Here is a 57671-nt window from a genome sequence, read left to right on the forward strand (position 1 = left end):
TTAAGAGTTTCACAGGATGAAAATGGAGTTGTAAAGAAGTTAGATCATCCAATTAAAGCAAATAGAACAGAAGTCTTTTTTGCTGATAAATTATGCAGATTCGATTTAGATGGTTTAAAAAAGAGATTGCGTGAAATAATAATAGCACAATTGAAACATAAGAAGCAGATTATTGAAGACAGGGATCAAAAACTTTATGAGCTTGGAGATGGCTATACAGATGATCTGTCAATGTATGATTACGTTGAAATAGAAGCATGGGGAGGTGGTGAAGCTGGTCATATAGCTGATAAAGCTCAGTCTACAGAAAATAGACCAGGAATGCCAGGTGATTACATTAAAGCTAAACTGAGAGTCAACCCTAGTTATCCATATATTAAAGTAAAAGTAACAGAAGGAGGTGGTGGACAAGAAAATGATAAATCTAACAAGGATGGGGGACCTACTTTAGTAAAAATGTGCAGAGACCTTTCAGAAACAATTTGTAAAGATTTAATTACTGTTGCAGGTGGAGGTACATACAGAACCTATGGGGGAAAGAATTACAAAGATACAATAATTCATGAACAAAGTTTAAAATTAAAAGAAGAAATTAAGAAAGGGGACAAGCTAAACTCTAGTAAAGATAATAAAATAGCATATATAGAAAATGGTGAGATTGGGTATAAAGATGTAACAAAATGTAGTAAAAACTACGTGAATAAAACATATGGTGCTGGTGGTTGTATCAACGAAAACAGCAAAAGTTATAGCAAGGGCGCTCCTGGTTATGTGAAAATTAAACCTATATTTGATGAAATTAATAAAGAAAGAGTAAAAAAAATAGATGATGCTATTGAAAAAATGATACAAAATCCAGATGACATCACAGGTATTGATGATTCCTTAATAAATAAACTTGATAAAAAGATTATTGATACAATTAAAGAAGAAATTAGAAAAGAATTGTTAGGTCTATAGTCAAAGAACCCTGATGGTTGCAAATGGGGCAAAGTTGAATTTACATCACTGAGAGTATCTGTTCAGATGCATGTGAAACCAGTGTTTCTTTTTTTGTATCTCAGTTCTCATAATGTCATCCCAGTGCATAATGCACAGCTGTACAGAACATTGAAGATGTCATTCCAGTGCGTGACACTGGAATCCATGTAAATTTAACTGGACGCCAATGTCACAAACTAGTTTTCCCATCTATCTTATTTTGCTACTCTGCTGAACAGATACGTCAATTTCATCTACTGATGAGCTAGGTCTGCTGTCCTTTATATGTTGTACCAAAAGCTCCATAATTTTTTTTTGCTCATAAAATTGCTGAAATGAATATATTCCATTCGAGCCAACTAACACGAAGAATCCTCCTTGTACATTTGGAGGATTATCATGCCAGCTAATGTTTCTTACGTATTCAGCAGCTTGTAAGGAAGTATCTCCTGAAAGGTTTTTAATATTAGGATCAGCACCTTTTTCTAGCAGTAATCTTGCCATTTTTTCATTACCTTTCATAGCTGCTATATGTAGAGGTGTATTGCCAAGCTGATTGCCAATATTGACATTCACCCCTCCTACACTAAGTAATAATTGAGCTACCTCGTCATGGCCATTATTAATAGCTACACACAAAGGATTCATACTGGTATCACAGCCATTGACTTTAGCACCATTATCAAGAAGCAACTTAACTACTGCTGCATGCCCATTCTGAGCAGCTAGATACAAGGGTGTGACATTATTTTTTTTATCTACTATGTTAACATCAGCATTTTTTGTGCTAATTAATAGTTCAACTATTTCAGTATGTCCGTTCTGAGAGGCTAAGTACAGAGCTGTTATACCAAATTCATTGTCTTTAGCATCAATCTTAATTTCTTGAGTATTAAGTAACACCTTTACAACTTCTACAAGTCCATTTTGAGCAGCAATATGTAAAGGTGTCTTACCATCAGTACAGTCTTTTATATTGGGATCAGCTCCCGCTTTAATTAACTCCTCTACTATAGCTTTGCTTTTAGCTACAACAGCAAAGTGTAAAACTGTACTGCCTTTAGTAGTTCTTGCATGAATATTAGCTTCTTTACTGATTAGTAACTTTACTACGTCTAAATGTCCTGAATAAACAGCAAAATGCAAGGCTGTAAATCCTTTTTTATCCTTGATATTGATATCAGTTTTTACATTAAGTAATAACCTAACTTCATTTATGTTACCGTTATAAGCGGCTTGATGTAATAGAATATTTTCAACCGGAAGCGATTGAGTGCTGAACATATTTACCTCTATATAATAGTATGCCTAGTGGTACTACATCAAAACAAGGAACATTCAAGAAAAATTTTTGCATCTGGCAATCTATTTTCTCTATTCTAATATATACAAACTCTTTAAACCCACCTTGTAATCAGGATAAACTAGAGAGACACCAAGATCTTTTTTAATTTTAGTATTGCTTACTTTTTTTGACCCTAAATAAAAACCCCGTGCGTAATTTGGTACGGAAGAAATCTCAACTGGCTCTGGAGGGCTAATATTGAGAAGCTCGGCTGCATACGTGACCACTTCAGATTGCGTAGCAGGTAAATCATCTGCACAATTGTATATCTCATAAGGCTTTATATTTTGCATGGAAGAAAATAAAATATTCGATATATCTTCAACATGAACACGAGAAAAAATTTTTTTCACATTTCTTGCTTTGCCAAGCTGCAGGTCAATTAGCGCATTTCTACCAGGACCATATATCCCAGCCAAACGAAAAATATGTACAGGCAATTTGCTACTTAGCCACTTCTTTTCAGACTCAAGGCGCTTTTCTCCTCTAATTTCTATAGGCTTTGTTTCAGATTCCTCATTCACCCAATTACCACAGTGGTCACCATAAACATTAGTTGCAGACAGATAACCAAGCCATTTAATATTCTCCAGACAATGACCGTATCTCTCCATAACATCATCGCCGTCTGGAGGAATAGAAACTAAAACATGCGTTACGCTTTTAAGCAGATCTTGATCAACCTTTTCATAATCAAAAAGTTGTATATCTTTATTTCTTGATGTACCGTTAACTTTCCAGCCTAAGTTTAGCAATTTTTTCGATAGAAATTTAGCTACATATCCGTAACCAAAGCAAAACAAGTGCATGGAAATTAATTTCCAAAATTCTTCTTGATAAACTCAACCCCTAACCTTATTCCTTCTTCATTAATAATATGGCCTAATCCATGAATTGGGTATCCTTGAGCGTTTACTCCATTTTCTTTCAGAGCTTTAACCGCTAAATCAAGGGAAGAAAAAGGTACCACATCATCAGCGTCACCATGAATAACACATATGCTGGGTTTTGATTTGATCTCCGGTGCAATTTTTGAAGGTGAAAGAAACCTACCAGAATATGCAACAACCGATGCACAAGACTGAAGCCGGGTAAGAGCTACATGCATTACAAGCATTGCCCCTTGAGAAAATCCAACTAAAGAAAGCTGAGTATCTTTTAAATTAAGCTCCTTTAATTTTGTACCAATAAAATGATTTACAATTGATGCAGCATTTTTCACCCCATTATATAGTGCTTCCTCACTACGATCCTCTAAACTAAACCACTGATAACCATCACCTATTTCTCTTTCAAATGGAGCATTGGGAACTACTAAATATGAATCAGGCAAAAACTTGCTCATAACTTTAGCAAGATGCATGAAATTATCGCCACTTGAGCCCCAACCATGAAAAAAAATAATCAAATTTTTCTTATTTTCATTTGGGCAAATTTCTTGGCTTTGTAGTTTAATCATCTCTTTTGTGTTTATGTTTTTTTGTAAAACTGACTCATGCATCAATATTAAACAAAATTCTATAAAATTCAAGAATTTCCACATCACCCAAAAAGGTAAAATACTATTTTAAAGATAAAAATCCTATTTAAAAACAAAGCAGTATCTCAAAAGAGCTATATCTTTTCAAATACTTTTTTATTGTTATTTAAATCCGAGCTTCTCGTCCTTAGCATACTGTCGGCCAGGTACTCCATTGAATAGTAAGGATATTTTTAAGTGCAGTAACTACTGCTATATCTGGATCTTCACGTTTTTCTCTTTTTACTTTTATAGCTAAATAACCAACTACTGCACCCAATAATAAACCAGTAACAGCTGATGTTGCACACGTTGCAATAGCTGCTTGTGTATTATATGCTACCGCAAAACCTGTAATAAAACCTACTGCACCACAAACGCTAATGCAGACACGCTCCTTCCGAAGTTCTATTTCATTAATTTTTCGTACATGATTTTTCAAGTACTTTCTTACATCTTGAGTAGTACGTGTTAGAGCAGTTGCTCCATAGTAGTTTTTTGTGTTAGCATCTGCTTTTGCTTCTACCAGGCACTTTACTATACCTAAATCACCTCTCTGAGCAGCTAGCATTAGAGGAGTGTTTCCTTTTCTATCTTGCGTATTAACATCTGTATTTCCTTCTTTTACTAGATACTTTACTACATCCAAATGAACCTTATATATAGCTGATATTAGAGCAGTTGTTTCTTCAAAGCGTCTACCATTACTTCTTGCATTAACATCTGCTTTTGCCTCTACCAGGCACTTTACTATACCTAAATGACCCTTTTCAGCAGCAAATATTAGAGGAGTATCTTCACAGTCATTTCTTGCATTAACATTTGCTTTTGCTTCTTTTACTAGATACTTTACTACATCCAAATGACCATTTTTAGCAGCAAACATTAGAGCAGTTTCCCCAAATTCATTTTTTGCATTAACATTTGCTTTCGCTTCTTTTACTAGATACTTTACTACATCCAAATGACCATCTTCAGCAGCAAATATTAGAGGAGTGTTTCCAAATTCATTTCCTGCATTAACATCTACTTTTGCTTCTTTTACTAGATACTTTACTACATCCAAATGACCACTTTCAGCAGCAAACATTAGAGAAGTGAATTCAAACATATCTTGTGCATTAACATCCACTTCTGCTCTTTCTACCAGGTATTTCACTGCCTCTAAATCACCATTTTTGGCAGATGAAAATAATTTAGAAAGTAGCTCAGTACGACTTCTAACTATTCGTGCAATTGATAATGCTTGTAACGTAGAAGGTTGTCTCAATTCTTGAGTATCACCTTCTAATTTTGGTACAAGATTTTTTAGCCAAGGAGCTACATGTGTGAAATAATTAAGATTCTCTTTTGTGAAACAATTCAATAAATTTTTTACAGTATTAGATTTGTCACTTTCTTCAATTTCTCTATTTATACCATAATATTCTAACAAAGCATCAAGTATTGCTTTATTGTTAAAATTATACACCATTTACTAGCCCCCTGAATAAACTTCGAAACCATCTTAACCCCTATTAAGGAATGAAAGCATTTTGTAGACTTTTTCTTTTAATACTTATGCCTTTTATTTAAAATTGGAATGAGAGCAACCTCACTACTGCCATAGCTCTTTGAATACTACTTGTAATAAAAACTACTTAGCTTCAACTTTCTCTATCAATTTCTTGACCAAGCCTCTCAATCTTCTGCTGGAATCATCAAGCTCTTGAATTTGTGAAGGATCTTTTCCCATGAGCTCTTTGTGATTACTCTTTATGTAATCATACATCTCCTTCATCTGAGCAATCATCTTGTTGATATCCATACCACCCATATCAGGTATCATGCTAGGCATATTTCCTTCTAGCATACCACCAGCCATAAGTTGCTGAGACATTTGCATGAATGGCTTTAAGGTCTGTTGAAGCAAATTAGGGTCGCTTGCCAATTTTTCTATTTGCTCTTTGCAAGTATCCATGTACTGCTTCATAAATTCATCATCTTGCACTTTATCTGTCATAATTACACCTATTTGAAACTAATATTATATATTGTTTTTAATTAAAAACAATACAAGAACAACTATATTAATACTTGATTAAATGACAAATTAACTATTTTAAAGGTTCACATACTCTCTTTAACCATTCCTTATCTTTTATGCCATTTTCTATATTTTTATAAACAAATTGGTGATAGCTATTTATCCATTTAACTTCATCTTCAGTAAGCATTTGTATATCTATTAGCTTTTTATCATAAGGAACAGAGGTCAATTGTTTAAAGCTTAAAAAGACGTTTTCTCGCCTTTCAATATACATCAGATTCTCAATTCTTATTCCATACTTTCCTGGAATATAATAACCAGGCTCGTTAGAAAGTATCATGCCTGGAATGAGTTCCACTTTATTTCCTCTTGATATTGCTTGCGGTCCTTCGTGTACCGAAAGGTAACTTCCTACTCCATGTCCTGTACCGTGCATGTAATCCATTCCAAATTTCCATAAATGTATACGCGCTAATATGTCCAATTCCCCACCAGTGGTGCCAGAAGGAAAGACCGCACTTGCTATCGCAATGTGAGCTTTTAATACTATTGTGTAGTGAGCTCGTTGCTCATTGGTTGGACTACCAATTGCTATAGTTCTTGTAACATCGGTTGTGCCATCAAGGTACTGACCACCAGAGTCAATTAAATACAGCCCATCTTCTTGAATGACTTTATTTGTCTTATTGCTTGCACGGTAATGAATGATTGCTCCATTCTCGTTAAATGCTGAAATTGTTGGAAAACTCGATTGCTTAAACAAATTCTGCTCTTTTCTGTATTCTAAAACTTTTTCTTCAGCTTCAAGCTCAGTAATTTCACTGTCAATATTGTTTTCAAGCCAATATAGAAAATTTGTAACTGCTACTCCATCTTTGATGTGCGCACTTATAGCTCCAGTTATTTCAGTTTGATTTTTTACTGCTTTGTGAATCAAACAAGGATCCTCCTTCTCAATTATCTGCTTATTTTCTATTAGACCTCTTTCATTACTTATTGTCATCTCAGTGCTTGACACTGGGATCCATGCTTTTTTATTTCTGGTCAAGCACTGGAATGACACCGAAGCTGATTTTTCATTTAAATAATGGTTATACAAGGAATCTATTGCATTCATAATGCTCATTGGAGTCGTGCTTGGATCTATCACCACCAAATTTAACTTATGTAGTGAATTTTCTAGCTCACTAATATCAAAAACATTTATATGGTTATCAAAATTTGCTTCTATAGTTGAATGTTTTTTATCTTGAATAAATAAATCAACATTGGCATTTTTATACAATATAGCACGACCCAATATACAAGGAGTATATTCCGCACTTTCATTTCTTAAATTTAATAACCACGAAATTGAATTTGGATCAGTCAGAAGAACTGCTTCAGCCTCTATGTTTTTAGCTACTCTTTCACATTTATCCTTACTACTCTCACCAGATACATGTGAGACTATTGTTTGTGCTTTATGACTACTATCTTTTTTAATTAAGTATGGTACTAGTTTACAAATGCCTTCATATTTTCTTATGTCCTTCATAGTAAAATATTGCGGATAGTAACCCAGTGAGGTAGTCAATGTTAAGTTTGCTTTTACCCATTTGTGTGGATCCTCTTCTTGTATATTATATACTCGAAAACTGCCCTGATCGAGCTGACTGCGAGCTTGTGTGATATAGCGTCCATCTGTAAAAAATGGGCACTTATTACTCTTTGTAACGATAAGTAGCCCATTTGTTCCCGTGAAGCCACATAACTCTGCTAACTCTTTTGAATATTCATTTAAATACTCGTCTTTAGTATGCAACATAAATGCATCAACATTTATTTCGTGCATAAAAGAGCGAAATTCTTCGATTTTTGACATGGAATACCTTACGCAGAATTAGCAGCTATTTTCGTTTTCTTATTCCTAAGGTACACTAATATGCTAACTATTGCTGCTGGAGTGATGCCCTGTATTTGCTTTGCAATGCCAATTGTTGCTGGTTTTATTGATTGCAACTTCTCTATCACTTCAGTTGACAAGCCTTTAATCTGTGAGTAGTTGAAATTAGTTGGAATTTGAGTATTAACTTCCTCTTGTAGAAACTTCATATCGGCTTCTTGTCTTACTAAATAAGGCTTGTATTTTGCTTCAATTGCAACTGCTTCATATATTTCATTCTTGGCTATGCTATCAGTTATAGTGTTATTCCACCACATGACGCTGGAATCTACATTTTTTTCAGTGTCAACTGCATCCATTCTATCATCATTCAAGTACTGGATCCCAGTGTCAAGCACTGGGATGACAGGAAGAGGTGCTTTGGTGTTATGCAAGTAGCTGACACTGGAATCCATGTTTAACTCTGGCCATATTTCTCGTAATTTATTCCAGTCAATATTTGGATAACCGAGCAAATCTAATGCTGTTTTTCTTATTCCATCATAAGATATTTTAATGCCATAGGACCTGAGCTGCTCAGGAGTAATTGTTAGGCTCTCTAATTTCTCCTCAAGTTGCTTAATGGATTTAAGTTTACCCTGCAAAACAGAGTATCTCTCATGCGACACAAGAGAGATGTCATAACCTTTTTGTGTCAATCTTCTATCTGCATTATCTGACCTGATTGCCAGTCTATATTCTGCACGCGAGGTGAATAATCTGTAAGGCTCAGCAATTCCCTTAGTGACCAAGTCGTCTATCATTACACCGATATATGAGTCTGTACGATGAAGAACAAAACTTTTTTGAGATAAAGAGAGTGCTGCATTGATTCCGGCAATAATTCCCTGCCCAGCTGCTTCTTCATATCCAGTGGTACCATTAATTTGACCAGCAAAATATAGTCCTTTAACTTTCTTAGTTTCGAGAGTATGAAATAGCTCTCGTGGATCGATATAATCGTATTCAACTGCATATCCAGGTCTTAATATTTCTGCATTTTCAAGCCCTTTTATACTCTTTATCATTTCATACTGCACTTCGATGGGCAATGAATTTGAAATTCCATTTGGATATATAGTGTTATCATCAATCCCTTCTGGTTCTAGAAATATTTGGTGATTATTTTTTTCTGCAAATTTTTTAACTTTAGTTTCAATTGATGGGCAGTATCTTGGTGCAATAACGTTATCTAAATATGAAGAAGCTGATCTGTGAAGATTCTCTCGAATTACTCTGTGTGTATGTTCATTAGTATGAGTAATAAAACATGAAACCTGAGGCTGGTTAATTTTCTCTGTAAGATAAGAAAATGGTGTAGGTGGATTGTCACCCACTTGTTCTTGTAATACCGACCAGTTTATAGTGCCACGATCAAGCCTCGGTGGAGTTCCGGTACGTAATCTGCCCAGTTTAAAATCATACTTCTTTAGCGTGTTTGCAAGCTCTATTGCAGGTTTATCTCCCATTCTTCCAGAAGGAGTTGTTTGCTCTCCTATATGAATCACACCACGTAAAAAAGTCCCTGTAGTCAAAACAACTCTGCTTGTCAGTATACGTTCACCTGAGTCTGTTATTACAGCTTTTATATAAGATTCTCCATTGCTATCACTTTCGATAAGAAAATCGTCAACTGACTCTTCTTTTACTTTCAAGTTGTGATAATTTAGAATAATTTCCTGTATTGCTTTTTTGTATAATTTTCGGTCTGCCTGTGCACGTGGGCCCCATACCGCTGCGCCTCTGCTGCCATTTAAAACGACCGAGTGTATGCTTGCTCGGTCGATAGCTCTTCCCATTATTCCATCAAGGGCATCCACTTCCCTAACTACAACACCCTTTGCAACTCCTCCAATTGCTGGATTACAAGACATTTCTCCTATAGTTGAAATTTTGTGAGTTATAAGTAGCGTGCTTGCACCAAGGCGTGCTGCAGCTGTAGCTGCTTCACACCCGGCATGACCGCCACCTACTACCACTACGTCGTACTTATGCATCTTCTTGAGTAATTCCTACTCTATAATATTCCAACTATCAGTGATTGATGTCAAATTTTACAGATTCCAGTGTTACACACTAACTTAGCTCAAATTATCGTCTCTTTTACAGAAGAAAATCTTTCAACTGTAGGAGAGGTAATACACTCATCCACTTCTTCTTCCTGAGATATTCCAACATATTTAGAATCTGTAATCGAAGTTGCACTTGCTGCAAATGTAATTGCTGCTTCATCTGCACAATGCACTAAAGATGTGGCTACATAAACCCCCATAATTGTTGCTATTAGCCCTGTTATTGCACTTACTAAGATAATCACTGTTACTACTGGATTAGGAAGAACAGCAATCACACTTGCATTAAGCACTGCCCCAATCATAGTACTTATAGGTATAGCCATACCCAAAAAAATTGCTATTTTTCCATGATCTTCCTCAATAGGATCTCTTTTGCAAAACCTATATAGCAAACATCCTACGTGCAAAACCGCAATCAATACTAGAGCCATAGAACCAGCAATTGCACCCATGGCTAAAGGTGATGAAGTGTCAAAACTTAACCAACAAGCTAATACTCCTAGTGCTGACACTATACTATAAGCTAACAAACAAATATACATACAATCCCTCTCACTAATTAATAGGCATCATTTTTACTCTAAATTGCAAACTTTCCCTCCGCCATCTAAATACTAGAGCAACAAGGAATGCTAACGGCCGTGCAAAAATATCTAATGTTTATATTTATGTAAAGTGGAAATTTTGAGTGGGGCGAGCGACCAGGATTGAACTGGCGACATTCAGTACCACAAACTGACGCTCTACCAACTGAGCTACGCCCGCCAAGATATAAAATTTTTAACATACGAGCACAAACAGTCAATTGATTATTTAAGCTACCTCCTTTTGCAGAGGGTTTTAAATATTTTCATTCATGCTTTTATCATTATACTCAATCGTATTGACACCGTGATATGTTTAAAAGTATTTTCACATTTAGTTTTTTTACAGCTATTTCAAGAATCTCAGGGCTAATAAGAGATGTATTGATTGCTACGGTTATTGGTGCAACCTCTCTTGCAGATATATTCTTTTCCTCGTTTCGCTTTGCTAATTTATTTCGATCGTTTTTTGCAGAGGGGGCATTTACTACCTCATTCATACCATTATACTCTGCAGAGTCATATGATAATAAAAAGGCATTTAATTTCGCAAGTAGTGTAATATCCATTACGTTTATTATTCTAGTAATTTTTTGCCTTATCACACAAACCTTCTTCCCCTACATGATCAAAATCTTCACTCCTGGATTTGACCAAAATAAATTTACCTTTACTGTAACTTTGTCGAAAATTATGATGCCCTACATAATCTTCGTGTCAATCGCATCACTTATTGGTGGAATGTTGCAAGTAAAACAGCATTTTGCTTCAACAGCTATTTCACCAATCATTTTGAACCTCTGTTTAATCATCAGTTTGTTTTTACCTTACATTGAAACACCGGCTCATAACCTTTCTATAGCCGTCCTGATTGGAGGGATTTTGCAGCTACTTTTAATAATATTTAGTGCATACAAATTAAAGGCTTTCTTTTCTTTTAGTTTAGAATTAAGTAACGAAGTAAAATTATTTTTTAAACGTGTGATACCTGCAATTATCAACAATTGTGTAATACAAATAAGTGTATGGATTGACACAATCATGGCAAGTTTTATACCAAATGCAGTTTCTTATATATATTATGCCGATAGACTAAATCAACTACCGCAAGGAGTAATTGGCACTGCAATTGGTACAGTACTTCTTCCTCTGATTTCAAAACGAATAAATGATACTGAGAATATAGTCAAAATACAGAACAAGGCCCTTAATATAGGGTTAATATTAATTATGCCAATAACTGCTGCTTTTATCATTATTCCTGACATAATTTTACTTACGCTTTTTTCTTACGGCCGATTTGATTATTATGCAGTGCAGCAAACTGTTCCTACATTAGTAGCATTTTCTCTTTCTTTACCCGCATTTATTATAAATAAAGTATTGCTACCCACATTCTTTGCTAGGGGAAAGCTAAAAATACCAACTATGTTCTCATTAACGTGCCTTGGAATTAATGTAATACTAAATCTCATATTAATGAACAAATACCAACATATAGGAATTGCTATTGCTACTTCCATTTCCACTTGGATAAATTCTATTTTATTGATTAATTATTTAACAATAAATAAGATGTATAAGATTAGCCAAGCATTATTACTAAATATTGTAAAAATTCTCACTGCAACATTGGTTATGTCAATAGTTCTTTATCTCTCTAATTACTTATCAGCAGGGTTGTTTTGCGATAGAGGGCTAGCTCGTATTGTTTATTTAGTAACTTTAATAGCTTTGAGTGTTATTATTTATTCTAGCACTCTTTACCTAATTTTTAGAGGAAATTTGAATAATTTGAAATATGTATAAATTACACCCTTTGTATTGCTATATGTCATTTCAGCTACTATTCCAATATCCACTCCTTTCATCCCATAACCTATTCCTTTCATCCCAGTGTCAAGCACTGGGATGACAAGAAGAGAAGGGATGCTGGAATGAGAGGTCTATTATGAAACTTTCTTTATACGCCATATTATCAATCTCGTTGCTATTAATTCTCATGCACGTTGCTGCAACTTTTAAGGATTGGAGTGGCTACAGAGAATATATCGTAAAAGAGTTAGAGAAGACGTATGATGCTAAAGTACATGTTGGAGGAAAAATTGAAGTTTCGCTCATTACTCCAAAACTTACTATTTACAATGTATATGTACAATATAACAAAAACAAGGAACAAAAATTATCAGATTTAATTAGTGCAAAAAAAATTGAAATAAGGCCATCGCTATTATCGTTGTTTTCATTTTCATTGCAACCAAAGTCAATCTCATTTTTGGGCATGAAAAGCAACAAAGAAAATTTACTTAATATTATAAATACGAAAGCCAATGATAATATAGTTGATATATTAATAAAGGACAGCCAAATAAGTTTTAACGCCGATACTATTAACATCAAGGAAGTTGCTATAAAAAAAAATAAGAAGTTTTTTGGTGAAGTACAGATTGGTGACAACAATTACGATTTTTCTGGAAAGGTTAATGTCACAAAAAATAATGTACACATTAGTGTTGATTCAAATTTTGCAAATTTGCTATTTAAAGGTAATAGAAATCAAGAAGAGCTCAAGGGCAATTTAGTATTGACGATTAATAATAATTCTGATTCTATGAGCGACTTGGCAAAAATCATTAATCTTAGCTTCCTTTCTTATGTGATTCCCAGCGAAAATATTGAGATATCATCCAATATCAATCTCAATGAAAGCGAATTTACGGCAACTGATTTAAAAATTGAGTCCAAAAGCATGCAAGGCACTGGTATAATACAAAATGATAGAAAAAGTGATCATACTAATATCAATATTAGTTTTAGTAAAGTCGACCTAAAAAACGGCTCACACAAAACAACAGATATGAAGGGTCTTTTAGAATCTTTTAGAGAGGTTGTGCCAAAGAACCTGAGCTTGGATTTTAATATGGAAGCTTCAAATATTCAATATCAAAACAGGATATTGGACAAATTTCATGCTACGCTAAAATTTGCTAATGGCGAAATAAACGTTGATACTCTTCTTCAATTTCCTGGAACCAATAATATATCTCGCTTATCAGGAAGAGTTTCAAACAATGGCAACTTGTCTGAATTTAATGGTGATATATTGATAAAGGGTGAGTCGTTCATTTCACATATTTTACCTTCTATCAAGATGCAAGAAAGAGAGAAAAGTCAATTTACAGCAAGTTCTAAACTATATTTAGCACCTAGAATATTATCTCTTTCAGATATCAGATTGCTAAATAACAAAGAATCTTGGCAAGGATCAATTAAGGTAAATCACACAAAAAAACACAATATGATCGATAGCAAATTTAGCATGCATAACATTAATATAGATAAATATGATTATTCATTATTCAGCAAAGTGCAATGGCTGAAAAATCTTAAATATGATGTAAATATAAGAACTAGTGTTAAAGATTCTATATTCAATGGTACAAAAATTGAAGATTTGGATTTTTCATTAAAAATACAAGAGAACAAGCTATTTGCAGATAAAATAAAGTTATTCGGAGAAGATTTCGACATTACCGGTAGTGTAAAAATATTAGTGGATCAAAAATACACTAAGCCTTTATTAGACGTAAACCTTACAGGTAATAAATTTAATGGAAATATCTTTAAATTACCAAAACTATTAGAGGTAAAAAGAAACTCAAGAAATGAAATAAATCAAATTCAATGGTCAACAAAGCAGCTTAATTTTTTAGATGAGAAAGGAGATTTTGATGCAAACGTGCAAATCAAAACTACAGAATTTAAAATTGGGCAAAACGTCTTAAAAGATTTTAACTTGGATACAGTGATAAGAAACAACACTATCACTATCAAACAGATAAGTTACATACTAGAACATGGACAAATGTTTTTTCAGGGTTATCTAAAAGCAGGCTCAATTCACACAAAATTTTCTATTGCAAATTTGGACACCAAGGAAGTTATAGGAGTTAATAACATAAATGGCAAGATAAGCTTAAGTGGTGAAATCAAAACTCAAGGAACAAGCTTTGATGATTGGGCTAGTAACTTATCAGGAAATGTAAACTTTCAAGCACAGAAAATAGAGTTTACAAATGTGGATTTTAATTCATTCATCACTAAGTTGTTAAGTAGTAAGAATAAACCTGAAATTTCCAAGCTTGCTTACGTTGATATATATAATGGCAGTACGCTTTTTGAAAATATTAATGGAAAAGTAAGTATTAACAGTGGTGTATGTTCAACTAGTTCACAGTTTAGTACCGATCAAGCATCAGGTTCTATCTCTTCTAATTTAATCTTATCTAATTTCTCCTTAACTTCTATATTCAGACTCTTTTTCATACTACCAAATCATAATAGTCCTCTTTATATCGAGGCACACTTAGATGGCCCTATTTGGTGCCCTAAGATGAGTTTTGATGTAGACCAAATTTACAACACCTTAGTTAGCAAGAAAAATAGTTAACTCATTTAGATGTAGGATTTAAGGGACCATCTGTCTTTAAGTTAGACCTTAGTAAAAGATGTTCCACTCTCACCAATGATAAAACTGATTGATTGTTTGTACCTTCTCAATGTTTGCGTCGCTGCAGCTTGTGCTTGGACTCTCTGTCTCTCCAAGCAATAAACGTGTTATCTCCCTATAGTCTTTGAGAACAGATAAATGTAAAACAGTAATACAAGAATTACTTGATATATTAATATCTGCTCCTTTTTCAAGCAATAATTTTACCATACTTGTGTGGCCTTCACGAACAGCATGGTATAAAGGAGTATAACCGAAACGATTTTTTATATCAATAACTGCTCCTTTTTTAAGCAATAATTTCACTTGCTCTAAGCGATTTCTTTTAGCAGCGTAATGTAAAGGAGTTTCACCATTACGATCTGCTGCATTAATATTTGCTTTGCGTCTCGATGACAATTCTATATGAGGAAGAATAAATCGAGAATTACCTACTGAATTTTCTTGTTCTTGATACATAAAATACCTCTAATTTCTTACAGCTTAGTATAAATATCTACACTATATAAATATCAATTCAACGCATCACCACCGGGTAACGGTAAAAGTTTCTCCTTTTATAATGAGCATAGGCCTGTGTACATTACTCTAATTATGAGCTTGAGCAGCTGCTTGAAGTTGTTCAGCACTTGGATTATCCAAATTCTGACTTGGAAATGCCTCTATAATGTTCTTTAACTCTTTATCTGTTAAGTGATAAGTTATTTCGTCAAAAACTTGATGTAACACCCGCAAATTAGAATTCTCTATAGCTGCTTTACTTTTATCTAATAAATCCCTTCTGTCCGATGCCTTATCAAATTGGCTTACTATTGTATCAACGTGTTCAGGAAATTCTGATATATATTCCAATGCGTCAGAACACCTTATTTCATCATATTCTCTATCAGACAAATAACCTGCTAATTTATTCTCATCAGTCTCTCGCAGAAACTGATATAACGATATATTGCTGTTACTAAGCCTGACGTTCATCATCTCATTCTGATAATCATCCCAAAATTTGGACAATTCAATATTTTTGACAATACACTCTGGTTTCGTTGTGATACCACTATGTACCACAGCATATGCAATTATAGTTCTTACTACCATCGGTTTATCGCAATACCCTATTTTGTAATATCACTAGCTACAATAGATAAAGGGGTCCTTCCTGTCTTGTCTACTGCATTAACATTTGCTCCTCTATCAAGCAGCAACCTTACTAATTCCTCCCGATCATACTTAAGTGCAAAATGTAAAGGAGTCATATCCAGATTATCTACTGCATTAACATTTGCTCCTCTATCAAGCAGCAATTCTGCTACTTCCTTATGACCATACCTAACTGCAGTATGTAAAGGAGTCCACTTTCGCCTTTCTATTGCATTAACATTTGCCCCTTTATTAAGCAGCAATTCTTCTACTTCCTTATGACCATACCTAACTGCAATATGTAAAGGAGTCTCCTTTTGCACAGTTGTTACTGCATTAATATTTGCTCCAGCTTCTATCAACTCCGTAATCTGCTGTATATTCTCTCCTTTAGAAGAATTCATTAATAGTTCATCCAATTCTCTTTGTTCCCTTTCATTCATAATTTACCCCACAATTTCATTGTAGTTAATTTAATATGCAAAAAAATAATATCAACCCAATTTATCACCACCGGGTAACGGTTGCAAGCCAAAAGCTTCTCTTTTTTCATTAAGCGTCATGAAGCTTGCGTTTTGCACGTATTTCCACATCTTTTGTCTTTTCTCCATTAGAATTTCTATCGCGTCTTTATCATATGACAAACATAAATCTTTGCCAAACTTGGGCACTAGCCAAGAATTTAAGTGACAAATAATATTTTCTAGTGTTGGTAAAATCGTCTGTTCCCAAAGGGAAAGATGTGCTTCGATCAAATTGCTATAAGTATTATCACCTGGTATGCCAAGCAACTGCGGCGGAACGCCAAAAGCTAGAGCAATATCACGAGCTGAGCTATGTTTTGACTCAATAAAATCCATATCCCTCGGTGATAAGCTCATTTCCTTCCACTCTAGGCCCCCTTCAAGCAATATAGGTCTTCCAGCATTGACAGGACCTGAGTAATGATCATTTATCTGTCCTTTTAAGCGTTGGTACTGCTCTTGACTTAAGTTTCCACCACTTCCATCCTTTTCTGATTTTACAACTATTGCACCACTTGGTCTTGCTCCATTTTGCAGCATTGCCTGATTCCAAGCTCCCGCTTGGTTATGCTGATCTATACTATATGCAGCTGCCTCAATTGGTGATAGTCCATACCAATCATTCAAAGGGTTAAAGGTTTTAAGATGCAGTACTGTTGAACGCCCAGTCAATTTATCAACTTTAAAGTCATAACTGTTGTTATTTACGGTATAACGATAGGCATAAGGAACGTTACTTCTCCCCGGAACAATTTCAACTCTATCAGGGCGCAGAAGATAAAGCTCTGTTGGTTTGTTCTGCGCCTCAATCATCAATACATAAGAATTGCCATTAACTAATCGATAAGTCACAATCCCTTCAATAAATTCCGATTTTGATGTCATTGGATTAGGAGAATAAAGTAACTTCAGTAATGGATGCGCTTTTAGTTGTGATTTTCCCTGGTCAGTAAGCTGGCAGAGAGTAAAAGGTACCGAAGATGCAGCACTTGCGATCATATTAATTGCTCGAAAGGCAATGACATTTTTTATGTAGCCTTCCTCAGCAAAACTTGCATAATCGCGCCTACTCCAACTTGGTTCCATCATTAGTTGCAAAGCAGAGTATTCACTGCTTTTCTTTCTTTGAAAAATATTAAAATTCATATGTGCCTCCTGAAAAATTGAATTTGTTAAAAGATTGAAATTGTAGTTGAATTATATCAATTAGTGTTACAAGAATGATGTCATCCCAGTGCTTGACACTGGGATCCAAGAATTTAATTGTAGATAGCCCACTTAACTGGTGAGCATAGCTGTTTTATACCAGAACGAACACCTTTGACTAGATTGTATGAAAAGCTAGATCCCAGTGTCAGCTACTCGGATGACAAACATGGACTACTTCAACTATACCATCGTTAAAGAAACCAGAAAAGCTATTATCAAAGCTGAAGCTCTCCTTGAAACCCCTCAACTTTTGGATCGTTAATTTTGCTATTGCAGCTACTCATTGCATAAACATTAAGACAAATGTTTGTCACTATTCCAACAAGCATACACATTCCTGTAATCATTGCAGCTACAGTAAAAGCTGTGCCTAAGGTTCCACTTGTAAATATAGCTGCTATTAACGTTGGAACAAATAGACAGAATGAAGGTTTGATTACGTAACTATAAATCTTTTCAATTCTATCGAAATTTTTCCATGGTCCAGCAAGATCTTTCAATGGACCAGTAAGATTTCTTGCCATTTTAACCTGGGTTTCTAAGTTTTGCTTAAAGTAATCACTAAAACTAGTACTTGGAGAATCGTTATCAAGAATTGAAAGAGAAAAAGAAAAACCTACCTTCTTCATCTTCTGGCCTTTAAATTCTCCTTTCATGTACTTAAAATTCCTAACATTCAATATGGATCCATCAATATACCTAAGGTTAAATTGCATGTTAGGATTCAATACATGATTTAAAGTGCTTGCCTTCCTATCTATTAAAGCTTCAAATTTTTCTTTATTCTGATCATAATAGTCAATAAAATCCTCTAACTCTTTTGATAGCTTTTCTAGATCTATTTTTATGCCATAGCTTCTCAATGTGGTCAGAAAGGTATAAAAGTTTTGTAAATAACTTTTGGTGCCACTAAAGATCAAATAAAATGATCTACCATGATCAATTTTTGCCCAGAGTTTTTCTTTTACTTTTTTACCCTTTGCATTTTCATACTCCTTTTCTATTACACCAAAATTTTCTGGGTTCACAATATCAGCTTCTACAAGTAATATTTGAGCAGCCAGTATTTTCTCAAAACCTTTTGCATCTTGGTGGTTTTTGCCTTTTTCTTTAAGATCCATTAATGTTGTAAATTTGTCCAAAAACTTTGATCTCAAATGAAGTTGCCCTTGATTTTTCTCTTGCTCAATGCGCTCTTTAAATTGATCATTACCATTAGCAAATCTTTCCTTTGGCAAATCGTTATTTGTTACCAATTCAACAATTGGAGCTCTATCATATAAAAACAGCTTATATAAATCACCAGCAACATATTCCCTGATAAAATCAGCAATATTAAGGTCATCATAACATATATCGCTTTCTACTGACTGCCATAATAAATCAAGATTATTATTTATCACAAAATTTGGCAAATTAAGGATTTTGCAATTTTGTAGCTTTTCTTGATCCTTTGTAAAAAGATTCTTTGAATTGTGCTAACTTAGACTGTTCTTCCTCTTTTGTAAGCGTGTGATTTAGAACAGACTTAATCATGAAAGCTGCCTTATCACCTTCATTGTCGCTATACTCGTGCTCTGCTTGAAATCCTGAACTGCAGACTACTTCTTTCTCTCCTACTTTCTTGAACTCGCTCATAGGCTGGAGTGTTCTATCATGGAAATGTTTTTCAAGAAGTTGAGTTTTTTGTTTAAACTCTGTACTTATATTTGGCATAATTACTCCCTAGCTAAAAATATAAATGTTAAATATTTATTAATGATGTTAGCATATCTAGCAACATATGTCAAATTTTTCATCATTAGGCGATAGCTTCCCTTTTTTGTTACAAAGCCTTATATAGCTTTATATGGAACGCTTTAAAAGCTCACTAACAACCTAAACTTGCTTGAAAATCAAGTAAGTATTATAAAATTAAATAAAAGAAATTGAATATGACAGAATGGCTAATATCTAACCAATTTGCTGATTATAACCATTCTGTGAAATTCATGGAAGCAAAAATTCAACAAATTCACAATAATTTATCTGATGAGTTAGTATGGCTACTCCAGCACCCTCCACTTTATACTGCAGGAATCGGTGCAACAGATGATGACATTATTAAAAAATTATTTCCTATATATAAAACAGGTAGGGGTGGTAAATATACATATCACGGACCAGGGCAGCGCATTATATATTTAATGCTAAATCTTAAAAAAAGAAACAAATGTGACATAAAACTATATATCAGAGACCTAAGTAATTGGATCATAAATGTTTTAAAACACTTTAATATATTTGGGGAATTTAAGGAAGATAGAATAGGCATTTGGGTGAACAACAACGGAGTAGAAGAAAAAATAGCAGCTTTTGGCATTCGCTTGAGAAAATGGATAACTTATCATGGCATAGCACTTAATGTCTCTCCAAACCTTTCCCACTATGAGGGTATTATTCCTTGTGGACTAAAAGATTACGGCGTTACATCAATGGAAAAACTAGGAGTAAAAGTTTCTCTTTGCGAATTAGATGATATATTAAAGCAAGAGTTTCATAAGATATTTTAATGTATTCCTTTATTCTTTATTTTCTATGCCTTTTACTCACTAATCCTGCACACACAATCAATCAAGTTGATATTATTGCTCCTTCTTCGAAAGGAAAAGAATCAGATCTGCCTACTATAAGAGAATACGTAAAAACTTTGGGTTTTAATCCCCATATTTCGGAGAAAATATACAGTAATGACAACCCATTTTATTCTAACTCTGATGAGTTTAGAGCGAATGATTTGGTTAATGCGCTCACTGATGATAGCAAAATAATTTGGTGTATCAGAGGAGGAGAAGGGGCTTCTCGGCTAATTCCTTACCTAGAAAAGCTGCCCAATGATAAAAAAGAAAGAATTGCTCAAAACAAAAAAATTCTTATAGGCTATAGTGATATCACTGCTTTACATATTTATCTGCAAGTTAAATATGACTGGCAAACTCTTCACGGTACCATGTTGGAAATGATAGTAAATAACTCTGTTGCTGAAAGCTCTGTTGAAAAATTAAAAGAATTAATTCTTAACCAACACAACTCTATCAGATTTGACAACTTAAAGATGATAAATAATGGAGTTAGACTAAAAAATGGCATATTAGAATCTAAAATCATCGGTGGTAATATGACTTTGGTTGAAAATAGCATAGGAACTGCTTGGCAAATAAACGCAAAAAACAAAATTCTATTTTTAGAAGACATAAGAGTTTATCCATATTCAATTGAACGCAGTTTAGATCACCTAAAACAAGCTCATATTTTTGATGGAGTAGATGCAGTAATATTCGGTGACTTTGTTAACTGTTATAATGATAATCTTGTCGAAATTGTAAAAGAAAGGTTTGCAAAAAGTGTCAACTTTCCAGTATTTACAATGAAAGGAGTAGGCCATGGAGATATAAATGACCCTTTACCTTTCAACACTCACGCTACCATTAGCGTTCAAGACGAGAAGGAGTTTATGGATGTGCAACAGTTATACAAGTAGCTTTATCTAACACTCCTTTCATTCCAGCACCTTCGTTGTCATCCGAGTAGCCCTCTTTCTTGTCATTCGAGTAGCCTCTTTGGTGTCATTCCAGTGCTTGACACTGGAATCCAACTAAGTTGGTAAACACGAAAGCGCTTTTTTTTGACGGAATTGCACAAAAAAAACTGGATGCCAGTGTCAGCTACTTGCATGACATCATCTTTTTTATCAGATGCATATGAAATCAGTGCTTTCTTGTCATCCCAGTACTCCTTATTCTTGTCATTCGAGTAACCCCTTCAGTGTCATCCCAGTGCCTAGACACTGGGATCCAGAAAACTTCACTTTAAATGAGTGAACTAGATTACCTTTATATAGATTCCAGTGTCAGATAATTGCATGACATCTTCAACTCTGTACAGATGTGCGCAACGCGTTCCACTATGAAGAAATGACAGTAACTCCCTGCTGTTCATTTGTTAAGTTGACAATTGGTTTTTCTGCTCCATCAACTTTAGTACTAGGCTTTAACAATTCATATGTAGCACAACCAACTACCAGTGCTGCTGCTGTAACTGCAACCACTGCTATAACGATAGGTATCAACTGAGCTGCAATTGTTCCAGTTGTAAAAAGTGCCACTGCTATAGCAGTGCCTAATAATGTATTCACTCCACCAGCAATCATTGCCTTATTACGTGCTTTCACAAAAGAACCTCCTACTTCATTTAATAGAACTGTTACTACGTTTTGACTTACAGCATAATCTAAAGGGGTCTCTCCATATTGATCTGCTGCGTTAACATCTGCTCCTGCTTTGATTAAAACCTCTACTGTCTTTTCGTGACCATTACAAGCAGCGAAATGCAAAGGAGTCATATCGTGGTAACCTTTCTCATTAACATTTGCTCCTTTTGCTAGTAAAAACTCTACTGTCTTTTCGTGACCATTCTCAGCAGCTAAATACAAAGGAGTCATATCACACCAATTTTTCCGATTAACATCTGCTCCTTTTTCTAGTAAAAGTTTTACTATATCTACGTGACCATTCTCAGCAGCTAAATGCAAAACAGTATTACCCGAATGATATCTCTCATTAACATCTGCTCCTTTTTCTAGTAAAACATTTACTATATTTGTGTAACCATTCTTAGCAGCTATCTTTAATAACATACACTCAATACAGAAGGAGAGAGAAAATACATAATTTACATCAAAACTACCTATCTCCCACAACAAATATAGAAATAGATTCTGTTCCTTTAGTTCTTCTTGTATTTTCTTAATTATATTATATTTATCTAAGCCTTCCTTAACCTCAATCGTACTCAGTACTTTTTTCAGTGATTTATATTCTCCTGTCATAATTCTACCTTCAATATTAAACAATATGTTTAATTATTTCATAATTATGATGAAAAATCAACTCAAATAAGCTAATAACCGGGATTGTGAATAGTAAATTAGATTCAAATAGCCTCTTTGTGTTATTTCAGTGTTAGACCTTTTCATATCCTTACAAGCAAATTAATGTTATCCTTTTATTGCTAATCTAAAGTTTTTTATGTTCATACACTTGCGTGTTCATAGCGTTTATTCTCTGCTTGAGAGTTCGGTTAAAATTGAGGAGCTGATTGGTCTTTGTTTGCAGAACAAAATGCCGGCAGTTGCAGTTACTGACTCAGGTAACTTATTTGGCTCACTTGAATTTGCAGAATATGCAGCTAATAGGGGAATACAGCTAATAATAGGATGTAATATTATCGTTCGACACTTAGAACAAAATTTATCAATACTGCTACTTGCAAAAAATGAACAAGGGTACACTAATTTAGTCACTTTGGTGAGTGAGTCTTTTAAAAAGCGTAAAAATAGCAGCGATATTCCCTACGTTGATTTTGATGAGCTATTAAATTTAAGTTCAGGCCTAATCGCCTTAACTGGTGGATATGACGGCATATTGGCTCAACTGTTATTGAAGCAAGATAAAGAAACGATAAAAAGACTGCTCTCAGCATTTGATGGTCATTTATATGTTGAATTGCAGCGTCATGGGCTGAATAAAGAGCTAGAGCTTGAAGAAGCTTTAATAGATTTTGCTTATCAGCGCAATATACCACTAGTTGCAACGAATGATGTGTTTTTTTCAAATAGATCTGATTATGAAGCTTATGATATATTAACGTGCATATCGGAGGGCAGTTATGCTCTCGAGAATAACAGAAAGAAGCTAACCACTGAACATTATTTCAAATCTGTGGCGGAAATGGAGGAGCTATTTAGCGATATCCCCGAAGCAATTTATAACACTTTAGTGATAGCTAAGCGGTGCTCTTACATGCCAAGAAGCAGGCAGCCTATCTTGCCTAAATTTCCTTGTCGAGAAAATAAAACTGAGAATGAAGAACTGAGGGAGCAGGCAGTTTCAGGGTTGAAGCTGCGTATTGCAAATGAAACGGACATAGACCTTAAACAATACTACGATCGGCTGAATTACGAACTAAGCGTAATAACTTCGATGAACTACGCTGGCTACTTTTTGATAGTTTCTGATTTCATTCGTTGGAGCAAAGCAAATGGCATTCCAGTTGGACCGGGAAGAGGTTCTGGTGCTGGGTCGATTGTTGCTTGGAGCTTACAAATTACAGATCTTGATCCAATAAAATTTGGTCTGATCTTTGAAAGATTTTTGAATCCTGATCGTGTATCGATGCCTGACTTTGATATCGATTTCTGCCAAGAGAAAAGGGACCTGGTTATTGATTATGTTCAGAAAAAGTACGGTTATGTTGCTCAAATAATCACTTTTGGAAAATTGCAAGCAAGGGCAGTATTGCGTGATGTTGGTAGAGTATTGCAAATGCCTTACTCTCAAGTGGATAAAATATCTAAAATGGTTCCATTTAATCCAGTAAATCCTGTAACTTTATCGCAAGCGATAGAGCTTGATCAAAACCTACAGAAAGAACGAGATAGTGATGAGGTAATTGCAAAGCTTCTTGATATATCACTAAAGCTCGAAGGAATATATCGTCACGTTTCAACTCATGCTGCTGGAATTGTAATATGCGATCAAAAATTAGAAAATTTTGTTCCCGTCTATTATGATCCAAATTCGGCTCTGCCAATCACTCAATACAGCATGAAATATGTAGAGAAAGCTGGGTTAATAAAATTTGATTTTCTTGGACTTGGTACGCTAACACTAATAGATCATGTATATCGTTTAATTAATCGTGATGAAAAAAAATTTGATATTTCCTCGGTTTCTTTGATTGATCAAAGAACCTATGAAATGCTCTCAAGAGGTGATTCAATCGGAGTGTTTCAGCTTGAAAGTTCGGGAATGAGAGAAGCTTTAATCAAACTAAAGCCAGACTGCATTGAAGATATCATCGCTTTAATTTCTCTTTATCGCCCAGGGCCTATGGATAACATTCCAACTTATGTTGCAAGAAAGCATGGACTTGAAAAGCCAGATTACATTCATCCATTGCTTGAGGAGGTGTTAAAAGAAACATTCGGAGTAATAATCTACCAAGAACAGGTAATGGAAATAGCGCGTATTCTCTCTGGATATAGCTTAGCAGAGGCGGATTTACTCAGACGTGCCATGGGTAAGAAAATTAAGGAAGAGATGGATAAACAACGTGAACTTTTTGTTCAAGGAGCAACAAAAAACGGTGTTGATTACGACAGGGCAAGTTATATTTTTGATCTTGTTGCAAAATTTGCTGGTTATGGATTTAATAAATCCCACGCTGCAGCATATGCGATTATATCTTACCAAACAGCTTACCTTAAGGCTAACTACCCGCTAGAATTTTTTACGGCCTTGATGAATCTCAACATTGATGATAGAGACAAACTGAATTTGTTTTATCATGCTGCAAAATTCAGTGGAGTTGCTGTTCTTTCGCCTGATATCAGCAAATCTAAGGCTGAATTTTCAATAGAGGGTGAGCACATACGCTACGGAATTGCTGCTTTGCGTAATGTTGGTTTTGCTATAGCAGAAGGAATAGTAAATGCACGCTCAAGTTCTTATAAGGACATATGGGAATTCATTCAAAATTTGGGGAATGTAATAAATAAAAGGGCATTAGAAAGTTTAATTAAATCTGGAACATTCGATAGTGTGCACAAAAATAGAAAGCAGTTATACGAGTCAATAGACACATTGATTTACTTTGCAAATAAAAATAGGCAGTCAAATCAAGCTGCTTTATTTGGTAATCTTGATATTCTGAAGCCAAAACTTGAGAACGTGGAAGATTTTAATGAAGAGGAAAAATTAGAGCATGAGTTATTTTCATTGGGATTTTACTTAACTAATCATCCACTTGAAAAGTTTAGAACTCTCTTGAAAAAATTAAATATTGGGTTTATCGGAGAGAGTAAAACGATAAAAACTGCTGGTGTAATATTAAATGTGCGTATGAGAACCTCAGAACGTGGAAGATTTGTTATCCTAACACTTTCTGATCCCCACAATGTTTCTGAAATAGCATTCTACAATAATGAAATAATAGAAGAAAAAAGGAATCTATTTTCACCTGGAGCATTTGTGATAATTGATCTTGAAATTTCAGAAAACACAACGAGACTATCAGGAAAGGACATATCTGAATTTACAGAAAAGGTTACTTCTCTAATGAAAGGATTAGTTTTAACTGCTGTATGTGCAGACTCGCAAAAAGTTGCTGAGGAGTTGAATGCAGTGTTGAAAAATGGAGGCAAAACCAAAATAATGCTAAAGTTTCTTCTCGAAAAACATAAAGTCAGCATCTTGTTGCCAGGTACATATTCAATCACCCCCCAAGCTATTTATGAAATATCTCACTTAAGTTGGATTGAAGGCGTAGAAATTAATACAAATAACTTGCTTATATAAAAAAGTTTTATATAATAAAGTGTTTAATTGATATTAAAGGAAGATATAGTGAATCTCTATGAATTTACTTTTATAGCACAACCGAACTTATTGCAGCAAGAAGTAGAAGAAATGGTCCAAGAATTGGCTATTTTGTTGAAAAATATTAAAGCAGATGTTATTTCTCAGGAGGTTAAAGGTCTCATAGAAAGAGAACATAGCACAGTTACAAAACAAGAGCTAGAGGCAAGTACTGAAAGCATTAAAAAAAGTCTGATTGTTTACTCTGATTTTTTGGAAACTCTGACAAAAATTTTATGGGTTGAATTGGAAGAAGATTTTTCAAATTTAAAAGAAATAAAGTCAAGAATCGATAAAGAATTGAAAAATGAACTAAGTGATACGGGAATAAAACAAAATTTTATGGACCTTCCAGGAGCTAACACTAAAAGTGCATTTATTTATAATGTAGTAAATGCTTTTAAGGAAAATATTTCACAACATCTAATAAAGCCCCTTCAAGAGGTTTTAAAAAGTTTTAAAATAGTAGACTCAAATCAATTGAATAAAACGCTGGAAGTGCTTTTGAAAAATATTGAAGCTTCAGGATTGATAAAATATGAATATTGGGGTCTATTAGATTTTGCATACCCAATAAATAAGATGAAAAGTGGTCATTACTGTATGGTGTGTATAAGTTTTACTTCAAGCATTATGGATGAATTTGAGCGTAGAGTAAAACTGAATGAGAATATTATTCGCCACTTGTCTGTACGGGTTAATGAGTTTTTTAAAGGTAAATCTTACATGATGGATAAACAAATTGAGGAGAAAAGTGCATAATGATGAAAAGACGAAATAGTTTTAATAATTCTTACGTGTCTGTAAATAACAGAACTGGCTTTAGGCGTCCTAAGGTCTGTCCTCTTGCTGCATCTAAAGATGAGGACATAGACTATAAGAATATAGATTTATTGTCCAAATTCACCTCTGACTATGGTAGAATATTACCTAGAAGGTTAACAGGTGTGTGCGCAAGAAAACAAAGAAAGTTGCGCTTAGCAATTATAAGAGCACGCTTTTTAGCTCTTGCTCCTTACTGTACTAAAAAAGTTAGGTAATTTATGTTAATAATTTTAAAGGAAAATATAACAACTTTAGGTAAGATTGGTGAAGTTGTCAAAGTTAAGCCAGGTTATGCACGTAATTTTCTTTTTCCACAAAAAAAGGCGATGAAAGCCACTAAGGAAAATTTAATAAAGTTAGAGGAACAGCGTTTATTATTGGAAGAAGAAAATACCAAAAAATTAAATGTAGCAAAAGTGCTTGCATCATCACTGCATGATAAATTTATTATATTAATAAAGCAAGCTTCAGAGGATGGAAAGATTTTTGGCTCTGTAACCACACGTGAAATTGCAAAAACTTTATTACAAGAAGGATATGATATAAGTCATCATAGTTTATCTTTTGGTGGAATAAGTATCAAAAATTTGGGCGAGTATCAAGTGAATATAGAATTACATAGTAAAGTGATAGTGCCAATTACTATATACGTTGTCAGATCTGAGAAAGATGCACATGAATTAAGGCAAGCAAAGTTGCAAAATCAGAAATCTGAGCAACAAGAGGCAGAGCAAGATGCGAGTAAAGAAACTACTGATGGTGATGATAGCTGATCAAAGATGATCCCTTGTTATAGTCGTAAAGAAATGTCTTCCATTGCTAAGCTGGTATCATCCCAGTGCTCCTTTCATGTCATTCCAGTGCATGACACTGGGATCCAGTTTATTTCATCATGGACATTATTTTATGCTTCTAGAATCCGTTGTCCATTGAATAATTTGCAAATACTTTTATATCTGGATTCCAGTGTCATGCACTGGAATGACACCATTATTGGAATAAATCAAAAATGATCCCACGCTATAGCCGCAAAGAAATCTCTTCTATTTGGGAAGAAAAAAATAAGTTCAACATATGGCTCAAAATAGAAAAATTAGCATGTGAAGCTCAAGCAAAATTAAAAGTTATTCCAAATGATGTTGCTGAAAAGCTCTCTGGTGCTATTGAATTTGATATTGAGCGTATTAACGAAATTGAATCCATTGTAAAACATGATGTTATAGCTTTTTTGACATATATTTCTGAAAAAGCGGGAGTTGATATTCGTTATCTCCATTACGGAATGACAAGTTCTGATGTTTTAGATACATGCCTTGCAGTGCAGTTGAAAGAGTCATGTGATATTTTACTCAAGAATCTAAAAAATTTACTTATAGTATTGAAAAAAAAAGCTGAGGACTATAAAGATATTGTTTGTGTTGGGCGCAGTCATGGAATGCATGCAGAAGCAATAACTCTTGGATTAAAATTTGCTAGATTTTATGCTGAATTTAAACGCAATTATCAGAGATTAATTAGCGCGCAAAAAGAGATCTCAATTTGTAAAATATCAGGTGCAGTAGGTAATTTTGCAAATATTAATCCATTTGTTGAAGAGTATGTAGCGAAAGAAATGGGACTCATACCTGAAACCATATCGTCTCAAGTCATCCCTCGTGATAGACATGCCATGTTCTTTTCAATTTTGGGAGTAATTGCAAGCTCAATAGAAAATATTGCAATTGAGATTCGTCATTTGCAAAAAACTGAAGTCGGCGAAATCTCTGAATATTTTTCCACTGGGCAGAAGGGAAGTTCTGCTATGCCGCATAAGTGTAATCCTATTTTAAGTGAGAATTTGACTGGGCTCTCACGCTTAGTACGCAGCTATGTTTTTCCTGCATTAGAAAATGTTGCATTATGGCACGAACGAGATATATCGCACTCGTCTGTGGAAAGGTGCATTGCCCCTGATGCTTGTATAACAATGGATTTTGCTTTAGTGCGATTAACAGATTTGATAGATAAATTGGCGATCGATAAGGAAAACATTGAAAAGAACTTAAACTCTTCAAAGGGTTTAATTTTCTCACAACGTGTATTGCTTGAGTTGGTAAGTAGTGGTTTAACTAGGGAAGAGGCATATAAAATTGTTCAGAATAATGCAATGAAAGTAAAGCAAGATAACAGTGATTTTCTGTTCGAATTGAAACAAGATAAATCCTTGCACGGAATTATTGACTCTGAAAAACTTGAGTCTTTGTTTGATTTGAAGTATTATATGAAACATATAGATTACATATATAGCAAGGTTTTTAATTAGGCTGAGTAGCTCAGTGGTAGAGCAGGAGGATCATAATCTCTTGGTCGGGGGTTCAAATCCCTCCTCAGCCACTCAAGCTAAGCTATGGTTTGGCGATAGCAGCGCACTTGACAAAATAACGTGATTCATTGTCAATTAACTGAAGTTTTTTTTCAGTTGTTCATATAGTATATGGAATAATGTATGTGAAGTGATAAAGATACAACATTTGTTGTATCTATTCAGGGGAATGGCTAATGGTATCCGTTCAAGAAAGTGGTAAGGTAGATGAGAAAAGACAACTAAATGAATTTCATCCGAGTAGCTGACACTGGCATCTATATAAAGACAATCTAATGCACTCATTTAAAGTGAAGTTTTCTGGATCCCAGTGTCTAGGCACTGGGATGACAAGAAAAGAGTTGACTTGAATGACACCGAATAGGCACTGGGACAGAGGCTACTTGAATAATATTTCACCATGTCATTCCAGCACTTGATGCTGGAATCCAGAAGTTTTTGAGCACAAAAGTCATGCTAAGTTTTTGTTGTTAAGAAAGGCTGGATAGCTACTTGCATGACACCATTTGTTACTGTATTTTTGTCTATCTTATTTTGCTACCCTACCGAACGAATACACAAAATCTAACTTTTTTCTATACAACCAGCCAGGTCAAGAAAGGTGAATCTATCTCTTGTTGCAAATGTAAGATTGACTACCTTGCAGTATTGCTCTTTGTTCCAATTAAGATGCTCCGGTAAGTACGGAATTGATAGATCTTCAAATACTTTCTGCAGGTGTTTTGCAGATAGTAAATTTTGCTTAATTAAACTAGAAATATTACTCCATTCTTTGCAAATAATCTCTTGAATTTTTTGCTGCATCATTTGCTTCTGCTTTAGAATTTTTATAAATTCGGTATTACCAAAGCACTGAGTTATATGTTTTACATCTAAAGTGATCGGTTTGGTAATCGGGTTTTGTATTGACAATATCTCCTCTTGCAAGTTAGCCATGGTAATCGTTGTCACAGCAATTTTTTCCCCATGTAACGAGGAGGAATAATCCTGTGTTACCATCTCAATTGCATGAGCTATCATATGTTCTCCTTGACTTGCAGAGTAGCTGCCTTTTGACATCACCATTCCGAGTCCTGAAATCAATAAGGCTTCCATAAGTAATAAAACTACTCTTTTATCTTTTTTAGCAAGTGCCAAGTGTTCTCTGAGCAAAATTTCCTCCAGATTGCGAACAAGTTTAAAGGGTAATTCATTATATTCTGTGCCAAGTAATAGATGAGATAATAGCCAATCGGCTTGTACTGTTGAACGGCAGATGAAATCTGCAAATCCACTTAATGTGAGGCGTGGTGGTGCGTTGGCAATTATATCGGTATCAATGTATATTGCCTTTGGAAGATGTGCTCCGAACGATTTTTTATATCCATCAACTAATATTGAAGCGTTTGCAGAGCTATATCCATTCATGGAAGCAGCTGTTGGAAAGGATATGTAGTCTTTGCCTTCTAAATAGCTTGCGTACTTACAGATATCATTAACAGTGCCACTGCCAAATGCAACCATTAAGTCACTATCTTTTGCTTTATTTCTAACTAGGTTTACAGCTTGGAGAGAAGCAGCACTGTTCAGTCCATTTGGTGTCATCCAAGTAGCGTGACACTGCGATCCATCATAGTCACGCGCTGGAATGACAGGTGTGGCTGGAATAATTAAATGAGAAACTTTATTAAGTATGTTTTTGTTTAAAAGTTTTGCTGTATTTTCATCTGCAATCAGAAAAATGTCATTTCCGTATTGTCTACATATTTCATAGATATTATCAGCAAGTACTTTTACTTCCCTAATAAGAACTTGTTCTGTGTGCTGTAATATTTGTTTTAAATATCGCATAGAATGTTTACAATACGGTAATGTTAGTATTTCAAGATTGATATGAAGATTGACCCTGTAGAACTAACTAAGAAATTAATTTCTTTTAGAAGTATAACACCAAAAGACGATGGGGCAATAGAGCATATAGCAGCCATTCTCAAGAAAAGTGGTTTTGAATGTGAGATTTTAGAGTTTGGTGATAAAGTTAAAAATCTTTATGCGAAATATATAAATGGAGTACCAAACTTGTGTTTTGCTGGACATGTTGATGTTGTACCACCAGGTGAGTTAAAAGATTGGATATCTGATCCATTTAAGCCAGAAGTTAGAGATGGAATGCTATATGGAAGAGGAGCATCTGATATGAAAGGCGGAGTAGCTGCATTTATTGCTGCTATCGTAGATTCAGTTGCAGGTAAGTTTCGATTCAGCGGTTCAATCAGTGCATTGATTACCAGCGCTGAAGAAAGCACGGAAGAACATGGAACAAAGGCCGTTTTGGAATGGATGAAAAGCAAGCAAAAAAAGATAGATTTTTGTGTAGTTGGCGAACCAACTAGTAGTGAGAAATTAGGTGATACCATAAAAATAGGTAGAAGAGGTTCTGCAACATTTAAATTGATTTGCCATGGTAAACAAGGGCACGTTGCCTACCCAGATCTAGCAGATAATCCAATATATAAAATGGTATCGATACTAAGTAAGATAAAAGATACCACTTTTGATACTGGTAATAAATACTTTCAGCCTTCACATTGCGAAATTACTACTATCGACGTTGGAAATAATACTAATAATCTAATACCTAGTTCAATAGCAGCAGGTTTTAATGTTCGATATAACAATACACAAACACCAGACGTTTTATATAAGATGATTGATGCAATATGCACCAATGTGACTAACGATTATAAACTGTCTATGCAGAGCAGCAGAAACGTTTTTCTCTCTATTCCTGATAGAAATACTGATATTATGCTTGATGCGATAAATAAAATTACCGGCATTGATGCTGTGCTGAGTACAAATGGTGGCACATCTGATGCTGCGTTTATTAAGGATATTTGTCCAGTAATTGAATTTGGTATGATCAACAAAACCGCACATCAGGTAAATGAATGCGTATCAATAGACGATATACATAAATTAACAGCTATATATAAGGAGTTTATAAAAAATTATTTTTACCCCACTAATAAAATATTAAACCAGATCAATGTAATTGGTAATACGCCTGATGGTCCATTATTAGCTTGAGGTGCAGTTGCATAGAGAAGAAAACTTACTAGACACATTTTACCAGCCCCTTATTATAATATTAAGGGTATTTTTGACTCAAAACTTGTCTTTGATCTGTGTGAGCTCAATAACAAAAATTCAGTAGAAAGCTTATTGGCGAAAATTATCTGTTCAGCAGAGTGACAAAATAAGATAGACAAAAAAGCTATAAGAACAAATAGTGTCATGCAACACTGGCTTTTGTACACAAAACGTTGTAAAGCGCTTTTGTCAACCTGGATCCCAGCTCGGATAACAAGAAAAGAAGCACTGGTTTCACATAGATCTGAATAGATATAATTTCTTAAACATTTATAGCTCACATAAAACCCGGTCTGACTGTCATAAAGGCTACTCATTGCAGCAGACAACTTTCGCACTACTTCAAATTCTAATTTTCAACTTAAAGAGGTACATAATGTCAAATAACTTCAATTTCAAAGAATTTTTTCACCATCACGAAGCAAATAGCACTTTAGATGATATACAAAGGTACTGCATACTGTGGCAATCAGTGATATCACAGGCAATGATTGATGCAGCAAGTAACTGTAAAAAAACAGAAAGCTTGGTAGAGAAACGTAAAGCAATTTCCTGGCTATCAGACTTCAGTCAAGATTTTGTTGAAACATGTATACTGGCTGATTGCGATCGGTTATACGTAAAAAACAAAATACAGCCAATTCTAAAAAAGATAAAGCCCTTTTAATGAGGTTTACCCCTCTCACCAAGAAAAATATCATTTAATCTTTTTTCTATAGCTTCATCTATATCTTGGATTAATAGCTGCTTTATCATATTCACTTTCCGTTCTGCCTCTTGAAGATTATTGTTACCGTAACTGTTCTTATTACTATAACCATAACTACTGCCATTTGGTTTATTACCCATTTTTCTTCTTGTGCTGAGTATCTGAACTATCTTCTCCTTGAAAAAAGACTTCCAGCCTGTGCCAGAAAATAATTTGTAGAGAAAATGCGGAGTAAGAAACGCTACTAATATTCTAATAGAAACTCCATAACCCAAATCATCTCTATTTTCATAATACCATTTTAAATATTGATATAAATGGTAAAATGCATTTTTGAAAGAGCTAAATTCTACAGCATACCAAAAGCCACTGGTGAGAAACATGAGCATAATGCTCGATGTATAAAGATACAAAGTGAAAAAAAATAGCTTGACAACTATATCTTTCAAACTGCCCAGTATGTAATTAAATAACCTTAATTTATAAAAAAGTGATATCATTTCACGCACACTTCAATAAAGCTGGGGTGGAAGGATTCGAACCTTCGCGTGGCGGTATCAAAAACCGCTGCCTTACCACTTGGCTACACCCCAATATTGTTTATATCAATAACATTATTAACCCAATTAGTAAAAGATTTATTCGCTTTTCCTATGGGTATTATCAAAACGGCTGGTTGACCATAAGAATGCATTGCCTCGATTTTTTCTACAATCTTATCAGCCTGATCATTCCTACTTTTCATAATTGCCACTACTTCACAATTACTATTAATTTTACCTTCCCATAAATACAGAGAATTTACTTCAGGAAATATATTTACACACACAATTAACTTCTCGTTTAACAATTCTTCAGAAATAGCCTGAGCCTCTTTCAAGTTTGAAAAAGTTATATAGACTAAAACTAAATTGCTCATTAATCGCTACATAAATGCATTTTTACTATACTCTACTTAGATTTATTCATCAAGAGAAAATAGGAGAGACCTCTTCAGTGCTTGACACACAGAAATTGAAGATGTAATTTAGTAGCTCTCCCCTTGTCATCCCAGTAGTTCTCCTCTTGTCATCCCAGTGCGTGACACTGGGATCCAGCCTTTTTTACCAACAAAAACTTAGCATAAACTTTCGTGCTCAAAAAATTCCTGGATTCCAGTGGGCTTTGTTGCATAGGTCAAATAAAAAGAACTGGCAGTTACTGACAAAATTCACTATAAGACAAGCATTTAACCTACTAAAGAAAAATATGCCACAAAAAATGAGAGTCAGTAACTGCCATGAATATAACAAATTTCTCCAAGAGAGGGGAAATATTTTTTATTACGTCAATGATGCCATAGAAAATTGGTACGAAAAAGGTCCAAAAATGGCTGGTGGCAACTATATTTATAGCGATAAGGTCGTGATTCTGGTTCACATAATAACTTATTTATTTAGAATAGATCTGAGACAAACAGCGGGATTTATAGCAGGGTACCTTGAGCAAGTAAGGAAAAACTTGCAAGTTATTAGCTATTCCCAGGCCTCAAGAAGGCTTAAAAAACTTAACATCAAAATTAATGATCGAAGACATGATAAAAATAATACAGAAGATATTGAGATTGCCATAGATAGTACTGATCTACAATAATATTCCAGGTCATAGCAAGGCAAATGGTACAGATAGAAAGTATCGCTGCTATGAGCAAACAAGAAAACTGCATGTAATGCTAGAGATAGGTAGCAAAAAAGTTATAGCAGCAAAATACAGTGGCGGAGTTTATTCTGACCACTATGGAGCATGTGATCTTATTGCAAGGATTGATGTTAAATATAATATAAGCACACTATATGCAGACAGGGCATATAATCGAAAGAAGTTATACAAACTGTGCGATGAGCTTGACATAAAGACAAGGATTCCTCCGCAAAATAATGCAATAGAGCATCCAAAGTTGGATTATATGGATGAGAGAAATTCTACAATCAAGCTCATAAAGTCATATGATGAAGATGGTATGAAGAGGTGGAAAAAAGAGATAAATTATGGGAAGAGATCTTATATAGAAAGTTTTTTCTCGCGACTGAAGCAAACATTTGGGTTTAGTTTTAGAAACAAATCTGAGGTTAATCGTGAGAGAGAACTGCTACTCAAGTGTTATTTGCTTAACAAATTTACTGATATAGGCATGGCTAAATTTGAGATAGCTTCATGAATTTATTCCACGTTACCTATTATCCGAAGAGTGATGCAACAAAGCCATTCCAGTGTCAGCTACTTGCATGACACCACCTACTATGTAATTTACTTTTTTATATAATAAATATTATTAATTTATCAAGATATTAGTTGACAAGTAGTGTAATTTATACCATTATTAAGATATATAGTTAATATCTTAATAAATAATATGCCAAAATATGTTAATCGCATTGCTCAACCTATTGTATTAAAAGTCTGTACTGATAAGGAACATCCTAGAGTTAAAGTGTTTTGTAAAACTGAAGATAGAGAAGATGGACAAGTTGAAATAAGACTCTCAAAACAGAAAATTGCGGAGTTTTTAAATCAATTTGCCAATAAAGGAAAGCACCAAATTTCTATCAGTAAAAATGTAGAACAAGGTATAATTAAAGATATAGAAGGTATACGTAGAGAAAATGGTAGATATGTATACAAAGCACCGGATTTATCAGCTGAAGAACAATATAATAAATTATTTGAAAGTGAGAAAGCTATTCAATTTAATTTGAATACTTTTATGTCAGATAGTATATCTAAAATTGTACAATTAAAAGATAGATTTGAAGAAATTTTAGATTTTGATTCCAAAAAGGGCTATGTCACTCATTAAGTTACTTTATTACTTTTGTAAAATTAGAGAATAGGCAAGATTTTGTTGCATTTCTCGAGTCTGATAATATTATATCTGAACAAGATTTTATGAATTATATTGATGGAAAAAAAGAACAAACGAAAAAGTTATTAATGATGCAGTTTTTATCGCAATTCTTACCTATTCTTGATGTTCAGAGCATTGAAAAGCGAGAAGGAGATCAATTTTATTATGATGACATAATATATAAGGAATTAAATAATAATTTATCTTCAACAGAACTATGGATCTATACTGAGCAAGAACAAATCAAATGTGCGTTAAATGATGTGGAGATAGGATGCTACTTAGAATTTAGTTATTTTTGCTATGCTTGTAATGAAGAAGATGTCATTGAGGATGAGGGGCATTCTATGTTGGTGTATAAAGCAGAGAATGATAAATACATATTTTTTGACCCTAATAAAGGAGCGGTTGGCTTTTGTCCTGATACAGGAGCTGCCAATTTTACATTAGAGGAAATTTGTAGGGTAATGGAACTTGCTGTAAACCGTTATTCATATGATATGTATATTGAAAATTTTGCAGATTATTGCCAAGTTTATATTATGCTTAGAAATGCAACACTAATGTTAAAGAAAGCCGAAAAGCTTTACGAAACAATGGAAAAAATAAATTCAAAAATAATTGATATATCAGTTGATAAAGGTATGAATAAATTGTTGCTTACACCTGCAAGTCTGTGAACGATATAACTTGATCTTTTTGGCTATTTACCAAGTATAGACATCAACTCATTCCATTCTCTTTTACCAATGCCACTTTCTTCTCTCGTAACATTTTCTCCTTTTATTAGCTTGCGAATTATTTCAAGACCAGTTTTTGAAATGCAGGCTGATTTTAGCGAGTATTCAACAAAAGCATTATAGGCCAGCGGGACCCATTTCTTCACTATGTCCAACATAACTTCTGCATAGACTCTAATTTCATATTGGGCGTGCTGATCAGCTCTAAGTCTTAAAAAGTGAAGAAGGTTGTGTAAATCTATTTTCCAATAAAACTGAGTATAGTAATTAAGTGTTAGATTAGTTCGGGCAATTTCCCTTGCAAGGCCCTGTTCAATAAATTTCTCATAATGAGAATATACTAAATTAGAATCATTTATTAGAGAATCTATTATTTCTTTTGAAGTACTTGAGTCAAAAGCTTCACCGCTGCCTTGTTTATTATTATCAGATTGTTTTGCAACCTGTTCTGGTATATAAAATTCATTATCAAGTATCGAATACCTTCCGGAATATTCATTCACATTTGCAGTTCTATGTCTTATCCACTGTCTTGCAATAAAAATTGGAAGTTTCACGTGAAACTTAATTTCACACATTTCAAATGGAGTTGTATGATGATTTCTCATCAAATATTTTATAAGCGCCTCATCTTGATTTATCTGTTTCGTTCCCTTTCCATAAGAAACGCGAGCAGCTTGAACTATGGCGCTATCAGAGCCCATATAATCAATTACTCGAACAAATCCATGATCTAACACCTTATGTTCTTCGTATAGAATTTCATCTATCTCTTTTACTGTAGTTCGCTTATTCATAACATGTCCTCAAGGAAATATCGGCTCCACACGAATTGAGTTTTTCGTCCATCGCTTCATAGCCTCTCCATAAATGATGTGAGTTATTTATTGTAGTTTCTCCTTTAGCTACCAAAGAAGCGAGAATTAAAGCTGCTGTTGACCTTAAGTCATTAGCATGCAGATTAGCTCCAGATAGGCTCTTTGTTCCACTTATAGTAGCTTTACTTTTTTCGATGCTGATATTAGCGCCTAATTTTCTTAGCTCATTTGCATGTGCAAATCTACTTTCAAAAATGTTCTCTTCAATGATTGATATTCCATCTGCAATGCACATTGCAGACATTAGTTGTGGTTGCATATCACTGGGAAAGTTGGGATATGGATTTGTTGCAACGTGAGCAGATTTAATAGAGCCATTTTTTCTAGAAATAATAATACCATCATCATGTAACTCAACTCTGGCTCCTATAGTCTTCAATTCATTTGCAATACATTCTATATCAGACAAACTTACTCCTTCCAACTTTAGCTCGCCGTCGGTAATGACAGCAGCCAAAGCATAAGTACCGGCCTCTATGCGATCTGGTATTATTTTATGCTCACACCCATTTAATGCTTCAACACCTTCTATTGTGATTTTTGTATTATTAACTTCAATATTGGCACCCATAATCTTCAGAAACTCTATTAAATCAAGAACTTCCGGCTCGATTGCAGCATTGTTTATTATTGTTACTCCCTCTGCAAGTGTTGCTGCCATTATTATATTTTCTGTTGCACCAACACTCACTTTTTCAAATGTTATTTCTTTGCCTTGCAATTTCCCCTTTGTTGTTGCAGTTATATTACAGCTATCAATTTCAATTTTAGCTCCCATTGCTTCAAGTGCCTTAATATGAATGTCAACAGGACGTTTTCCAATATTACATCCACCAGGAAATACTGTTGAAACTCTACCAAATCTGCTGAGCATTGGACCTAGCATTAAAAAAGATGCTCGCAGTCTGCTTGCAATTTCATGTGATATTAAATAGTTATTGATATTGCTACAGTCAATTTCCAAAGTGTGATTTGCTTTATAGTCTTTATTGCATATAAAATTTACTTCTGCACCAAGACTCTTAAGCAGCTCAGACATCAAATGCACGTCAATTAAATCAGGTACGTTATGCAAAGTTATTGAAGAATTACTAAACAAGCTTGACGCCATTATTGGCAAGACTGCATTCTTTGAACCATTAATCTTGATTTTTCCAATCAAGGGCTTATGGTTACTTCTTACTAATATTTTATGCATTTAATCAAGCGATAGAACTTATCAAGTAAGTATAATAGGTTAGCGGTAAAAGGCAAAATTTTGCTTTTTCTTCTTCTGTCATTCGAGTAGCTGAAACTGGGATCCATTTCTTCATCATCATCAAAATGTTATATTTCAACATTACTTTTATGCTGACCAATTTAACTGGATTCTAGTTTCAGCTACTCGAATAACATTTTCGTAGTCGATTCAAAATAGCATAATTAACTACACCTTTCCAAAGATGAGAGACGCGTTGGTACCACCAAAACCAAATGAATTAGAAAGCGCATATTGAATTTTATGCTCTTGAGCTTTAAGTGGTACAAAATTTAAATCACACCCTTCTGAAGGTTTGTGTAGGTTTAAAGTTGGTGGAACAATTCCATTGTTTAATGCAAGGATACTAAATATTGCTTCAACACTTCCTGCGGCACCAAGTAAATGTCCTATAGAAGATTTAGTCGAGGAAACAGGTATTTTATAGGCATAGTCACCGAATAACTGCTTCATTGCTATTACTTCAACTTTATCCCCAAGTGTTGTTGAAGTCCCATGTGCATTGATATACCCAATTTGACTTGGGCTTACTTGTGCACTCCTTAAAGCAAGTTCCATTGCCTTAAGTGCGCCTCTTCCTTCTGGATGTGGTGCTGTGATGTGGTGCGCATCTCCTGTTAACCCATATCCAGTGAGTTCTGCATATATTTTTGCTTCCCTTTTTTTTGCATGTTCATATTCTTCCAGAACTAATATACCTGCCCCTTCGCCCATGACAAATCCATCGCGTTCTTCGTCCCATGGCCTTGAGGCCTCTTCAGGATTATCATTGAATTTAGTTGATAGCGCCTTCATCGATGCAAAACCTGCAATTCCAACTCTGCATAACGCACTTTCTGCTCCGCCTGCAATCATAATGTCAGCTTCACCGAGTTTTATAGCTCTTGCTGAGTTTATAATCGCATGCGCACCTGTTGCACATGCAGTTACCGCTGAGTCATTTGGACCTATAAATTCGTATTTAATAGAAATATGACCAGATATCAAATTTATTAGACTTGCAGGAACAAAAAATGGGCTAACACGTCTAGGCCCCTTCTCCTGCATGGTAATTACATTTTCCTGAATTGATGGAAGACCACCTATACCAGAACCAATAGCTACACCTATTCGCTCTTTATTAATATTTTTATTTTCCAAAATTAGTGAATCTTCTACTGCCTGAACAGCTGCTGCAATTCCGTAGTGAATAAAACGATCTGTTCTTTTTAGGTCTTTTTCAAAAATATAATCTAGTGGATTAAAATAATGCTCAATGTTATCGGATTGCACAGGCACCTGCCCTGCAACCTGACAAGCAAGATCAGAAGAGTCGAACCTATCTGTATTGATTGCTTTGATGCCAGATTTACCTTCTTTCAGCTTTGACCAGGTGTTATTAACATCTGCTGCTAGTGGAGTAATTAAGCCGACACCGGTAACTACTACTCTTCTGCTCATTCAACATCAATTGTTTGCTTTGTTTACTATATATTCAACTATCTGTTCCATAGTTTCCATTTTTTGCGCATCTTCATCAGGAATCTCTATACCAAACTCTTCTTCAGCTGCCATAATTATTTCAACTGCATCTAAACTATCTGTGCCATGGTCTGAAAGCTTTGAAGAACTACCAAATCCCTCTACATCCTTACTGATGTGCTCCAGTATAATCTTCTTTACTTTTTCTTCTATATCTTCCCTAGTGCTTTTTGCTAATTCGCTCATTTCTTACTAAAAAATAACCTATTCTCTGATGTTATAAGAAATTTTGATGTTTGCAATAGCTTTTATGATTATATAAACTATTAAAAACTTCTTATCTCTTAGCACTCGATAGTTAATAAATTTAAAAATGCTAGACGAAACAACAAAAAATTTGCTTGTTGTAGAAGTGAATAAGCTCTTACCTGAAAATAGCGAGAATAGACTTATATCAGCTATGCGTTATGTGCTTCTTGCTCCTGCAAAACATATACGTTCTTTTTTAGTTATAGCATCTTCGTCGATATTCAACATAAAGGTTGAAAAAGCAATAACAGCAGCAGCAGCAATTGAATTTATTCATGCTTACTCCCTAATTCACGATGATCTGCCATGTATGGATAACAGTGACACCCGCAGAGGCCAGCCAAGCTGCCACAAAAAATTTGGTGAAGCAACAGCAGTACTGGCCGGAGATGCATTACTTACCCTGGCTTTTGAGGTATTATCTTTGTTAAATTGTGAGATCATAAAAGTGCTCTCTCAAGCAATAGGAATGAAGGGAATGGTGGGAGGGCAGATTTTAGATATAGGTGCAGATTTTGACAAAATAAAAGAAATTCATTTGATGAAAACTGCAAAACTATTTGCAGCTTCATGTGAAATAGGGGCTATAATAGGAGGCGCTACAGACAAGGAGCGGGAAGCATTATATAACTATGGAATAAATCTAGGGCTTATTTTTCAATCCAAGGATGATATCGAAGATTATGAGCAAGATAAAACAAACAATTTAATGTCCGTGCTTGGCAAAAATGAAATGGAAAATTATATAGATAGTCTCTTTAAACAGGCCTCAGATAATTTAAGTACGCTTTCAGGGAATACTAATGACTTATATGATTTATTGAATCAAGTAAAAAAAGATGGTTAGAAAAATTATATTACAAATGTTTATCTCTGTAGTAATGATTCTCGCTTTAGCTTCTGCTTTTATAATTACGATTGTTTATATAAACAAAGATAAACCAGAGAAAAGGGAAAAGCTTTACGAAATAAATGCTACACATGGTGGTTTGACACAGATGATAGCAAGTTATTTGGTCAGGCCGATACTTGAATCAGCTCTTGATCGTTATATTGAAAAGCATGGGTTAGCAGAATATTTAGAAGAAATAACACAGCAAAAAGAAGAAGAGATGATAAATTTTTATGAAATTACTGAAGGCAGTGGCAGTAAAGTTTTCTGTGGCCAAGAAGTTCTGCTACAAATGTACAAAGTCTCCAACAACCTAGCAACGCTACTTCCGACTGATGTCAATTTGAAAATAGGTCAGGATTACTTAAAAGAAGTGAGTTTAGGGGTAATAGGTATGAAAGAAGGCGGAGAGCGTGTAGTTACTATTGCTGCTGATGACAACAAAATGAGTTTTAACTCTTATTACATCAAACTGATTGAAGTAAAAGATAAATATCCCGATTCAGTAAATAACCTGATGATTTTTAATGACTTAATTAACAAAACTGGAAAACGAGTAAAATGTGGCGATGAGATATCAGTTCAATATAGCATAAAGAGACATAATGGTGAGTATATAATCAAAGATCAAATAGTGCAGTTTAAGGTTGGTGACAAAAAAATACCACTTGCTATAGAACTTGGAGTTGTGGGAATGAGAGCTGGTAATAAAAGAACAGTTCTTTCTCCACCTGATCTTTTAACTGATGTGTTAACAAAAGGCATAGATTGTGATATTGCAATAATTGATTTAAGCTTGAATTCTACTATTGCAAAATAGCTTAAAGAATTACGAAGTAAGAAAAAATAAAACCTCTTGAATGCTCTATATTACTTAAAGTAAGCTTCCTCTAAAGTATAAATTTAGATAAATCAAGCTGCTTTGAAATTGACTCTAGTTTATCTCTTACATATTTGCTATCTATAACAAATTTTTCATTATTTTTTTCAGAAGCGATAAAACTTATTTCATCCAAAAGCTTCTCCATGACAGTATGAAGTCTTCTTGCACCTATATTTTCCACTTCTCTATTAACTGTAAATGCTATTTCAGCTATAGTCTCTATACCATCATCAGTAAACTCAAGTGTTACATTTTCCGTTTTCATTAACGCTATATACTGTTTTAACAAACTAGATTCTGGTTCCTTTAATATTTTTATTAGATCCTCTTGAGTAAGCGCCTTAAGTTCCACTCTAATTGGCAATCTACCCTGTAATTCTGGTAAAAGATCAGATGGCTTAGATAAATGAAAAGCACCAGATGCAATAAATAATATATAGTCTGTTTTTACGGGGCCATACTTAGTTGAAACAGTTGTTCCCTCAAGTAATGGTAACAGATCGCGCTGCACTCCTTCTCTGTTAACTTCACCTTTTATTTCTGTACGTGCTGCAATTTTATCTATTTCATCTAAAAACACTATACCTTCATTGCTAACAAGATCAATCGCTTCTTTGACTATCTTGTCTTCATCCATTAACCTTTCGCTTTCTTCATTAATCAATATTTCACGTGCTTCTTTCACTTTAACTGTAATAGTTTTTGTTTTTTTGCTCCCATTAAACATCTTGCCCACGATTTCTGTTACGTTCATCACACCAATTTGCCCACCTGGCATGCCAGGTATATCAAAAGTGGGTAACATACCCTTGCTCTCCCTGACGTTAATAGAAACTTCTCCATCTTCAAATTCCTTATTTCTCAGTCTTTCTCTGAAAACTTTTTTGCTTTCCTCGGTTGCATCTTCACCAACCATGGAGTTGACTATTATCTTTTCAGCCAAACCTAAAGCTTTTTCAGTTAAGGCTTTACGTGCTTTTTCCTTAACTAAAACTATTGCTGCGTCAACTAAATCACGTATTATCGAGTCAACATCACGTCCAACATATCCTATTTCAGTAAATTTCGTTGCTTCAACTTTTATAAAAGGTGCACCAGCAAGCTTTGCTAAACGGCGAGCTATTTCAGTTTTACCAACTCCCGTATGGCCTATCATGAGTATATTCTTAGGTATAATCTCTTCACGTAGTGGAAGTGGGACTTTATTTCGACGCCAACGATTTCTGAGTGCAATAGCAACAGCGCGCTTTGCATCATTCTGCCCGATTATAAATCTGTCTAATTCTTTAACTATCTTCTGTGGTGGTAGATCATCTAATAAAGCTTGTGAGCTTTGAATGCTACTACTTCCTATACCTTCATTTTCATAGAGGCTATTTTTCTCATTACAGTCATCATTATTATCAAATTGACCTACTACAGATTGACTAGAAAAATTAGCACACAAAGTTCTTGACATATTACTCCTCTATTTTTTCGATAATTAGATTATGGTTTGTATAAACACATATATCGGCAGCTATCTTCATAGCCTTTTTTGCAATCTCCTCTATTGATATTCCTTCAACGTCAATCAAAGCTTTTGCTGCAGATAAAGCAAAATTTCCTCCAGAGCCAATGGCTGCAATGCCATCTTCAGGTTCAAGAACATCACCCGTTCCTGTAATGACCAATGAAATAGACTTGTCTGCCACGATCATCATAGCTTCTAATTTTCTTAGATATTTATCCATTCTCCAGTCTTTTGCAAGTTCAACACATGCCCTCATTAACTGTCCTGGGTGCTTATCAAGTTTAGATTCTAGCCTTTCGAAGAGAGTAAATGCATCAGCTGTTGCTCCAGCAAAACCGGCAATTACGGAATCACCAGAAAGACGCCTAACTTTTTTTGCTCCAGATTTTATAACGGTATGGCCTAGCGAGACTTGCCCATCACCTATTACTACTACATTTTTGTCTCTTCTAATTGACAGTATAGTAGTACCATACATTTTACTGCTGTCATGATGAATCATTTTTTTGTTATTTTAATTAGTTATATTATATTAAGATTATAACTTATAATATAGTACTTTTCTTATAACATTTAAAGTGTAGATGCAAAACATAATTCATCCAAATCTGGAAAAAGATATAAATAATTGGTTCAAAACAAAATTTAATGGTTTTACATTACCATTTTATAGCTCCATAGATCTTAGGAATTCAGGCTACAAAATTGCTCCAGTAGACGCCAATTTATTTCCTGCAGGGTTTAATAACCTAAGTGAAGTATCAAAAGCGATAGCAGCAAAATTGATAAAAAGCTACTTCGAAACAAAACAATATAAAAAGGCCCTTATAATACCGGAGAATTACACACAAAATAAAATGTATATAGAAAATGTATTTGCCATAGAAAAGGTACTGCAACTCGCAGGTTTTGAAACTAGAATTGGCCTCTTTCATAATGAAACGTACAATTTAATAGAACAGTATGAAACTGTTGTGAAAGAAAACTCTTTGCTGAAGACAACTTCAGGATTTGTGCCTGATGTTATTATACTGAACCGTGATATGACGAGCCACATTCCAGACACGCTAGAAAACGTAAAACAAGAAATAGTGCCAAGTCCATTATATGGCTGGCACAGTAGGCAGAAATTTCAATATTTTGAAATCTATCAAAAATTAGTGTCCGAATTTTGTGGCGAATTTAAAATGGACCCATGGCTTATTTCTGTGCTTACAGAAAGCTGTAATGGAGTTGACTTTAATGATGATTCATCACTAAGAGCAGTAGCGACTAAAGTTGACCAAATATTATCTCTAGTGCAAAAAAAATATGAGGAATATGAAATAAAAACACAACCTTACGTTTTTATCAAAGCAAGCAATGGCACATATGGAATGGGCATTATAACAGCAACAAGTGGAAAGGAAATATTAAATCTCAATAAAAAAAAGCGTCATAAAATGAAAAAGATAAAAGAAGGAATAGCAATCAATAGTGTTATTATACAAGAAGGTGTACCAACTATTGACATATTTAAAAGTAGTTCTGCAGAACCGCTAATATACTATATAGGAGATACTCCAACATGTTACTTATACCGATGTAATAGCAGGAAAGATGTATATTCTAGCTTGAATTCCACTGACTGTGAATTTTATGACATCAGCCAAGAAAATAAAACTTTGCCACTTTGGAATATTGTTAGCAAATTAGCAGTGCTAGCATTGGCAGTAGAAATTAAGTCTTTTCATCTCTAATAATTAATTTCTACAATGCTGCTATTATGCTGAATATGGTGAGCGTCATCAAGTCCAGTAGAAGGATCAGTACCATTATTAGGTTGATTGACAAACTTATCGATGTTTGATACTAGATATGCTATGCTTAGTAGCAAACTAACCGTAACAGTTAAGTTGAAATTATAGATTATGCCACCACCCAAGTCTATTGGTATGGTTGGAAGTTCCATTCTTTTTAATATGAAGCTTAACAAGCCCAATGACAAAGCGAATGTGCTAAAAATAACTTCTTTGCCATATTTAGCAGACTTTTCAGAATCCTTATTATCTAGATACTTCTTCCATGTATAATAACAGTTTATGCATTCTGAAAATAGAAATAGAACTGCTGATGTTAAGCTAATATAACTTATTACATCCTTGTTGTTTCTAGCTAAGAAATGAATGATTTTTGTCTGCATCAATATTCCTATTACACAGTTTGCCAAGAAGGCTAAGCTACCCACAACCTGTATTGGTTTTTCAGGTTCATTTCCCCCTTTACCATTCTGAAGTTTTTTAGATTTATATCCAGCTAAATTGAGACCAAAGTGAAGAGCAAATATTATTGATGTTGGTAGTTTTATGAACTTAGAAATATCTAATATAGTACAAATATTGGATCTGTTGTTATCAATAAACTCGCAACAGAATTGTAATGAAATTTTACACAATATGCCTGTTAAACCTACTGCAATACAATACATCTTTCTAATATCATGATTGTGAGCATCATGTATACTTTCTATAAATGTATTTGGCTTACCTTTTGGCATAAGTAGATAATAAAATAATAACTTTTTAATATTATACTATAAAAATCTAAAAAGAAAAGTGCTATAAATCAGTACTTTGAGAGTGATCTAAACATAAATCGGCCAAGCACTTGATAAATAAGAGATCAGTACTGAGAGTTGGTACGCGAAAGTAATATCCGTCTTTGATAATTGCTTTATACTCTATATCAAGTTCAACCAGTGTTTCAGAATGCTCAGAAACAAAAGATATAGGTGATAAAACTACAGGTATATTATCGTCTTTTGCGCGTGATAGCTCACTTTCAGTGCTAGGCTCCAACCATTTTACAGGGCCAACCTTACTCTGATAACATATTCCCCAGTCAAGATCTTCAATATTCAATTTTTTTACTATTAATTTTACTGTTTTTTCTATCTGTGAAGCGTAAGGGTCGCCTTTTTTAATGATACTAAGAGGTAAGCTATGGGACGAGAATAGGACTCTTGGCTTACCGATTTTGCTAGCTAATTTATAATATTTAGACGTCAGATTAACATGAGCTTCAATAAAGTCTTCATTGTCATAATAATGGTGAATTGTTTTTGTGTTACATTCCAGTTTGGCATTTTTTTGCCAATTCTCGATGGATGATAGAGTTGTGGTGGTTGAATATTGCGGATATAGTGGTAACAGAATGATTTCGTCAGGGTCGAATTGCTTTACGCTTTTAACAACTTCATCAGCAAATGGATGCCAATAACGCATGCAGATGAATATCTTATATACATGGTTTCCATTTTCATTTAATTTTAGTTCTAAAGCATCAGCTTGTGCTTTCGTATTCTCCAAGATTGGCGATTTACCTCCAATGTGCTCGTATATTTCTTGTGCAGTACTTTCTCGCCTTTTGGAGATAAACTTTGCTAAAAGGAAGCGAAAAGGATTTGGTAGATTTATTATTCTTTTATCGTAAAAAAGATTAAATAAGAAAGGACGGACCGCACTTAGTGAATCAGGTCCGCCTAGGTTAAATAAGATTACTGCCTTCTTCACTGACAGCACCTTTTTTCAGGTTTGCCTATAAAATCAGCTACACACTCATCAAGTTTAGTTACAGGCACTAAATTTCTTACACTGGCATACAATAGATGAGCAGATCTCTTCATGTTACTCTGTGTAGATGCAAAGCCTCTATCGAAAACCACATCAACACAAAAACTTGGCACTGCTTCAAGAAGTTCAACAGCAGCCAAAGATATCATTATGCAGCTTTGTAGGGCCTTCAAAGGAACCATAAGCGGAAAAAGTAAAACCTTAACAAAGAGAGAGCGAGGACTTTCATTCATTATTTGTCCTTGATTAGGAGAATTATACTCAATATGCTGTCTGTTTTTATTAAAAATAGGAAATTTTATAGTGTCTTCCTCAAATTGCTCATCTATTTCTTTTCTACTATGGTTAGTGATCTTTTCCATTAATTTCTCACGCAATTGACAAGTAGTTCTCACAAAAAAACACGTGGCAATCATCAATATAGCTCATATAAGCGCACAATGCATGAGGTTCATCCCACCTATCATAGATGGTAATGCAAGACAAACAAATGGCACTATGATAGCCATTTCGAAAAATGGAATAGTATTCCTTTTTATTGCAAAAACAGCGCCTTCTTTTAATTTTGTATTATTGTGTAAGCTATACTCTAAATAACTCAAAAATGCCAAATTAAAAGTTAAAAATCCTTTTGTCCCACAAAAAATTGATGACTTGAATTGATTAACCCATTCTTTAGCAGTAAGTGTAGTTTCAATTGATTGTTTAACATTAGGATCGACTGGTTTGTTGTTTTTTTTATTACAACACCCCATAAAACACCTCCTTGATGGTTTATTCTTAACTATAAGTGAAAAATTGCTTTTATCAAATCAAAGTTTATAATAAAATAAATCTATAAATATACGATCTTAATATAAGGAAATAATATGGCAATTGAGAGAACACTTTCAATATTAAAACCTGATGCAGTAAAAAATAATATTACAGGCAGTATAAATTCTTACATTGAAAAATCTGGACTAAAAATTATAGCACAAAGAATGATGATGCTGACAAAAAAACAAGCAGAGCTGTTTTATGAAATTCATAAGGATAGGCCTTTTTTTGGAGATTTGGTGGAATTTATGACTTCTGGGTCTGTGATAGTTCAAGTTTTAATCGGTGAAAATGCAGTCAGTAAATACAGACAAATCATGGGTGCTACAGATCCAAAGCAGGCAGATAAAGGTACAATTAGGGGTGATTTTGCTGATGATATTAGTGAAAATAGAGTGCATGGTTCTGATAGTCTAGAGAACGCTCATAGAGAAATAGCTTTCTTTTTTGCTGAATGTGAATTGGTGTAGTTTTACTTTTTTACATATTAAATTTCTGAGTTTTATGTTGAACTGTATAATATTAGCTCAATTTTTAGTTTAAGCAATATTAAGGGAAAGCTTTTTCATGCACTATAGATAATATTTAAAATGGATCATGTTGTTAACGCTTATAATAGATCTGAAGCTTCTATAGTTAGAGGAGAAGGAGTATATCTCTTCGATAAGGATGGTAAAAAATATTTAGACTTTGCTGCAGGAATTTCTACAACCTCTCTAGGGCATTGTCATCCATACATTACAGATAAACTGAAGGAGCAACTGGATTCATTATGGCACTGCTCTAATATTTTTACTATTCCTCAGCAGGAAAGGCTTGCTCAGCGTTTAACAGAACTTACCTTTGCCGATAAAGTTTTTTTCTGCTCAAGTGGACTTGAAGCAACAGAAGCTGCAATTAAATTTATTCGCCGCTATTTCTACTTAAATGGACAAGAAAAGCGCAGTCACATCATTACAATTGAAGGAGGTTTTCATGGCCGCAGTATTGCTGCAATTTCAGCTGGGGGAAATGAAAAATCACGCGAAGGTTTTGCTCCACTCCTTTCTGGTTTTGATAAAGTTCCAAGAAATAACATTGAAGCATTAGAAAAGAAAATCAATAGCGAAACAGCTGCCATATTTTTAGAGCCCATACAAAGTGAAGGCGGAGTACATCCATTGGAGGTAGAGTATCTTAAAAAAGTAAGAGAGATAACAAAAGCTCAAGGAATAATTTTATGCTTTGATGAAGTGCAATGCGGATATGGACGGATTGGCTCTCTATTTTACTATCAAAATATAGGAGTTGAACCTGATATGCTCACTTGTGCGAAGGCTATGGGTAATGGATTTCCTCTGGCTGCATGTTTAGTAAAAGATTATATAGCAGAAGCAATCACTCCAGGAACTCATGGGTCAACTTATGGAGGTAATCCACTTGCCATGACTGTTGGTAATGCAGTACTCGATGTAATGCTAAAGGAAGGCTTTTTTGACCATGTTAAGAAGGTCAGTAAATATCTAAAAGAAAAGTTGTTGCCTTTGACTGAAGAATTTCCGAAGATCGTTTCAGAAGTTCGTGGGGAGGGTTTATTGATAGGGATAGAGCTTAGAGTACCTTTGGCTGATAAAATTGTTAAACAATCTCTTGACAAAGGCTTAATGATGACTAAAATTTTAAATAATAGGGTAATAAGAATAACTCCTCCACTTGTTGTTGAGAATATGCATGTGAATGCAGTGTGTGATATATTTCATGATTTATTTTTTTATATTAAAGATATATAGACTTGCAAATGCTTCTTACAACATATAAAATCAACTCTGTTTCTATATTGCAATAACATCATACTTTAATGGATTGGTTATTGATTTCAGTATTGTCAGCAATTTTTTTCTTATTGATTTTATCGTTTTTGTTCTCAGGAGCAGAAATAGGGTTAACCTCAATTAGCCGATCCCGAGTGAATAAACTAAAGCTAGAAGGTAACAAAAAAGCCAAGATAATAGAGCTTTTGTTAGGTAAAAAAGAATTAACAATAGGAACAATATTACTGTGTAATACAATTATTAACATTACTTGCTCTGCTTTATTTACAGTAATATTTATAAATTCTTTTGGGAATGAGGGCATATTTCTTTCAACATTCATGATGACGTTTTGTATTTTGCTATTTTGTGAAGTTTTACCAAAAACTTACGCCATGCAAAATCCTGAAAAATTTACATTACTTTCTGCTTATTTTATGCTGTTTTTTGTCAAGGTTCTTTCTCCATTGACATTAGGCATTCAGTTTATTGTCAATATCATTCTGAAGTTATGTGGGCTTCATAAGAATAGGGAGGTAATATCTGCAGCAGATGCAATGCGTAATATGATTACTCTTCACCGCAGTGAGGGCACTATGTTACAACAGGATTTAGATATGCTAAATAGTATACTTGATTTGGCTGAGACAGAAATATCACAAATTATGACCCACAGGAGAAACTTATTTTCTCTTGATATAGATCGAAATAAAGAAGAGTTAATAAGAGAGATTTTAACCAGTAGCCATAGCAGAGTACCTTTATGGCAAAAAGAACCAGATAATATTGTTGGAGTGGTTCACGTGAAAAATCTAATAAATGCCTTGCGTGAAAAGGATAATAAAATAGAGATTGCCAAAGTTATGTCAAAGCCTTGGTTTATACCAGAAAGTACGCCACTCAGTGTACAACTTCACAACTTCCGTAAAAACAGGAAACACCTTGCATTTGTTATTGATGAGTATGGAGCACTACAGGGAATCGTAACTCTTGAGGATATACTGGAAGAAATAGTTGGAGAAATTTCAGATGAACATGATTTGATCACAGAGAATTTTATAAAAAAGATATCCGATAATATGTATCACATAGAAGGAAAATCTACTATTAGGGATATTAATAGACAGTTACATTGGGATCTTCCTGATGAAGAAGCTACAACTCTAGCAGGTATGATTGTAAACGAGATAGAGCGCATTCCTGAAGAAAATGAAGAGTTTTCCATGTACGGTTTTTACTTTAAGATTTTAAAAAAAGATAAAAATATTATTACTATGATTGAAGTACAAGTAAAAACTGATAATACTGTAGTAGCAATTAATTAGTTGGGTTCTATGGAAGATACAGTAAAAATAACGGCTGAAGATTTGAAGAGCTATATAGAGAGAATCGAAAAACTTGAACAAGAAAAGAGGGATGTGCAAGATCACATTCGTGATATATATGCAAAAGCTGCAGATGAAGGTTGGGATATAAAAGTGATGAAACAGATTATTAGGCTAAGAAAGATGGATGATGATGACAGGGAGGAACAGGAAATATTACTTGATACCTACAAACGTGCATTGGGAATGAATTACGAAGGTGAATAGTAGGATTGTAATTGGAATAAGTGGAGCATCTGGTTCTATTTACGGTGTACGGATTCTAGAGGCACTAAAAAATACCAATCATGAAACTCATTTAGTGATCAGCAGTGCTGGAAAAATAACTATAGCTCATGAGATTAAAGAAAAACTTGAAGATATTATATCGCTTGCAGATTTTTACTATTCTGAAGAAAAAATAGGAGAAAAAATAGCAAGCGGCTCATTTAAAACCTCAGGTATGGTTATTGCTCCATGTTCTATGAAAACAATGTCTGAAATAGCATCGGGGGTGACTTCCAATCTATTAACAAGGGCTGCAGATGTAACTCTAAAAGAAAGAAGAAAATTAGTTCTTATGGTGCGAGAATCTCCACTACATCTTGGACATCTCCGAAATATGTTAAAACTAACGGAGATGGGAGCAATTATTGCTCCACCGATGCCTGCTTTTTATATTAAACCAAAATCTTTGGATGATATTGTAAATCATGCTGTTGGTAAAGTATTGAATTTATTTGATATTGCATTACCTGACTTCAAGGAGTGGCAAGGAAATGTCAATTATTATTAACGGTAAAAAAATAGCAAATGATCTCTGTGAGGAGCTATCAAAAAAAATTGATATTTTAAAGAAAGAGTATAATGTTTTTCCTTGTCTTAAAGTAATTCTTGTGGGTAGCAATCCAGCAAGTCAGGTCTACGTTCGTAATAAACAAAGAAAAGCAGAATCAATAGGCATAAGTTCTGAAACTATTGTTTTGCCTGATAGTATCTCAGAAGATGAATTGATTGAAAAAGTTAATACATTAAATGAAGATTCATCTGTGCATGGAATTTTAGTTCAGTTACCTTTACCAAAGCACATCAGTGCAAGTAGAATAATTAATACAGTAAGTGTTGAAAAAGATGTAGATGGCTTTCATGATGAGAATGTTGGCAGGTTAGTTAAAGGTGAAAAAAATTGTCTGATACCTTGTACTCCCAAAGGTTCTTTGCATTTAATTAAGTCAGTTGAAAATAATCTGTCCGGTAAAAATGCGGTAATCATTGGCAGATCCAATATTGTGGGTAAGCCAATGTTTCACCTATTGTTGCAAGAAAATTGCACTGTTACCATCTTGCATTCACAAAGTAGGGATTTAGCTGATTATTGCTCTAAGGCGGATATAGTAGTTGCAGCAGTTGGAAAGCCAAATTTTGTTCAACCAGATTGGATAAAAAAAGGTGCAATAGTGATTGATGTTGGCATAAATAGCATTAACATAGGAAATCAAAGTAAGCTTGTGGGTGATGTTGACTTTGAGGGAGTAAAAGAAAAAGTCAAAGCTATTACTCCAGTGCCTGGTGGAGTTGGCCCGATGACAATAGCATTTCTTATGATAAACACTGTAGTTGCTGCTTGCTTACAGCGGGAAGTTGATCCTTCTAATTTTATTGCTTAAGATTTATCTTAATGTTAGCATAAACAGAATACCTTTGCAAATAGCACATATATAGCACCGAGTATACAACTGTATATAAGGATTCAAAGTGTTCATAGCTTAAAAATTATAACGTATACCTACTTCTATGATTGCATCTGGTTTTTTCATCGGTGGTTTAAAGCCACTTAATTGACCGCTTGCAGCAATAGCAACTGTGCTAACTATCTGTGGAATAATTTCACAATCAACACCTAACTTTACTTTATAGGAAATAGCACCCAGTATTTTATCTAGTGTTTCATTTTGACCTGCGGCTGCGGCTACAGTTGCAGCTGAATTTACTGCATTTGTATCCTCACCAAGACCAAAAGATGGCAATATTCGAATATATCCACCCAGTCCTATACTAGCATATAATTTAATAGGATCAATTTCAAGATCAGGATAGTAAAGGTAATTTGCCAATAAACTAGCTCCTACTTTTCTTTTTGCTTTATCAGTTATATCACTTATGTTAGCAAGAACCTCAAGTTCAAACTTAGAATTTTTGTTATGATGATAACCAAAGACAACGTTAGGGTTCAATTTAAAGCTTTCACCCCATCGAGTCCCAAAGTTTAAACCTACATAACCTACATAGTAATGATCTTCGTACTGGTCTTCATATCGATCTTCGTATTGATCTTCACAATGATCTTTGTGTTGATCTTCATACTGATCTTTGTACTGGTCTTCATACCGATCTTTGTACTGATCTTCTAACTCACTTGTACCATTACTAGCTGTACTTGCTAAAGCAACCAACACAGCGAACACTTTCATCGTTCTCATATAATTCATACACATTACTTCCTTAAAACAGACTGGAATAAGTGTTCAAACATGCTAGCAGCAAGTTTTGAGCATCGCTTGTGGTTACACCTAAACATTAAACATGTATTCAATGTTATCCAGCATTAAAAATTATAGCGTACTCCTACTTCCAGCATCATATCCGGTACTGTCATTGCTTTTACACCACTCAGTTGCCCACCTACGGTTAAAGCAGCTGTACCAACTATCTGTGGAGCAACTTCATAATCAACACCAACCTTCAGTTTGTAGGAAATAGCACCTAGTACTTTATCTAGTGTGTTATCTTGAGCTTCAGCTGCATTAGAGTTTCCTTCAGATTTACCAGAGCCAAAAGGTATTACTTGGAGATATCCACCTAAACCTCCACTGACATATAGTTTCACAGGATCAATGTCAACGTCAGGATAATAACGGTAATTTGCTAATAAACTAGCTCCCATTTTCTTGTCTTTGTCCTTTCCTTCTGCATCCTTACCTCCAAACATATCACTTACGTCAGTGAGAATCTCAAGTTCAAACTTAGAGCTTTTATCATAATTATAACCAAAAACTAAGCCAGGTTTTATTTTTAATCCAGTACCCCATCCACCACCAAAGTTTAAACCTGCGTAGTACTGCTCTTTTGCACTATTACTAGCTGCTTTATTACTAGCTGCACCTGCTAGAGATGAAGTGAGCAACACAGCTAAAACACACAATCCTTTTATTTTCATATAACTACCCATACAAAAAAATATATAATGCACAAGTATATATCCTTTATATTAAAAAAGATATAACCTCATATCAAAAAAAGTATACCTACGAAATTAGGGACATGCTACTCAAAATTTTTATATAACTATGTTTACTACCTTATTTGGTACAGCATATATAGTGCGAATTTTGCTTTGATCGATTTTGTTAGATACAGAATCTGTTGCTATTTTCTTCAATTTTTCTTGAGGTAAATCAGTTGCCACTTCAATGGTCGCACGTAACTTTCCATTGATCTGCACTGCTACAGTCACCATATTATCAATTAGTAGTGATTCATCAGCTTTTGGCCAAGGTTGCATATATAGCATGCCTTCGCCTCCTATTTTTTGCCATAAATTTTCAGCCAGGTGTGGCATGAATGGCTCAATTACTCTGATTAGTATGCATATACCTTCATCAATAAGAGATTTTCCAGTTTTTACGTCTATTTCAGCTATTAAATTTGTCATTTCACGAAACTTTGCTACCATACAGTTTAATCTGCAGTTTTCCAAGTCATCTGTAAGCCCTTGCAATAGTTTATGGATTTTTTTTCTGTACTCTAGGAGTTTACCTACAATGTTTTCATTATCATAGTGTATGTTTACGGGCCTAAGTTGCACTACCATACGCCACAATTTATTTATGTAGCGAAAACAACCTTCCACGCCATCATCAGACCATTCCATATCTTTTTCTGGGGGGATATCGGATAATACAAACAAACGAGCAGTATCAGCACCGTATTTTTCTATGATAAAGTTTGGGTCAACTGTATTTTTCTTTGACTTACTCATCTTTTCGATTTTTCCAACTTGGATCTTAGCACCCTTCGCAATCAACTCTTTTGCTTCTTCGGGAAAGAGCCATTTGCCATTCTCATCTTTATAAGTTATATGGCAGACCATTCCTTGAGTGATTAAAGTAGAGAAAGGCTCTTTAACGTCAAAATAGCCACATTTAGTTAAAGCATGGCAGAAAAACCTTGAGTAAAGCAAATGTAGAATTGCATGTTCTATTCCACCTATGTAATAATCAACAGGCATAAAACGATTACAAGTATCTTTATTAATCGATTTATTTTCACTGCAAAATGAAGCAAAATACCAGGAAGACTCAAAAAAGGTGTCGAATGTATCAGTTTCACGCTCTGCTTGCTTTCCGCACTTTGGACAATCAACAAATTTCCAGGTTGGGTGCTTATCCAGGGGATTACCACCACTTGTAAATTCTACATCCGTTGGTAGAACAACAGGGAGGTCTTTTTCTGGAACTGGAACAATTCCACAATCTTTACAATGTATAATAGGTATAGGACATCCCCAATAACGTTGCCTTGAAATTCCCCAATCGTGTAGACGATAGTTTATTGTTTTCTTACCTATTCCTTTTTCTTCAAGTTTTTTTATGATTACTTTTTTTGCCTCATTAATCATTAGTCCGTTTAAGAATTCAGAATTGAACATCACTCCATCACCGAAGTACGGTTCTTTTAAGATCTCTGTGGTCTCTTCACAAACTACAAGAATAATCGGTAAACCATACTTCTGTGCAAATTCAAAATCACGCTGATCATGTGCAGGGCAACCAAAAATCGCACCTTCTCCATACTCCATCAACACAAAATTCGCTATATAAATTGGTAATTCCTTGTCGAGAAATGGGTGCCTGACGTTCAGTCCAGTGTAAATTCCAATTTTTTCATCATTCTCCCCCTTTGCCTTCATATTACCAATAAAGTCTCTTATTTCTTTGTCCTTAAGGTCTTGTACAATAGGGTGCTCTGCTCCTACTGCAAGAAAAGAAGCTCCAAATAAAGTATGAGGAGAAGTTGTAAAAATCTTCAATTTCTTATTCAGGCCAACTATTTCAAAATCTATAGTTGCCCCTTCAGATTTTCCTATCCAGCGCTCTTGCATAGTTTTGACTTTTTCTGGCCAATTTTTTAAACTTTGCAGACAATGAAGCAAATCTTCAGCAAAATCAGTAATCTTTAAAAACCATTGGAATAACTTACGTTTTTCAACAACTGCACCTGATCGCCATCCTTTTCCATCAACCACTTGCTCATTTGCAAGCACTGTTTGGTCCACTGGATCCCAATTAACCCACGACTCTTTTCGATAGGCAAGACCATGCTTTAAAAAATCCAGAAAAAATTTCTGTTCGTGTTTGTAATAATCAGGCTCACATGTGGAAAGCTCGTGATTCCAATTGTAGGAAAGACCTATAGATTTTAGCTGTGCACGCATATTGTCTATATTCTCTTTTGTCCACGCTGCAGGGTTAATATTATTGTCCCTTGCTGCATTTTCAGCTGGTAATCCAAACGCATCCCAGCCAATTGGGTGCAAAACCTCAAATCCATGAGCTCTCTTGTAACGTGCTATAACATCTCCTATTGCATAGTTACGCAGGTGCCCCATATGAATCTTACCAGATGGATATGGAAACATTTCCAACACGTAACATTTCTTCTTTTTACTATCTTTGCTTACAGAAAAATCCCACTTATTTTGGTAGAATTTTTCAACGTTTTTAAAATCATATTTCATAAATTCAATCACAGTTTATATGTACTAAAGGATCGACTGCTTGACCATTATGCCTTATTGTGAAACACATCTGCGGATCTTTATCTTGTGTGCTTGATTTACCTGCAGATCCAATTACTTGACCTTGTTTTACTTTATCACCAATTTCAAC

54 protein-coding genes, 3 tRNA genes and 2 pseudogenes (2 of these 59 running past the window's edge) are annotated in these 57671 nt (G+C 34.5%); 25 read left to right on the plus strand and 34 right to left on the minus strand.

Translation table 11 applies throughout. The features are described from left to right. Positions 1-960, plus strand: partial view of a glycine-rich domain-containing protein gene (locus OM967_RS04450; RefSeq protein ID WP_264337691.1) — the end only. 1860 nt of this gene lie to the left of the window's left edge; 960 of the gene's 2820 nt are visible here — the last part of the coding sequence; its start codon lies off the left edge, out of view; the stop codon is at positions 958-960. A 231-nt stretch (positions 961-1191) separates the two neighbouring features. Here OM967_RS04450 and OM967_RS04455 read toward each other — a convergent pair whose 3' ends face one another. The 9 genes from OM967_RS04455 to OM967_RS04495 all read right to left on the minus strand — a co-directional run bounded on the left by OM967_RS04455 (position 1192) and on the right by OM967_RS04495 (position 10638). After that, positions 1192-2265, minus strand: a complete 1074-nt coding sequence (locus OM967_RS04455) for an ankyrin repeat domain-containing protein (protein WP_211908612.1) — start codon at positions 2263-2265, stop codon at positions 1192-1194. 90 nt (positions 2266-2355) lie between these two features. Next, positions 2356-3135, minus strand: coding sequence for an SDR family oxidoreductase (locus OM967_RS04460; RefSeq protein WP_007302062.1), 780 nt, complete (start codon positions 3133-3135; stop codon positions 2356-2358). Positions 3136-3140: 5 nt separating this feature from the next. Then, complete coding sequence (locus OM967_RS04465) at positions 3141-3785, minus strand: alpha/beta hydrolase (protein WP_319606909.1); 645 nt, start codon at positions 3783-3785, stop codon at positions 3141-3143. A 208-nt stretch (positions 3786-3993) separates the two neighbouring features. Further along, positions 3994-5319 (minus strand): ankyrin repeat domain-containing protein, encoded by a 1326-nt coding sequence (locus OM967_RS04470; RefSeq protein ID WP_264337693.1) that lies wholly within the window; start codon positions 5317-5319, stop codon positions 3994-3996. Between the two features lie 162 nt (positions 5320-5481). After that, on the minus strand, positions 5482-5847 hold the full coding sequence (locus OM967_RS04475) for an arsenical pump-driving ATPase GET3 (RefSeq protein ID WP_250120040.1): 366 nt from the start codon (positions 5845-5847) through the stop codon (positions 5482-5484). Positions 5848-5941: 94 nt separating this feature from the next. After that, positions 5942-7738, minus strand: a complete 1797-nt coding sequence (locus tag OM967_RS04480; protein WP_211908617.1) for an aminopeptidase P family protein — start codon at positions 7736-7738, stop codon at positions 5942-5944. A gap of 8 nt (positions 7739-7746) precedes the next feature. Beyond that, entirely contained in the window at positions 7747-9795 is a 2049-nt protein-coding gene (gene mnmG / locus OM967_RS04485) for a tRNA uridine-5-carboxymethylaminomethyl(34) synthesis enzyme MnmG (protein WP_250120039.1), read from the minus strand. An 89-nt stretch (positions 9796-9884) separates the two neighbouring features. Next, positions 9885-10415, minus strand: coding sequence for a hypothetical protein (locus OM967_RS04490; protein ID WP_211908619.1), 531 nt, complete (start codon positions 10413-10415; stop codon positions 9885-9887). Positions 10416-10562: 147 nt separating this feature from the next. Beyond that, positions 10563-10638: transfer RNA gene (locus tag OM967_RS04495), tRNA-His, on the minus strand. A gap of 131 nt (positions 10639-10769) precedes the next feature. On the opposite strand from OM967_RS04495, the gene murJ reads away from it, so the two are divergent. Both murJ and OM967_RS04505 read left to right on the plus strand, forming a co-directional pair. Further along, on the plus strand, positions 10770-12266 hold the full coding sequence (gene murJ, locus OM967_RS04500) for a murein biosynthesis integral membrane protein MurJ (protein WP_211908620.1): 1497 nt from the start codon (positions 10770-10772) through the stop codon (positions 12264-12266). Between the two features lie 142 nt (positions 12267-12408). Continuing rightward, positions 12409-14907 carry an AsmA-like C-terminal region-containing protein gene (locus tag OM967_RS04505; RefSeq protein WP_264337694.1) on the plus strand — a complete coding sequence of 833 codons (2499 nt, stop codon included), beginning with the start codon at positions 12409-12411 and terminating at the stop codon, positions 14905-14907. A 69-nt stretch (positions 14908-14976) separates the two neighbouring features. Here the strand turns inward: OM967_RS04505 and OM967_RS04510 are convergent, their stop codons facing one another. The 6 genes from OM967_RS04510 to OM967_RS04535 all read right to left on the minus strand — a co-directional run bounded on the left by OM967_RS04510 (position 14977) and on the right by OM967_RS04535 (position 19553). Next, a complete protein-coding gene (locus OM967_RS04510) occupies positions 14977-15426 on the minus strand; it encodes an ankyrin repeat domain-containing protein (protein WP_211908622.1) in 450 nt (149 codons plus the stop codon). Positions 15427-15555: 129 nt separating this feature from the next. Next, the gene (locus OM967_RS04515) at positions 15556-16062 is read right to left on the minus strand and encodes a hypothetical protein (RefSeq protein ID WP_264337695.1); all 507 of its coding nucleotides are present in this window, start codon (positions 16060-16062) and stop codon (positions 15556-15558) included. A 17-nt stretch (positions 16063-16079) separates the two neighbouring features. After that, positions 16080-16547: an ankyrin repeat domain-containing protein gene (locus OM967_RS04520; RefSeq protein ID WP_264337696.1), complete on the minus strand. Its 468-nt coding sequence runs from the start codon at positions 16545-16547 to the stop codon at positions 16080-16082. Between the two features lie 51 nt (positions 16548-16598). Beyond that, entirely contained in the window at positions 16599-17774 is a 1176-nt protein-coding gene (locus tag OM967_RS04525; RefSeq protein ID WP_211908625.1) for a phage portal protein, read from the minus strand. Positions 17775-18052: 278 nt separating this feature from the next. Then, positions 18053-19240: a hypothetical protein gene (locus tag OM967_RS04530; RefSeq protein ID WP_246433246.1), complete on the minus strand. Its 1188-nt coding sequence runs from the start codon at positions 19238-19240 to the stop codon at positions 18053-18055. Between the two features lie 13 nt (positions 19241-19253). Beyond that, entirely contained in the window at positions 19254-19553 is a 300-nt protein-coding gene (locus tag OM967_RS04535) for a hypothetical protein (protein ID WP_250120035.1), read from the minus strand. Positions 19554-19771: 218 nt separating this feature from the next. Here OM967_RS04535 and lipB point away from each other — a divergent pair, with 218 nt between their 5' ends. Continuing rightward, complete coding sequence (gene lipB / locus OM967_RS04540) at positions 19772-20389, plus strand: lipoyl(octanoyl) transferase LipB (protein WP_264337697.1); 618 nt, start codon at positions 19772-19774, stop codon at positions 20387-20389. Further along, positions 20389-21357: an LD-carboxypeptidase gene (locus OM967_RS04545; protein WP_211908629.1), complete on the plus strand. Its 969-nt coding sequence runs from the start codon at positions 20389-20391 to the stop codon at positions 21355-21357. Before lipB ends, OM967_RS04545 begins: the two co-directional genes overlap by 1 nt. A 423-nt stretch (positions 21358-21780) precedes the next feature. Here the strand turns inward: OM967_RS04545 and OM967_RS04550 are convergent, their stop codons facing one another. Beyond that, positions 21781-22704, minus strand: a complete 924-nt coding sequence (locus OM967_RS04550; protein ID WP_211908631.1) for an ankyrin repeat domain-containing protein — start codon at positions 22702-22704, stop codon at positions 21781-21783. Positions 22705-22903: 199 nt separating this feature from the next. Between OM967_RS04550 and dnaE the strand changes: the two genes are divergently transcribed. The 6 genes from dnaE (at position 22904) to OM967_RS04580 (ending at position 29491) form a co-directional block, all read left to right on the plus strand. Then, complete coding sequence (dnaE, locus tag OM967_RS04555; RefSeq protein ID WP_264337698.1) at positions 22904-26233, plus strand: DNA polymerase III subunit alpha; 3330 nt, start codon at positions 22904-22906, stop codon at positions 26231-26233. 48 nt (positions 26234-26281) lie between these two features. Beyond that, positions 26282-27055 (plus strand): 30S ribosomal protein S6, encoded by a 774-nt coding sequence (gene rpsF, locus OM967_RS04560; RefSeq protein WP_264337699.1) that lies wholly within the window; start codon positions 26282-26284, stop codon positions 27053-27055. Beyond that, positions 27055-27333 (plus strand): 30S ribosomal protein S18, encoded by a 279-nt coding sequence (gene rpsR, locus OM967_RS04565; RefSeq protein ID WP_015587948.1) that lies wholly within the window; start codon positions 27055-27057, stop codon positions 27331-27333. The genes rpsF and rpsR overlap by 1 nt, the downstream gene beginning before the upstream one ends. A gap of 3 nt (positions 27334-27336) precedes the next feature. Then, the gene (gene rplI / locus OM967_RS04570) at positions 27337-27891 is read left to right on the plus strand and encodes a 50S ribosomal protein L9 (protein ID WP_211908635.1); all 555 of its coding nucleotides are present in this window, start codon (positions 27337-27339) and stop codon (positions 27889-27891) included. A gap of 236 nt (positions 27892-28127) precedes the next feature. Then, positions 28128-29420, plus strand: a complete 1293-nt coding sequence (purB, locus tag OM967_RS04575; protein ID WP_264337700.1) for an adenylosuccinate lyase — start codon at positions 28128-28130, stop codon at positions 29418-29420. Beyond that, positions 29420-29491 (plus strand) — tRNA-Met (locus tag OM967_RS04580). The genes purB and OM967_RS04580 overlap by 1 nt, the downstream gene beginning before the upstream one ends. Before the next feature lie 553 nt (positions 29492-30044). Here OM967_RS04580 and OM967_RS04585 read toward each other — a convergent pair. Next, on the minus strand, positions 30045-31310 hold the full coding sequence (locus OM967_RS04585; RefSeq protein ID WP_264337701.1) for an iron-containing alcohol dehydrogenase: 1266 nt from the start codon (positions 31308-31310) through the stop codon (positions 30045-30047). A 42-nt stretch (positions 31311-31352) separates the two neighbouring features. On the opposite strand from OM967_RS04585, the gene dapE reads away from it, so the two are divergent. Next, positions 31353-32549 (plus strand): succinyl-diaminopimelate desuccinylase, encoded by a 1197-nt coding sequence (dapE, locus tag OM967_RS04590; protein WP_264337702.1) that lies wholly within the window; start codon positions 31353-31355, stop codon positions 32547-32549. A gap of 439 nt (positions 32550-32988) precedes the next feature. Beyond that, on the plus strand, positions 32989-33279 hold the full coding sequence (locus OM967_RS04595; protein WP_211908641.1) for a hypothetical protein: 291 nt from the start codon (positions 32989-32991) through the stop codon (positions 33277-33279). On the opposite strand, the gene OM967_RS04600 is transcribed toward OM967_RS04595, so the two are convergent. From OM967_RS04600 to cutA, 3 genes are all read right to left on the minus strand, one after another. Next, a complete protein-coding gene (locus OM967_RS04600; RefSeq protein ID WP_246433248.1) occupies positions 33276-33704 on the minus strand; it encodes a hypothetical protein in 429 nt (142 codons plus the stop codon). The two genes, OM967_RS04595 and OM967_RS04600, sit on opposite strands and share 4 nt — an antisense overlap. A gap of 138 nt (positions 33705-33842) precedes the next feature. After that, positions 33843-33914, minus strand: a tRNA-Gln gene (locus tag OM967_RS04605). Beyond that, the gene (gene cutA, locus OM967_RS04610) at positions 33905-34240 is read right to left on the minus strand and encodes a divalent-cation tolerance protein CutA (protein ID WP_211908645.1); all 336 of its coding nucleotides are present in this window, start codon (positions 34238-34240) and stop codon (positions 33905-33907) included. The genes OM967_RS04605 and cutA overlap by 10 nt, the downstream gene beginning before the upstream one ends. Before the next feature lie 329 nt (positions 34241-34569). Here cutA and OM967_RS08240 point away from each other — a divergent pair. The 3 genes and pseudogenes from OM967_RS08240 (at position 34570) to OM967_RS04630 (ending at position 36885) form a co-directional block, all read left to right on the plus strand. Then, positions 34570-35518: pseudogene (locus OM967_RS08240) on the plus strand (IS5 family transposase). 195 nt (positions 35519-35713) lie between these two features. Further along, positions 35714-36157 (plus strand): hypothetical protein, encoded by a 444-nt coding sequence (locus OM967_RS04625; RefSeq protein WP_264337704.1) that lies wholly within the window; start codon positions 35714-35716, stop codon positions 36155-36157. An 89-nt stretch (positions 36158-36246) separates the two neighbouring features. Next, a complete protein-coding gene (locus OM967_RS04630; protein ID WP_264337705.1) occupies positions 36247-36885 on the plus strand; it encodes a hypothetical protein in 639 nt (212 codons plus the stop codon). A gap of 23 nt (positions 36886-36908) precedes the next feature. Here OM967_RS04630 and thyX read toward each other — a convergent pair whose 3' ends face one another. From thyX to acpP, 5 genes are all read right to left on the minus strand, one after another. Beyond that, positions 36909-37742, minus strand: coding sequence for an FAD-dependent thymidylate synthase (gene thyX, locus OM967_RS04635; protein WP_211907520.1), 834 nt, complete (start codon positions 37740-37742; stop codon positions 36909-36911). After that, a complete protein-coding gene (murA, locus tag OM967_RS04640) occupies positions 37735-39021 on the minus strand; it encodes a UDP-N-acetylglucosamine 1-carboxyvinyltransferase (protein WP_211907519.1) in 1287 nt (428 codons plus the stop codon). The genes thyX and murA overlap by 8 nt, the downstream gene beginning before the upstream one ends. Positions 39022-39025: 4 nt before the next feature. Further along, positions 39026-39163, minus strand: coding sequence for a hypothetical protein (locus OM967_RS04645; protein WP_158307661.1), 138 nt, complete (start codon positions 39161-39163; stop codon positions 39026-39028). Positions 39164-39249: 86 nt separating this feature from the next. Continuing rightward, positions 39250-40521, minus strand: a complete 1272-nt coding sequence (gene fabF, locus OM967_RS04650) for a beta-ketoacyl-ACP synthase II (protein ID WP_264337706.1) — start codon at positions 40519-40521, stop codon at positions 39250-39252. Between the two features lie 6 nt (positions 40522-40527). Further along, a complete protein-coding gene (gene acpP / locus OM967_RS04655) occupies positions 40528-40788 on the minus strand; it encodes an acyl carrier protein (RefSeq protein ID WP_211907517.1) in 261 nt (86 codons plus the stop codon). 127 nt (positions 40789-40915) lie between these two features. Between acpP and OM967_RS04660 the strand changes: the two genes are divergently transcribed. Both OM967_RS04660 and OM967_RS04665 read left to right on the plus strand, forming a co-directional pair. Continuing rightward, positions 40916-41698 carry a polyprenyl synthetase family protein gene (locus OM967_RS04660; protein WP_010406449.1) on the plus strand — a complete coding sequence of 261 codons (783 nt, stop codon included), beginning with the start codon at positions 40916-40918 and terminating at the stop codon, positions 41696-41698. Further along, on the plus strand, positions 41691-42563 hold the full coding sequence (locus OM967_RS04665) for an FKBP-type peptidyl-prolyl cis-trans isomerase (protein ID WP_250120113.1): 873 nt from the start codon (positions 41691-41693) through the stop codon (positions 42561-42563). The genes OM967_RS04660 and OM967_RS04665 overlap by 8 nt, the downstream gene beginning before the upstream one ends. A gap of 70 nt (positions 42564-42633) precedes the next feature. Here the strand turns inward: OM967_RS04665 and hslU are convergent, their stop codons facing one another. Next, complete coding sequence (gene hslU / locus OM967_RS04670) at positions 42634-44085, minus strand: ATP-dependent protease ATPase subunit HslU (RefSeq protein WP_264337707.1); 1452 nt, start codon at positions 44083-44085, stop codon at positions 42634-42636. Between the two features lies 1 nt (position 44086). Beyond that, positions 44087-44641, minus strand: a complete 555-nt coding sequence (hslV, locus tag OM967_RS04675; RefSeq protein ID WP_010406442.1) for an ATP-dependent protease subunit HslV — start codon at positions 44639-44641, stop codon at positions 44087-44089. An 82-nt stretch (positions 44642-44723) separates the two neighbouring features. On the opposite strand from hslV, the gene gshA reads away from it, so the two are divergent. Beyond that, entirely contained in the window at positions 44724-45878 is a 1155-nt protein-coding gene (gshA, locus tag OM967_RS04680; protein ID WP_264337708.1) for a glutamate--cysteine ligase, read from the plus strand. Here gshA and OM967_RS04685 read toward each other — a convergent pair. From OM967_RS04685 to OM967_RS08075, 3 genes and pseudogenes are all read right to left on the minus strand, one after another. Next, positions 45875-46675, minus strand: a complete 801-nt coding sequence (locus OM967_RS04685; RefSeq protein WP_211907513.1) for a hypothetical protein — start codon at positions 46673-46675, stop codon at positions 45875-45877. The two genes, gshA and OM967_RS04685, sit on opposite strands and share 4 nt — an antisense overlap. A gap of 61 nt (positions 46676-46736) precedes the next feature. Continuing rightward, a complete protein-coding gene (hemH, locus tag OM967_RS04690; RefSeq protein WP_211907512.1) occupies positions 46737-47690 on the minus strand; it encodes a ferrochelatase in 954 nt (317 codons plus the stop codon). Continuing rightward, a pseudogene (locus OM967_RS08075) lies at positions 47687-48505 on the minus strand (hypothetical protein). Before OM967_RS08075 ends, hemH begins: the two are co-directional and overlap by 4 nt. Before the next feature lie 114 nt (positions 48506-48619). On the opposite strand from OM967_RS08075, the gene ndk reads away from it, so the two are divergent. From ndk to folD, 6 genes are all read left to right on the plus strand, one after another. After that, positions 48620-49039, plus strand: a complete 420-nt coding sequence (gene ndk / locus OM967_RS04705) for a nucleoside-diphosphate kinase (protein WP_211907511.1) — start codon at positions 48620-48622, stop codon at positions 49037-49039. Positions 49040-49159: 120 nt separating this feature from the next. Next, positions 49160-50338 carry an aspartate aminotransferase family protein gene (locus tag OM967_RS04710; protein WP_250120110.1) on the plus strand — a complete coding sequence of 393 codons (1179 nt, stop codon included), beginning with the start codon at positions 49160-49162 and terminating at the stop codon, positions 50336-50338. A 68-nt stretch (positions 50339-50406) separates the two neighbouring features. After that, complete coding sequence (locus OM967_RS04715; protein ID WP_211907510.1) at positions 50407-51684, plus strand: HlyC/CorC family transporter; 1278 nt, start codon at positions 50407-50409, stop codon at positions 51682-51684. Positions 51685-51693: 9 nt separating this feature from the next. Then, positions 51694-51951 (plus strand): DUF2312 domain-containing protein, encoded by a 258-nt coding sequence (locus OM967_RS04720; RefSeq protein WP_264337711.1) that lies wholly within the window; start codon positions 51694-51696, stop codon positions 51949-51951. After that, complete coding sequence (locus tag OM967_RS04725; protein ID WP_010406412.1) at positions 51944-52519, plus strand: UbiX family flavin prenyltransferase; 576 nt, start codon at positions 51944-51946, stop codon at positions 52517-52519. The genes OM967_RS04720 and OM967_RS04725 overlap by 8 nt, the downstream gene beginning before the upstream one ends. Continuing rightward, positions 52503-53390, plus strand: a complete 888-nt coding sequence (gene folD / locus OM967_RS04730; protein ID WP_211907508.1) for a bifunctional methylenetetrahydrofolate dehydrogenase/methenyltetrahydrofolate cyclohydrolase FolD — start codon at positions 52503-52505, stop codon at positions 53388-53390. The genes OM967_RS04725 and folD overlap by 17 nt, the downstream gene beginning before the upstream one ends. 99 nt (positions 53391-53489) lie before the next feature. Here folD and OM967_RS04735 read toward each other — a convergent pair whose 3' ends face one another. The 4 genes from OM967_RS04735 to OM967_RS04750 form a co-directional block, all read right to left on the minus strand. Next, positions 53490-54218, minus strand: a complete 729-nt coding sequence (locus OM967_RS04735; protein WP_250120109.1) for a cell envelope biogenesis protein OmpA — start codon at positions 54216-54218, stop codon at positions 53490-53492. Between the two features lie 110 nt (positions 54219-54328). After that, positions 54329-54940 carry an outer membrane beta-barrel protein gene (locus OM967_RS04740; RefSeq protein ID WP_264337712.1) on the minus strand — a complete coding sequence of 204 codons (612 nt, stop codon included), beginning with the start codon at positions 54938-54940 and terminating at the stop codon, positions 54329-54331. Positions 54941-55060: 120 nt separating this feature from the next. Next, a complete protein-coding gene (leuS, locus tag OM967_RS04745) occupies positions 55061-57520 on the minus strand; it encodes a leucine--tRNA ligase (RefSeq protein WP_264337713.1) in 2460 nt (819 codons plus the stop codon). A 4-nt stretch (positions 57521-57524) separates the two neighbouring features. Beyond that, a protein-coding gene (locus tag OM967_RS04750) for a murein hydrolase activator EnvC family protein (RefSeq protein ID WP_007302156.1) crosses the window boundary here: on the minus strand, positions 57525-57671 show its final stretch. Its footprint extends 444 nt past the window's final position; the window shows 147 of its 591 coding nt (coding positions 445-591); its start codon lies off the right edge, out of view — the gene reads right to left on this strand; it ends in the stop codon at positions 57525-57527.

The sequence above is a fragment of the Wolbachia endosymbiont (group B) of Dolichovespula media genome (assembly GCF_947179505.1).
Classification (GTDB): Bacteria; Pseudomonadota; Alphaproteobacteria; order Rickettsiales; family Anaplasmataceae; genus Wolbachia.

Excerpts from the sequence above, each read along its gene's own strand:
- OM967_RS04625 (WP_264337704.1), top strand. The coding sequence starts at position 35,714 with ATGCCAAAATATGTTAATCGCATTGCTCAACCTATTGTATTAAAAGTC.
- ndk (WP_211907511.1), top strand. The coding sequence starts at position 48,620 with ATGGCAATTGAGAGAACACTTTCAATATTAAAACCTGATGCAGTAAAA.
- fabF (WP_264337706.1), bottom strand. The coding sequence starts at position 40,521 with ATGAGCAGAAGAGTAGTAGTTACCGGTGTCGGCTTAATTACTCCACTA.
- OM967_RS04720 (WP_264337711.1), top strand. The coding sequence starts at position 51,694 with ATGGAAGATACAGTAAAAATAACGGCTGAAGATTTGAAGAGCTATATA.
- OM967_RS04455 (WP_211908612.1), bottom strand. The coding sequence starts at position 2,265 with ATGTTCAGCACTCAATCGCTTCCGGTTGAAAATATTCTATTACATCAA.
- OM967_RS04510 (WP_211908622.1), bottom strand. The coding sequence starts at position 15,426 with ATGTATCAAGAACAAGAAAATTCAGTAGGTAATTCTCGATTTATTCTT.
- lipB (WP_264337697.1), top strand. The coding sequence starts at position 19,772 with ATGACAGAATGGCTAATATCTAACCAATTTGCTGATTATAACCATTCT.
- rplI (WP_211908635.1), top strand. The coding sequence starts at position 27,337 with ATGTTAATAATTTTAAAGGAAAATATAACAACTTTAGGTAAGATTGGT.
- OM967_RS04465 (WP_319606909.1), bottom strand. The coding sequence starts at position 3,785 with ATGATTAAACTACAAAGCCAAGAAATTTGCCCAAATGAAAATAAGAAA.
- gshA (WP_264337708.1), top strand. The coding sequence starts at position 44,724 with ATGCAAAACATAATTCATCCAAATCTGGAAAAAGATATAAATAATTGG.
- murJ (WP_211908620.1), top strand. The coding sequence starts at position 10,770 with ATGTTTAAAAGTATTTTCACATTTAGTTTTTTTACAGCTATTTCAAGA.
- leuS (WP_264337713.1), bottom strand. The coding sequence starts at position 57,520 with ATGAAATATGATTTTAAAAACGTTGAAAAATTCTACCAAAATAAGTGG.
- OM967_RS04535 (WP_250120035.1), bottom strand. The coding sequence starts at position 19,553 with ATGCCAAATATAAGTACAGAGTTTAAACAAAAAACTCAACTTCTTGAA.
- cutA (WP_211908645.1), bottom strand. The coding sequence starts at position 34,240 with ATGAGCAATTTAGTTTTAGTCTATATAACTTTTTCAAACTTGAAAGAG.
- OM967_RS04685 (WP_211907513.1), bottom strand. The coding sequence starts at position 46,675 with ATGCCAAAAGGTAAGCCAAATACATTTATAGAAAGTATACATGATGCT.
- OM967_RS04545 (WP_211908629.1), top strand. The coding sequence starts at position 20,389 with ATGTATTCCTTTATTCTTTATTTTCTATGCCTTTTACTCACTAATCCT.
- OM967_RS04645 (WP_158307661.1), bottom strand. The coding sequence starts at position 39,163 with ATGTTGAAATATAACATTTTGATGATGATGAAGAAATGGATCCCAGTT.
- OM967_RS04460 (WP_007302062.1), bottom strand. The coding sequence starts at position 3,135 with ATGCACTTGTTTTGCTTTGGTTACGGATATGTAGCTAAATTTCTATCG.
- OM967_RS04600 (WP_246433248.1), bottom strand. The coding sequence starts at position 33,704 with ATGTTTCTCACCAGTGGCTTTTGGTATGCTGTAGAATTTAGCTCTTTC.
- dapE (WP_264337702.1), top strand. The coding sequence starts at position 31,353 with ATGAAGATTGACCCTGTAGAACTAACTAAGAAATTAATTTCTTTTAGA.
- OM967_RS04630 (WP_264337705.1), top strand. The coding sequence starts at position 36,247 with ATGAATTATATTGATGGAAAAAAAGAACAAACGAAAAAGTTATTAATG.
- OM967_RS04505 (WP_264337694.1), top strand. The coding sequence starts at position 12,409 with ATGAAACTTTCTTTATACGCCATATTATCAATCTCGTTGCTATTAATT.
- OM967_RS04585 (WP_264337701.1), bottom strand. The coding sequence starts at position 31,310 with ATGCGATATTTAAAACAAATATTACAGCACACAGAACAAGTTCTTATT.
- rpsR (WP_015587948.1), top strand. The coding sequence starts at position 27,055 with ATGATGAAAAGACGAAATAGTTTTAATAATTCTTACGTGTCTGTAAAT.
- OM967_RS04710 (WP_250120110.1), top strand. The coding sequence starts at position 49,160 with ATGGATCATGTTGTTAACGCTTATAATAGATCTGAAGCTTCTATAGTT.
- OM967_RS04735 (WP_250120109.1), bottom strand. The coding sequence starts at position 54,218 with ATGTGTATGAATTATATGAGAACGATGAAAGTGTTCGCTGTGTTGGTT.
- folD (WP_211907508.1), top strand. The coding sequence starts at position 52,503 with ATGTCAATTATTATTAACGGTAAAAAAATAGCAAATGATCTCTGTGAG.
- OM967_RS04665 (WP_250120113.1), top strand. The coding sequence starts at position 41,691 with ATGGTTAGAAAAATTATATTACAAATGTTTATCTCTGTAGTAATGATT.
- murA (WP_211907519.1), bottom strand. The coding sequence starts at position 39,021 with ATGCATAAAATATTAGTAAGAAGTAACCATAAGCCCTTGATTGGAAAA.
- OM967_RS04520 (WP_264337696.1), bottom strand. The coding sequence starts at position 16,547 with ATGAATGAAAGGGAACAAAGAGAATTGGATGAACTATTAATGAATTCT.
- OM967_RS04715 (WP_211907510.1), top strand. The coding sequence starts at position 50,407 with ATGGATTGGTTATTGATTTCAGTATTGTCAGCAATTTTTTTCTTATTG.
- OM967_RS04470 (WP_264337693.1), bottom strand. The coding sequence starts at position 5,319 with ATGGTGTATAATTTTAACAATAAAGCAATACTTGATGCTTTGTTAGAA.
- dnaE (WP_264337698.1), top strand. The coding sequence starts at position 22,904 with ATGTTCATACACTTGCGTGTTCATAGCGTTTATTCTCTGCTTGAGAGT.
- OM967_RS04480 (WP_211908617.1), bottom strand. The coding sequence starts at position 7,738 with ATGTCAAAAATCGAAGAATTTCGCTCTTTTATGCACGAAATAAATGTT.
- OM967_RS04515 (WP_264337695.1), bottom strand. The coding sequence starts at position 16,062 with ATGGTAGTAAGAACTATAATTGCATATGCTGTGGTACATAGTGGTATC.
- acpP (WP_211907517.1), bottom strand. The coding sequence starts at position 40,788 with ATGAGCGAATTAGCAAAAAGCACTAGGGAAGATATAGAAGAAAAAGTA.
- OM967_RS04475 (WP_250120040.1), bottom strand. The coding sequence starts at position 5,847 with ATGACAGATAAAGTGCAAGATGATGAATTTATGAAGCAGTACATGGAT.
- OM967_RS04550 (WP_211908631.1), bottom strand. The coding sequence starts at position 22,704 with ATGACAGGAGAATATAAATCACTGAAAAAAGTACTGAGTACGATTGAG.
- OM967_RS04740 (WP_264337712.1), bottom strand. The coding sequence starts at position 54,940 with ATGAAAATAAAAGGATTGTGTGTTTTAGCTGTGTTGCTCACTTCATCT.
- OM967_RS04660 (WP_010406449.1), top strand. The coding sequence starts at position 40,916 with ATGCTAGACGAAACAACAAAAAATTTGCTTGTTGTAGAAGTGAATAAG.
- purB (WP_264337700.1), top strand. The coding sequence starts at position 28,128 with ATGATCCCACGCTATAGCCGCAAAGAAATCTCTTCTATTTGGGAAGAA.
- OM967_RS04490 (WP_211908619.1), bottom strand. The coding sequence starts at position 10,415 with ATGTATATTTGTTTGTTAGCTTATAGTATAGTGTCAGCACTAGGAGTA.
- thyX (WP_211907520.1), bottom strand. The coding sequence starts at position 37,742 with ATGAATAAGCGAACTACAGTAAAAGAGATAGATGAAATTCTATACGAA.
- hslU (WP_264337707.1), bottom strand. The coding sequence starts at position 44,085 with ATGTCAAGAACTTTGTGTGCTAATTTTTCTAGTCAATCTGTAGTAGGT.
- mnmG (WP_250120039.1), bottom strand. The coding sequence starts at position 9,795 with ATGCATAAGTACGACGTAGTGGTAGTAGGTGGCGGTCATGCCGGGTGT.
- OM967_RS04595 (WP_211908641.1), top strand. The coding sequence starts at position 32,989 with ATGTCAAATAACTTCAATTTCAAAGAATTTTTTCACCATCACGAAGCA.
- hslV (WP_010406442.1), bottom strand. The coding sequence starts at position 44,641 with ATGATTCATCATGACAGCAGTAAAATGTATGGTACTACTATACTGTCA.
- OM967_RS04525 (WP_211908625.1), bottom strand. The coding sequence starts at position 17,774 with ATGAATTTTAATATTTTTCAAAGAAAGAAAAGCAGTGAATACTCTGCT.